The sequence below is a fragment of the Phycobacter azelaicus genome (assembly GCF_014884385.1).
GTDB classification, from domain to species: Bacteria; Pseudomonadota; Alphaproteobacteria; order Rhodobacterales; family Rhodobacteraceae; genus Phycobacter; species Phycobacter azelaicus.
This window is the reverse complement of sequence record NZ_WKFH01000003.1, coordinates 3543258-3599426: the sequence shown is the minus strand read 5'-3', so window position 1 is coordinate 3599426 and position 56169 is coordinate 3543258. Positions and strand designations below refer to the sequence as shown.

At 60.6% G+C, this 56169-nt stretch carries 56 protein-coding genes and 2 tRNA genes (2 of these 58 running past the window's edge); 27 read left to right on the top strand and 31 right to left on the bottom strand.

Annotated elements, in window-relative coordinates:
- A protein-coding gene (locus tag INS80_RS18285; protein ID WP_192966985.1) for an SUF system Fe-S cluster assembly protein crosses the window boundary here: on the bottom strand, positions 1-289 show its 5' portion. 74 nt of this gene lie to the left of the window's left edge; 289 of the gene's 363 nt are visible here — the first part of the coding sequence; its start codon is at positions 287-289; the stop codon falls past the left edge of the window.
- Positions 290-535: 246 nt separating this feature from the next.
- On the opposite strand from INS80_RS18285, the gene INS80_RS18280 reads away from it, so the two are divergent.
- Positions 536-1243 (top strand): substrate-binding periplasmic protein, encoded by a 708-nt coding sequence (locus tag INS80_RS18280; RefSeq protein ID WP_192966984.1) that lies wholly within the window; start codon positions 536-538, stop codon positions 1241-1243.
- Between the two features lie 192 nt (positions 1244-1435).
- Here INS80_RS18280 and INS80_RS18275 read toward each other — a convergent pair whose 3' ends face one another.
- The 3 genes from INS80_RS18275 to rimK form a co-directional block, all read right to left on the bottom strand.
- Complete coding sequence (locus INS80_RS18275) at positions 1436-1717, bottom strand: NfeD family protein (RefSeq protein ID WP_192966983.1); 282 nt, start codon at positions 1715-1717, stop codon at positions 1436-1438.
- On the bottom strand, positions 1717-2607 hold the full coding sequence (locus INS80_RS18270) for an SPFH domain-containing protein (protein WP_192966982.1): 891 nt from the start codon (positions 2605-2607) through the stop codon (positions 1717-1719). The genes INS80_RS18275 and INS80_RS18270 overlap by 1 nt, the downstream gene beginning before the upstream one ends.
- A gap of 81 nt (positions 2608-2688) precedes the next feature.
- Positions 2689-4098, bottom strand: a complete 1410-nt coding sequence (gene rimK / locus INS80_RS18265; protein WP_192966981.1) for a 30S ribosomal protein S6--L-glutamate ligase — start codon at positions 4096-4098, stop codon at positions 2689-2691.
- A 69-nt stretch (positions 4099-4167) separates the two neighbouring features.
- On the opposite strand from rimK, the gene tgt reads away from it, so the two are divergent.
- The 4 genes from tgt to lon all read left to right on the top strand — a co-directional run bounded on the left by tgt (position 4168) and on the right by lon (position 10188).
- A complete protein-coding gene (tgt, locus tag INS80_RS18260; protein WP_192966980.1) occupies positions 4168-5298 on the top strand; it encodes a tRNA guanosine(34) transglycosylase Tgt in 1131 nt (376 codons plus the stop codon).
- A 91-nt stretch (positions 5299-5389) separates the two neighbouring features.
- Positions 5390-6493, top strand: coding sequence for an alkene reductase (locus tag INS80_RS18255; RefSeq protein WP_192966979.1), 1104 nt, complete (start codon positions 5390-5392; stop codon positions 6491-6493).
- Positions 6494-6763: 270 nt separating this feature from the next.
- Positions 6764-7381, top strand: coding sequence for a hypothetical protein (locus tag INS80_RS18250; protein ID WP_192966978.1), 618 nt, complete (start codon positions 6764-6766; stop codon positions 7379-7381).
- 395 nt (positions 7382-7776) lie between these two features.
- Entirely contained in the window at positions 7777-10188 is a 2412-nt protein-coding gene (gene lon, locus INS80_RS18245; protein WP_192966977.1) for an endopeptidase La, read from the top strand.
- A gap of 61 nt (positions 10189-10249) precedes the next feature.
- On the opposite strand, the gene INS80_RS18240 is transcribed toward lon, so the two are convergent.
- From INS80_RS18240 to INS80_RS18225, 4 genes are all read right to left on the bottom strand, one after another.
- Positions 10250-10789 carry a GNAT family N-acetyltransferase gene (locus INS80_RS18240; protein ID WP_192966976.1) on the bottom strand — a complete coding sequence of 180 codons (540 nt, stop codon included), beginning with the start codon at positions 10787-10789 and terminating at the stop codon, positions 10250-10252.
- Between the two features lie 25 nt (positions 10790-10814).
- Positions 10815-11090, bottom strand: coding sequence for a YjhX family toxin (locus tag INS80_RS18235; RefSeq protein WP_439650950.1), 276 nt, complete (start codon positions 11088-11090; stop codon positions 10815-10817).
- A gap of 163 nt (positions 11091-11253) precedes the next feature.
- Entirely contained in the window at positions 11254-11697 is a 444-nt protein-coding gene (locus INS80_RS18230) for a hypothetical protein (RefSeq protein WP_192966974.1), read from the bottom strand.
- Between the two features lie 120 nt (positions 11698-11817).
- Entirely contained in the window at positions 11818-12870 is a 1053-nt protein-coding gene (locus tag INS80_RS18225) for a Glu/Leu/Phe/Val family dehydrogenase (protein WP_192966973.1), read from the bottom strand.
- Positions 12871-13017: 147 nt separating this feature from the next.
- On the opposite strand from INS80_RS18225, the gene INS80_RS18220 reads away from it, so the two are divergent.
- Both INS80_RS18220 and INS80_RS18215 read left to right on the top strand, forming a co-directional pair.
- Positions 13018-13473, top strand: a complete 456-nt coding sequence (locus INS80_RS18220) for an Lrp/AsnC family transcriptional regulator (protein ID WP_192966972.1) — start codon at positions 13018-13020, stop codon at positions 13471-13473.
- A gap of 142 nt (positions 13474-13615) precedes the next feature.
- Positions 13616-13690, top strand: a tRNA-Val gene (locus INS80_RS18215).
- Positions 13691-13830: 140 nt separating this feature from the next.
- On the opposite strand, the gene INS80_RS18210 is transcribed toward INS80_RS18215, so the two are convergent.
- Positions 13831-14400, bottom strand: a complete 570-nt coding sequence (locus INS80_RS18210) for a thermonuclease family protein (RefSeq protein WP_192966971.1) — start codon at positions 14398-14400, stop codon at positions 13831-13833.
- A 127-nt stretch (positions 14401-14527) separates the two neighbouring features.
- Entirely contained in the window at positions 14528-14818 is a 291-nt protein-coding gene (locus tag INS80_RS19510; RefSeq protein WP_226892669.1) for a DUF6455 family protein, read from the bottom strand.
- 375 nt (positions 14819-15193) lie between these two features.
- On the opposite strand from INS80_RS19510, the gene glnE reads away from it, so the two are divergent.
- Genes glnE through INS80_RS18190 form a run of 4 tightly spaced genes read left to right on the top strand, consistent with a single transcriptional unit; the run spans position 15194 to position 20078 of the window.
- Positions 15194-17992 (top strand): bifunctional [glutamate--ammonia ligase]-adenylyl-L-tyrosine phosphorylase/[glutamate--ammonia-ligase] adenylyltransferase, encoded by a 2799-nt coding sequence (glnE, locus tag INS80_RS18205; RefSeq protein ID WP_192966970.1) that lies wholly within the window; start codon positions 15194-15196, stop codon positions 17990-17992.
- Entirely contained in the window at positions 17976-18254 is a 279-nt protein-coding gene (locus INS80_RS18200) for a hypothetical protein (RefSeq protein WP_192966969.1), read from the top strand. The genes glnE and INS80_RS18200 overlap by 17 nt, the downstream gene beginning before the upstream one ends.
- Positions 18255-18307: 53 nt before the next feature.
- Positions 18308-19531: an RSP_2647 family RNA methyltransferase gene (locus tag INS80_RS18195; protein WP_192966968.1), complete on the top strand. Its 1224-nt coding sequence runs from the start codon at positions 18308-18310 to the stop codon at positions 19529-19531.
- A gap of 4 nt (positions 19532-19535) precedes the next feature.
- Positions 19536-20078: an RSP_2648 family PIN domain-containing protein gene (locus tag INS80_RS18190; protein ID WP_192966967.1), complete on the top strand. Its 543-nt coding sequence runs from the start codon at positions 19536-19538 to the stop codon at positions 20076-20078.
- Between the two features lie 3 nt (positions 20079-20081).
- On the opposite strand, the gene INS80_RS18185 is transcribed toward INS80_RS18190, so the two are convergent.
- The 8 genes from INS80_RS18185 to INS80_RS18150 form a co-directional block, all read right to left on the bottom strand.
- A complete protein-coding gene (locus tag INS80_RS18185) occupies positions 20082-21074 on the bottom strand; it encodes an LLM class flavin-dependent oxidoreductase (protein WP_192966966.1) in 993 nt (330 codons plus the stop codon).
- 86 nt (positions 21075-21160) lie between these two features.
- Positions 21161-21847 carry a M48 family metallopeptidase gene (locus tag INS80_RS18180; protein WP_192966965.1) on the bottom strand — a complete coding sequence of 229 codons (687 nt, stop codon included), beginning with the start codon at positions 21845-21847 and terminating at the stop codon, positions 21161-21163.
- A 31-nt stretch (positions 21848-21878) separates the two neighbouring features.
- Entirely contained in the window at positions 21879-23312 is a 1434-nt protein-coding gene (locus INS80_RS18175; RefSeq protein WP_192966964.1) for an HD-GYP domain-containing protein, read from the bottom strand.
- A gap of 289 nt (positions 23313-23601) precedes the next feature.
- Positions 23602-25044, bottom strand: coding sequence for an HD-GYP domain-containing protein (locus INS80_RS18170; RefSeq protein ID WP_192966963.1), 1443 nt, complete (start codon positions 25042-25044; stop codon positions 23602-23604).
- A 151-nt stretch (positions 25045-25195) separates the two neighbouring features.
- Complete coding sequence (locus INS80_RS18165) at positions 25196-26380, bottom strand: vWA domain-containing protein (protein WP_192966962.1); 1185 nt, start codon at positions 26378-26380, stop codon at positions 25196-25198.
- 22 nt (positions 26381-26402) lie between these two features.
- Positions 26403-26570 carry a hypothetical protein gene (locus INS80_RS18160; RefSeq protein ID WP_192966961.1) on the bottom strand — a complete coding sequence of 56 codons (168 nt, stop codon included), beginning with the start codon at positions 26568-26570 and terminating at the stop codon, positions 26403-26405.
- A gap of 67 nt (positions 26571-26637) precedes the next feature.
- The gene (locus INS80_RS18155) at positions 26638-27942 is read right to left on the bottom strand and encodes a DUF2927 domain-containing protein (protein ID WP_192966960.1); all 1305 of its coding nucleotides are present in this window, start codon (positions 27940-27942) and stop codon (positions 26638-26640) included.
- 216 nt (positions 27943-28158) lie between these two features.
- Positions 28159-29001, bottom strand: coding sequence for an AAA family ATPase (locus tag INS80_RS18150; protein WP_192966959.1), 843 nt, complete (start codon positions 28999-29001; stop codon positions 28159-28161).
- A 198-nt stretch (positions 29002-29199) separates the two neighbouring features.
- On the opposite strand from INS80_RS18150, the gene dksA reads away from it, so the two are divergent.
- On the top strand, positions 29200-29622 hold the full coding sequence (dksA, locus tag INS80_RS18145; protein ID WP_192966958.1) for an RNA polymerase-binding protein DksA: 423 nt from the start codon (positions 29200-29202) through the stop codon (positions 29620-29622).
- Between the two features lie 95 nt (positions 29623-29717).
- A complete protein-coding gene (locus INS80_RS18140; protein ID WP_192966957.1) occupies positions 29718-30887 on the top strand; it encodes an FAD-dependent monooxygenase in 1170 nt (389 codons plus the stop codon).
- 7 nt (positions 30888-30894) lie between these two features.
- On the opposite strand, the gene xth is transcribed toward INS80_RS18140, so the two are convergent.
- Positions 30895-31701: an exodeoxyribonuclease III gene (xth, locus tag INS80_RS18135; RefSeq protein WP_192966956.1), complete on the bottom strand. Its 807-nt coding sequence runs from the start codon at positions 31699-31701 to the stop codon at positions 30895-30897.
- 385 nt (positions 31702-32086) lie between these two features.
- Between xth and INS80_RS18130 the strand changes: the two genes are divergently transcribed.
- The 3 genes from INS80_RS18130 to INS80_RS18120 all read left to right on the top strand — a co-directional run bounded on the left by INS80_RS18130 (position 32087) and on the right by INS80_RS18120 (position 34643).
- Complete coding sequence (locus INS80_RS18130; protein WP_192966955.1) at positions 32087-32446, top strand: DUF6749 family protein; 360 nt, start codon at positions 32087-32089, stop codon at positions 32444-32446.
- Between the two features lie 155 nt (positions 32447-32601).
- Complete coding sequence (locus tag INS80_RS18125; protein WP_192966954.1) at positions 32602-33708, top strand: DUF6902 family protein; 1107 nt, start codon at positions 32602-32604, stop codon at positions 33706-33708.
- Positions 33705-34643 carry a DMT family transporter gene (locus INS80_RS18120; protein ID WP_369411435.1) on the top strand — a complete coding sequence of 313 codons (939 nt, stop codon included), beginning with the start codon at positions 33705-33707 and terminating at the stop codon, positions 34641-34643. Before INS80_RS18125 ends, INS80_RS18120 begins: the two co-directional genes overlap by 4 nt.
- Positions 34644-34712: 69 nt before the next feature.
- On the opposite strand, the gene INS80_RS18115 is transcribed toward INS80_RS18120, so the two are convergent.
- Positions 34713-35036 carry a HesB/IscA family protein gene (locus INS80_RS18115; protein ID WP_192966953.1) on the bottom strand — a complete coding sequence of 108 codons (324 nt, stop codon included), beginning with the start codon at positions 35034-35036 and terminating at the stop codon, positions 34713-34715.
- Positions 35037-35131: 95 nt separating this feature from the next.
- Here INS80_RS18115 and INS80_RS18110 point away from each other — a divergent pair, with 95 nt between their 5' ends.
- The 7 genes from INS80_RS18110 (at position 35132) to INS80_RS18080 (ending at position 42245) form a co-directional block, all read left to right on the top strand.
- Complete coding sequence (locus INS80_RS18110) at positions 35132-36286, top strand: deoxyguanosinetriphosphate triphosphohydrolase (protein ID WP_192966952.1); 1155 nt, start codon at positions 35132-35134, stop codon at positions 36284-36286.
- A gap of 121 nt (positions 36287-36407) precedes the next feature.
- Positions 36408-38153 (top strand): arginine--tRNA ligase, encoded by a 1746-nt coding sequence (argS, locus tag INS80_RS18105; protein WP_192967342.1) that lies wholly within the window; start codon positions 36408-36410, stop codon positions 38151-38153.
- Positions 38154-38248: 95 nt separating this feature from the next.
- The gene (locus tag INS80_RS18100) at positions 38249-39493 is read left to right on the top strand and encodes an SPOR domain-containing protein (RefSeq protein WP_192966951.1); all 1245 of its coding nucleotides are present in this window, start codon (positions 38249-38251) and stop codon (positions 39491-39493) included.
- Positions 39494-39510: 17 nt separating this feature from the next.
- Positions 39511-40497 (top strand): beta-N-acetylhexosaminidase, encoded by a 987-nt coding sequence (nagZ, locus tag INS80_RS18095; RefSeq protein WP_369411434.1) that lies wholly within the window; start codon positions 39511-39513, stop codon positions 40495-40497.
- Positions 40490-41287 (top strand): segregation and condensation protein A, encoded by a 798-nt coding sequence (locus INS80_RS18090; protein WP_192966949.1) that lies wholly within the window; start codon positions 40490-40492, stop codon positions 41285-41287. The genes nagZ and INS80_RS18090 overlap by 8 nt, the downstream gene beginning before the upstream one ends.
- Complete coding sequence (gene scpB, locus INS80_RS18085; protein WP_192966948.1) at positions 41287-41955, top strand: SMC-Scp complex subunit ScpB; 669 nt, start codon at positions 41287-41289, stop codon at positions 41953-41955. Before INS80_RS18090 ends, scpB begins: the two co-directional genes overlap by 1 nt.
- Positions 41956-42020: 65 nt before the next feature.
- Positions 42021-42245: a hypothetical protein gene (locus INS80_RS18080; protein WP_192966947.1), complete on the top strand. Its 225-nt coding sequence runs from the start codon at positions 42021-42023 to the stop codon at positions 42243-42245.
- Between the two features lie 16 nt (positions 42246-42261).
- Here INS80_RS18080 and INS80_RS18075 read toward each other — a convergent pair whose 3' ends face one another.
- The 8 genes from INS80_RS18075 to INS80_RS18040 form a co-directional block, all read right to left on the bottom strand.
- Positions 42262-43341 carry a 2'-deoxycytidine 5'-triphosphate deaminase gene (locus tag INS80_RS18075; protein ID WP_192966946.1) on the bottom strand — a complete coding sequence of 360 codons (1080 nt, stop codon included), beginning with the start codon at positions 43339-43341 and terminating at the stop codon, positions 42262-42264.
- Between the two features lie 115 nt (positions 43342-43456).
- Positions 43457-43533 (bottom strand) — tRNA-Pro (locus tag INS80_RS18070).
- A 72-nt stretch (positions 43534-43605) separates the two neighbouring features.
- Positions 43606-45252, bottom strand: a complete 1647-nt coding sequence (locus INS80_RS18065) for a MerR family transcriptional regulator (RefSeq protein ID WP_192966945.1) — start codon at positions 45250-45252, stop codon at positions 43606-43608.
- Between the two features lie 44 nt (positions 45253-45296).
- A complete protein-coding gene (gene ihfA, locus INS80_RS18060; RefSeq protein ID WP_065273243.1) occupies positions 45297-45599 on the bottom strand; it encodes an integration host factor subunit alpha in 303 nt (100 codons plus the stop codon).
- A 92-nt stretch (positions 45600-45691) separates the two neighbouring features.
- The gene (locus INS80_RS18055) at positions 45692-46663 is read right to left on the bottom strand and encodes a beta-ketoacyl-ACP synthase III (RefSeq protein ID WP_192966944.1); all 972 of its coding nucleotides are present in this window, start codon (positions 46661-46663) and stop codon (positions 45692-45694) included.
- A gap of 22 nt (positions 46664-46685) precedes the next feature.
- Complete coding sequence (gene plsX / locus INS80_RS18050) at positions 46686-47792, bottom strand: phosphate acyltransferase PlsX (RefSeq protein WP_192966943.1); 1107 nt, start codon at positions 47790-47792, stop codon at positions 46686-46688.
- A gap of 40 nt (positions 47793-47832) precedes the next feature.
- Positions 47833-48039, bottom strand: a complete 207-nt coding sequence (gene rpmF, locus INS80_RS18045; protein WP_192966942.1) for a 50S ribosomal protein L32 — start codon at positions 48037-48039, stop codon at positions 47833-47835.
- 238 nt (positions 48040-48277) lie between these two features.
- A complete protein-coding gene (locus INS80_RS18040) occupies positions 48278-48814 on the bottom strand; it encodes a YceD family protein (RefSeq protein WP_192966941.1) in 537 nt (178 codons plus the stop codon).
- A gap of 110 nt (positions 48815-48924) precedes the next feature.
- On the opposite strand from INS80_RS18040, the gene INS80_RS18035 reads away from it, so the two are divergent.
- The 3 genes from INS80_RS18035 (at position 48925) to INS80_RS18025 (ending at position 52180) form a co-directional block, all read left to right on the top strand.
- Entirely contained in the window at positions 48925-49395 is a 471-nt protein-coding gene (locus INS80_RS18035; RefSeq protein ID WP_192966940.1) for an outer membrane protein assembly factor BamE, read from the top strand.
- 139 nt (positions 49396-49534) lie between these two features.
- Positions 49535-50284, top strand: coding sequence for a GNAT family N-acetyltransferase (locus INS80_RS18030; protein WP_226892668.1), 750 nt, complete (start codon positions 49535-49537; stop codon positions 50282-50284).
- A gap of 84 nt (positions 50285-50368) precedes the next feature.
- Positions 50369-52180: an ABC-F family ATP-binding cassette domain-containing protein gene (locus INS80_RS18025; RefSeq protein ID WP_226892667.1), complete on the top strand. Its 1812-nt coding sequence runs from the start codon at positions 50369-50371 to the stop codon at positions 52178-52180.
- Positions 52181-52349: 169 nt separating this feature from the next.
- Here the strand turns inward: INS80_RS18025 and INS80_RS18020 are convergent, their stop codons facing one another.
- The 3 genes from INS80_RS18020 to tyrS form a co-directional block, all read right to left on the bottom strand.
- Positions 52350-53105, bottom strand: a complete 756-nt coding sequence (locus INS80_RS18020; protein ID WP_192966939.1) for a 3-hydroxyacyl-CoA dehydrogenase — start codon at positions 53103-53105, stop codon at positions 52350-52352.
- A 69-nt stretch (positions 53106-53174) separates the two neighbouring features.
- Complete coding sequence (locus tag INS80_RS18015; protein WP_192966938.1) at positions 53175-54089, bottom strand: GNAT family N-acetyltransferase; 915 nt, start codon at positions 54087-54089, stop codon at positions 53175-53177.
- A 523-nt stretch (positions 54090-54612) separates the two neighbouring features.
- Positions 54613-55866 carry a tyrosine--tRNA ligase gene (gene tyrS / locus INS80_RS18005; RefSeq protein WP_192966936.1) on the bottom strand — a complete coding sequence of 418 codons (1254 nt, stop codon included), beginning with the start codon at positions 55864-55866 and terminating at the stop codon, positions 54613-54615.
- Between the two features lie 128 nt (positions 55867-55994).
- On the opposite strand from tyrS, the gene INS80_RS18000 reads away from it, so the two are divergent.
- Positions 55995-56169, top strand: the beginning of a protein-coding gene (locus INS80_RS18000; RefSeq protein WP_192966935.1) for an anhydro-N-acetylmuramic acid kinase. The gene runs 944 nt beyond the window's last position; only the first 175 of its 1119 coding nucleotides appear in the window; it begins with the start codon at positions 55995-55997; its stop codon lies off the right edge, out of view.

The window sequence follows — 56169 nt, the reverse complement described above, 5'->3', positions numbered from 1 at the left end:
CGACATCAACGGATTTCACGCCTGGCACGGGTGAGATCGCATCGACGATCCAGCCCGGCATCTCACCGGCGACAGGGCAGCCCGGCGCGGTCAGGGTCATGATGATCTTCACGTCGTTCTCATCGTTGATGTCGATTGTGTAGATCAGACCCAGCTCATAGATATTGACCGGAATTTCAGGGTCATAGACGCTACGGCATGCGTCAGCTACCGCATCATAGAGCGGATGGGAAACGGAAGACGGTGCGATCAGTGGCGCCCCTTCAAGAGGTTCAGAAGCGTTTGTCATGTCGGTCCCTGACAGTTAATCCGACCGTTTATATAGGGAACCCGTCGGCGAAGGTCCATAGTAACGGAGGACAGGCCGATAATTTGCATGGTCTGAATCGGTCATCACGGCATGCTGTATTTGGGGGATCAGGCAGTACGCGAAGCGTGGCATCCGGCACCGCAGCCGGTGACACTGGCCGCTTAGGCGTATCTTAACGGTGCAGTGTTAAGGGACCATACCTTTATCCACGGACGGAGCCTGAATATGACTTCTCTGAAAACCTTGGTCTATACCGCAGCATTCGCCAGCTTTGCTTCATCGTCAATGGCCGGTTCGTCACTGACATTGCTGACCGAAGAATACCCGCCTTTCAACTACACTGAAAACGGTGAAATCGTTGGCTCGGCAACCGAGATGGTCCAAGAAGCGATGGAGGCAGCTGGGGTGTCCTACACTCTTGTTTCGCTCCCTTGGGCTCGTGCATTCGCAACTGCGCAAAAAGACCCGGACACCTGCGTCTTTACCACGAATATCACTGAAAAGCGTCGACCGCTGTTCAAGTGGATCTCTCCGCTGGTTTCCAATCAAATGGTATTGGTGGCCCGCGCGGATAATCCAGTAACGATAAACTCCCTTGATGACGCCCGTGCATACAGCATTGGAACTTATAAAGACGATGTTGCCGAAACCCATATGAAGGATGCAGGCATGAACATCGTTTCGACCTCCAATGAGGAGTCGAACATCAAAAAGCTGAAAGCAGGCCGCATCGATCTGTGGGTGACTTTCCGTGAGCGTCTGACGCTGCTGAATGATCCAGAACTTGTCGAGGTTTTCATGGTTGACGAAACAGTGGCTGGCGTCGCCTGTAACCTGAGCGTCGATGACGCAACGATTGCCAGCATTCAGCAAGGTCTAGATCAGGTGATCGCCAGCGGGCGAGCCGATGAAATCAAAGCGAAATACAGGTAATCCTGAAGGAAAAGCCGCAAGAAGGCTCTTAAGAAACGCCGCTCTGCGACTGCTGGCCTGAGGCTGATCGTATCGCTTTTGAAACGCGATTGGTCAGTTCTGCTTGTCTTTGATCTTCACCTTCTCGGCCACGCAGGCCTGCGGCTCAAGTCGCAGGTCTTTTTGTTTCGTGATCACGCAATTTGGGTTCGCTCAGTCGTTGATATCCGTCTCGAAGGTCTTCACCTGACCGCGGGGCAGGGCAAAGACGCGGCGCAGCACGAGCCATGCGATGAGGGAGATCAGCGCAAAGAGAAACACTAGCGCAGGCAGGCCAAAGGTCGCGCTGCCGACCGCGAGAAGAAGGATACCAACTCCCAGCGCACCGATGGCAAAGCCGAGGAACACAAACCCCGGCGCCAGGACCTCAAGGATACCCAGCACCAAAGCAGCGGCGCACCAGACCCACCAGAGCGCCCAGAAGGGGGCCGCCATCATTTGCCTCCTTTCAGCATCTTGAAGGCATCGCCAAAGGCCTCCAGCGCCTGTGCGGGGACCACGATGGTCTGTTTGCCGCTCCCCGCACCAAGGGTGTTGAGCGCCTCCACCTGTTTCAGGGCGACCTGATATTGCGCGGCCTCGATCCCATTCTGGGCAATCGCTTTGGCCACCACCTCGGTCGCATAGGCTTCCGCCTCGGCTTCGATCCTGCGGGCCTTGGCTGTCTGTTCGGCGGCGTAGAGCTCGGCATCGGCGGCCAGTTCCACGGCGCGTTTCTGACCTTCGGCCTCGGTCACCTGAGCGCGACGGGCGCGTTCTGCGTTGAGCTGCTGCAGCATGGCGTCGCGGGTGGCCTGGTCGAGGTTCACATCCAGGATCTCGGCGCGGGTCACCTCGATGCCCCAGTCGTCTACCGCACTTTCGACGCTTTTCTGGATCTGTGCGATCAGTTGCGCGCGGTTGGACTGCACCTCGTCGAGATCCATCTTGCCGATCTCGGCACGTACGATCCCGGCCACGGTTGTGGCAATGGCGCCATCCACATCGCGAATGCGGTAGACGGTCTTTTCAGGCTCAAGGATGCGATAGAAGACAGAGGTGTCGATCTGTACCAGAACGTTGTCCTTGGTGATGGCATCCTGCGTGGCATTGGGCAGCTGGCGCTCCAGGATCGAAACCTTGTGGCGCACTGCATCGAGGAAGGGAATGATGAAGTTGATACCCGGCCCCAGTACAGCCTGCAGACGGCCAAAGCGTTCGACCACGAATTTCTCGGACTGCGGCACGATCCGCACGCCCTTGAGGATTACGACGATCAGGAAAACCGCCCCGAGGATATAAAGAAGGCTTCCGGACATAAGGGAGATAATCTGGTCTTCGCTCATGGGGGTAAAATCCTGCATTGAAATCTAATCCCAAGATCGGGATTGGACGGGGCAGGGTCAAGCCCCGCATCCATATTGCGATCAGGTGCGGCTGTTTGTGGGCCTGCGCATTCTCAAGGGGGCGGGGCGCACGTTGGTTTCGATTTCGTCATAAATGAGCCCGGCGATGTTCTTTTTCGAGGTGCGTTCGATCCCTTCCAGACCCGGTGACGAGTTCACCTCCAGCACCTTGGGCCCGGTTTCGGAGCGCAAAAGATCTACCCCGGCCACGTTGAGGCCAAAGGCCTTGGCAGCCTTCACTGCGGTTGCGCGCTCTTCCTTGGTGATGCGCACCGCGACCGCGCTGCCGCCCAGGTGCAGGTTCGAGCGGAAATCGCCCTCCGCGCCGGAGCGTTTCATGGCCGCAACCACCTTGGAGCCCACGACGAGGCAGCGGATATCCTCGCCGTTGGCCTCTTTCACGAATTGCTGCACCAGAAAGTTCGCCTTTAGGCCGCGAAAGGCGGTAATCACAGACTCAGCCGCCTTCTTGGTTTCGGCCAGCACCACGCCCTTGCCCTGAGTGCTTTCGAGCAGCTTCACGATCAAAGGCGCGCCGCCGACGATGTCGATCAGGTTCTTTGTGTCCTTGGGAGAGGCGGCAAAGGCCGTGGCGGGCATTCCGATCTTCTGACGCGCCAGCACCTGATGGGCATGCAGCTTGTCGCGGCTGGCGGTGATGCCCTCGCTGCCATTGACGCAAAAGGTGCCAAGGGTTTCGAACTGGCGCAGAACGGCAGTGCCATATTGGGTTATCGAGGCACCGATGCGTGGGATCACGGCGTCATAGCGGGGCAGGCGTTTGCCGTCGTAATGCACTTCCGGGGCAAGGGCGTTGATATCCATGTAGCAGCGCGTGGTGTCGATCACCTCCACCGTGTGGCCGCGTTTTTCGCCCTCCTCGACCAGGCGGCGGGTCGAGTAATTGTCTTCGCGGCTAAGGACCGCGATGCGCAACACCCGGTTCGGTGCCGTTTTGCGGATATTTTTGGATGCATAGACCGAGTAGTCCAGTTCCGGCTGGCAGAACCTTTCGGACGGGGACACCGCCACGTTCTCTCCCAAAGCCTGACGGCCGAGCAGCATATGCAGGGCCATGCCTCGGCGATCGGTCAGGGTTACTTCGATTGGCCAGCTGTGACCGTCGACCACCAGATCGGTCGAAATCACGTAGCGCATCTCGCTTTCCCCGTTCGAGGAGGTCACCTCGCGCCGGTCGATGATGTCTGCCGAGCAGGGGATCGACAGGTTTTCACCCGGAATCGGATGCACCGTGAAACGCACTTTGGGCGCCGATGCGGGGCCGAAGGTTTCGATCTCGGTAGCATGCAGCGCGGATGTGCGCGCGCCGGTATCAACCTTGGCCTTCATTGCGGGCAGGCCAAGTCCGGGCAAGCTGACCCATTCTTCCCATCCTAGGGTCAATTTTGCAGCTTGTTCATCAGTGGACATGCGCTTGGCTCCTTGGCATTAGGGGAATCTTATCGTCGTAAGGTGACAGAACTAACGCAGGAAGTCGAAATGTCAGAGCTTTTCAAGTTTGAACTGAAAGCAACGGACGGAAAAGCGCGTACCGGTGTGATCCAGACACCGCGCGGGGACATTCGCACGCCTGCGTTCATGCCGGTTGGCACTGCAGGTACCGTGAAGGCGATGATGCCCGAAAGCGTGCGGGAAACCGGCGCCGACATCCTCTTGGGCAATACCTACCACCTGATGCTGCGCCCCACGGCTGAACGCATCGACCGTCTGGGCGGCCTGCACAAGTTCATGAACTGGCAGCGCCCGATCCTGACAGACAGCGGCGGGTTCCAGGTGATGTCCCTGGCGGGGCTCAGGAAGCTAACGGAAAAGGGCGTCACCTTCAAAAGCCATATCGACGGCTCCAAGCATGAGCTGACGCCGGAGCGCTCGATGGAGATCCAGCGCCTTCTGGGCAGTGATATCGTCATGTGTTTCGACGAATGCCCGGCCTTGCCTGCGGATCGCGACCGCATCGCCGAAAGCATGCGCCTGTCAATGCGCTGGGCGGAGCGTTCCAAGGATGCCTTCGGCGATCGCCCCGGCCATGCGCTGTTCGGGATCATGCAGGGCGGGCTGGAGCAGGACCTGCGCGAAGAAAGCGCCGAAGCGCTGAAAAACATAGGCTTTGACGGTTATGCTGTGGGCGGTCTTGCAGTGGGAGAGGGGCAGGAGGCGATGTTCGGTTGTCTGGACTACGCGCCGGACATGCTGCCGCAGGACAAGCCGCGCTACCTGATGGGAGTGGGCAAGCCCGACGATATCGTCGGTGCGGTCGCGCGCGGCATCGACATGATGGACTGCGTCCTGCCGTCGCGCTCAGGGCGCACGGGGCAGGTCTTTACCCGGCGCGGTGTGGTCAACATCAAGAACGCCCGCCATGCCGATGATCCGCGCCCCTTGGATGAACAGTGCAGCTGCCCGGCCTGTTCCAACTACAGCCGCGCCTATCTGCACCATGTCTTCCGCGCCAACGAGATGATCTCGGGCATGCTGCTGACCTGGCACAACCTGCATTACTTTCAGGAGATCATGGCGGGCATGCGCGAGGCCATCGCAGCGGGTTCATTTGATGCTTGGCAGGCAGACTTCCATGCTCAGCGGGCTGAAGGCGATATCGCGCCGTTGTGAGGGCATTGCCCTTGAAGCACGTGGGCGTGGCGCACATGTTCGGTCCCTAACGTTCCAATCACTGGACCCTTTGACGGGAAGGATGCACGAGATGACCGAAGCACTGTTTACACCTTATTCGGCGGGAAATATCGATCTCAAGAATCGGGTTGTCATGGCGCCGTTGACGCGCAACCGTGCGGACAACGACACCGCAGAAGTCAACGAGTTGCACGTGGAGTACTATCGTCAGCGTGCGGGCGCGGGCCTGATCATCACCGAAGCTGCCCAGATCAGCCCCGAAGGCAAGGGCTACCTACAGACCCCCGGCATCCACACCAAGGCGCAGGCAGAGGCCTGGAAGAAAGTCACAGATGCGGTGCACGCCGAGGGGGGCAAGATCGTCATTCAGCTTTGGCATGTGGGGCGGATCAGCCATGTATCCTTGCAGCCGGGCGGGGCTGCGCCCGTGGCGCCGTCGGCCATTACTGCTGAGGCAAAAACCTTTACCGCCGAAGGTTTTGTGGACACGTCGGCGCCCCGCGCGCTGGAAGCCGATGAACTGCCCCGCATCGTTGCTGATTACGTGAATGCAACGAGACTGGCAAAGGAGGCCGGCTTTGACGGGGTCGAAGTGCATGGCGCAAACGGTTATCTTCTGGACCAGTTCCTCAAGACCGGATCAAACATGCGCTCGGATGCCTATGGCGGATCAGTCGAAAACCGCGCGCGGCTTTTGCTGGAGGTGCTGGAGGCGGTGACCGAAGCCTGGCACGGTGGCAACGTGGGACTGCGGTTGTCGCCCTTCTCGAACGTCAACGGCATTTCGGATGCAAACCCGCAAGAGACCTTTGCCTACCTGATCCCAAAGCTCAATCGGTTCAATTTGGCCTATCTCCACATGATCGAGGGTACCACCGGCGGCAGCCGCGATCTGGCAGACGGCGAGGACCTTGATGCGCTGCGCGCGCTCTACACGAGGACCTTTATGGTCAACAACGGCTATGACCGTGCTATGGCGCTGGAGGCGGTCGACAGCGGCAGCACTGATCTGGTGGCATTTGGCCGTCCCTTCATCTCGAATCCAGATCTGGTAGAGCGCCTTCGGAGCGGGGCCGAATTGAACAGGCTCGATTCCAAAACGCTTTATGGCGGGGGAGCAGAAGGGCTGACCGATTATCCGACCCTGTCCGAACGGGCGGCTGAAACCGTTTGACCCGATCGTGACCTGATATCCTTAAAACGTTGGGTCTATGTGCCGGTTGGAGCGCGAACGGGGAAAACCTGTTTGCGCTTCTCCTTGAATTGGCTTGAAAATCCCGGTGCGGTAGCTTGGTCAGCTGTCCGAGCTGATTTGAAATGAGAAACTCTTTTCGCCGCCCTTATTGGTGTTTGCAGTCGGCTGGGTGGCGGTGTGACGTTACCGGGGCCCAGATGATGCGCAGTCAGCTGACGGTCCTTCGCAAGACTTGAAAAGGGGAGTCCAGTGCACAAACCAGCATTCCAACCGGTGATATCCCGCCTTGTGGCGGGTGGTTTGGCGTTGTCCTGTTTGATCGGTGCGGCGCAGGCAGACGTGCTGAATGGCTGTGGCCTTAAGGTCGATGCATTTGGTCCCGAACTCTTCAAGACCTTCGAGGGGCGCTGGACCATGCTTTATGGCCCCGGAGAGATTGCGAATTATGTCGGCGATCAGATCATGATGCTGCCGCTGCCGCAGGGGGCACGTCAGGGGCTGGCAATCCTGTCGGAAAAAGACAGCCTCGAGATGCATTTCGCCACTTTGGGTGTGCACCGGCTTGTTGTCCTGGACGACGGTGAGCGCCTGGCCGGATTGCCAGCCGCAGCGGCCGGACGCGAGGATCTGCCGCAGGACGCCAACGTTCTGATCGACGTGGCCGCTTTGACCGAGGCACCGACATGCGCTGCCTCGGAAATGCTGGCGATCGGTTTTGACAGTCAGGTGCCCTCTGCCACCGGTCAGCCACAGGTGCAGCGAATGGAGCTATATGTGATTGACGAGTCCCACATGAGCGGTGTGTTGCGCATCGAAGAAGGAGAGGGGCGCTTCTCGCACCGGTTGGTCACGTTTTCCAAAGACTAGCCGCAAGCCGGTCATCAAAGGCAAAGGTGCCAGGGCTTCGGTGCTTTTTTCATACGCCTCCCGCATAAGGAGCTGCGTGAGGAGCAGCGCCGCATACACCGATTAATAAATGAGTAACCAAGTTACACTAAACTGTTAACAAGCTGCTTCGCCGCTTTCATCTATGGCGCTGTGGGACTGCAGCGGCGAATGGTCACGATTTGGTAGCCTTAAGCCTAAAAGCGCTCTTGTGGTCCCCTGTCGCCAAGGGCAAACTGTGGTCCAAACAACGAGGCACCTGTGCGCCACAGCGGTTGAAAAGACCCGGGCGCCGACCCAAATAGTAGTTCCAAGAGGAGACGACGACGGCTGCCTATCCTGGGGCCTGGACGTCTTGCCAAAGAAAAGGACCGAGTATGCAAGAGCCACTCAATTCTTCCTATCCTGTGCTGCCGCTGCGTGACATCGTTGTGTTCCCGCACATGATCGTGCCCCTATTTGTGGGCAGGGAGAAATCGGTACGTGCCTTGGAAGAGGTAATGGCCGATGACAAACAAATCCTCCTGTCCAGCCAGATTGACCCCTCCGAGGATGATCCCCAGTCGGATGGTATCTATCGCGTTGGCGTGCTGGCCAATGTGCTGCAGCTGCTGAAACTGCCCGATGGCACCGTCAAGGTGCTGGTCGAAGGCCAGTCCCGCGTCAAGATCACCGATTTCCTGGAAAACGACAACTATTTCGAAGCTCGGGCTGAGCGGATCAGCGAAATGCCGGGCGATGTCACCACCACCGAGGCGCTGGTGCGCACCGTTGGTGATGAATTCGAACGCTACGCCAAGGTGCGCAAGAACATCCCCGAAGAGGCGCTAAGCGCCGTGGGTGAGACCACCGAACCGGCCAAACTGGCGGATCTGGTGGCCGGTCACCTGGGTATCGAGGTGGACCGCAAGCAAGAACTTCTGGAGACACTGTCGGTCAGCGAACGGCTGGAAAAGGTCTATGGCCTGATGCAGGGCGAAATGTCTGTCCTGCAGGTCGAGAAGAAGATCAAGACCCGCGTCAAATCCCAGATGGAGAAGACCCAGCGCGAATACTACCTGAATGAGCAGATGAAGGCCATTCAGAAGGAGCTGGGCGACGGCGAGGAAGGTTCGGGCGAAGTGGCCGAGCTGGAAGAGAAGATCGCCGAAACAAAGCTGTCCAAAGAGGCCCGTGAAAAGGCTGAGGCCGAGTTGAAGAAACTCAAGAACATGTCGCCCATGTCGGCCGAGGCCACCGTGGTGCGCAACTATCTGGACTGGATGCTGTCGATCCCATGGGGCACAAAATCCCGCGTCAAAAAGGACTTGGGCCGCGCGCAGGATATCCTCGACAAGGATCACTACGGGCTTGAGAAGGTCAAGGAGCGCATCGTCGAATACCTTGCCGTGCAGCAGCGCTCGGCCAAGCTGAAGGGGCCGATCCTTTGCCTCGTCGGCCCTCCGGGTGTGGGTAAGACCTCGCTGGGCAAATCTGTGGCCAAGGCGACGGGGCGCGAGTTCATCCGTATCAGCCTTGGTGGCGTGCGCGATGAGAGCGAGATCCGCGGTCACCGCCGGACCTACATCGGCTCGATGCCCGGCAAGATCATCCAGGCGCTGAAGAAGGCGAAGACCACCAATCCGCTGATCCTGCTCGATGAGATCGACAAGATGGGCCAGGATTTCCGTGGCGATCCGGCTTCGGCCATGCTGGAAGTCCTTGATCCGGAACAGAACTCCACCTTTGTGGACCACTATCTTGAGGTCGAATATGACCTCTCGAACGTAATGTTCCTGACCACCTCCAACAGCTACAACATGCCGGGACCGCTCTTGGACCGCATGGAAATCATTCCGCTGTCGGGCTACACCGAGGACGAAAAGCGCGAGATTGCCAAGCAGCACTTGGTGACCAAACAGGTGAAGAACCACGGTCTGAAGGCCAAGGAGTTCGAACTGACCGACGAGGCGCTGACCGACATCATCCGCACCTACACCCGCGAGGCGGGCGTGCGGAACCTCGAGCGTGAAATCGCCAAGGTGGCGCGCAAGTCGCTGACCAAGATCGTCAAGAAGGAAGCCGAGAGCGTCAAGGTCACCCATGACAATCTCGATGAATTCCTGGGCGTGCCGAAATACCGTTTCGGTCTTGCCGAAAAGGAGGATCAGGTCGGCGTGGTGACAGGCCTTGCCTACACCTCGGTCGGTGGTGAACTTTTGTCCATCGAGGCGCTTCGCCTGCCGGGTAAAGGCCGGATGAAGACCACGGGCAAGCTGGGCGATGTGATGAAAGAGTCGATCGAAGCTGCTTCCAGCTATGTGCGCTCGGTTGCGCCGCAGCTGGGGATCAAGCCGCCGAAGTTCGACAAGTGGGACATCCACGTGCACGTGCCCGAAGGCGCCACGCCCAAGGACGGCCCGTCTGCCGGTCTGGCCATGGTGACCTCCATCGTGTCGGTGCTGACCGGGATCCCGGTGCGCAAGGACATCGCCATGACCGGTGAGGTCACCCTGCGCGGCAATGCGCTGGCCATTGGCGGCCTCAAGGAGAAACTGCTCGCAGCCCTGCGCGGGGGCATCAAGACCGTCCTCATCCCCGAGGAGAACGCCAAGGATCTGCCGGACATTCCCGACAACGTGAAGGAAGGTCTGGAGATCATCACGGTGAGCCATGTCTCCGAGGTGCTGAAACACGCGCTGGTTGGCAGCCCAGAGCCGATCGAATGGGACGAGGAGGCCGAAGAGGCCGCCGCCGCCCAAGCCGCGCTGGAGGCCAAGACCGCTTCGGCAACTGCGACCGCGCATTAATCGCGACCATCATGTTAGAAGAAAGGCGGCCCATTGCGGGCCGCCTTTTTTGCAGCTGGGTTCACCACAAATCGGGTTGGCGAAACGCTGTAACGCAGTTTGCGTCCCCCTTGAGTGGCTCTAGTGAGGTTGAGTGCAGAGATTGCCCGAGCCATCCATGCGGATAGGACAGGGGCATGGGCGCAGCCGCGTCATCTTCGCTGATCTGGTTGAAGCCAACTTTTGAATAAAATTTGATATCCCCATAGGTCAGCACCACATCGACGCCCCGCTGTTGCAGGCTGATCAGCCCGTGGCGCAACAGATCCTGTCCGATGCCTTTGCCCTGATGGTCGGTTGCAACGGCCACCGGCGACAACAGAAACACCGTGCGCGTGTCCTCGGGGTAGCTCATGCGGGTAAAGAGGATCGTGGCAACAATCCTGCCCTCATCCAGGGCCGAGAAGGCAAACAGATCCTCCTCGGCCACGGTATCGAAGATATCCGCCACCAGTTGTCCGATCAGTTTCCCTTCACCGGCGCCTTCGGAATCGGTGAACGAAGCGGTGAAAAGGGCGCAAATCTCCTCGCGCCGCTCTGTGTGGTTGGAGGTGTAGCCCATGATGCGGTCCTTTCCGAATGGGAGGCTATCGTTGGTTGAGTTGCGCGCGCACGGCTTTGATGCCAAGGCGCGAAGCGCGATAGGGCTGGCCGCCCCGCGATTGGATGAAGCGCCGCTTCCTGAGGCGCTGAAAGACGCCGAATGTGCAGTCCGACAGCACATGTCCTTCGCGGGTGTAACAGGTGATGCTGCCGATCTTGCCGTTCTCGCAGCGTTCATGGTGGATTGCCCCGCCAAGGGCGAGTTCATGCAACACGCGTTGCTCGTGTTTTGAAATGTTCAACTGAGGTCTCGATCTCATGAGAGTACAAAACAACAGGCCACTCAGCCGCTCGCGTGAGTGTCCTTGGTCTGTTCTGCGTTCCCCTAGCGTGATGCCGGGAACGGGCTTATGCCCGGGTCTCTTTCATAAAATCTCCATAGCATGAGGCGTCCGCCTCATGTCTGATACTTCAGATAGTCGCTCATTGTGGGGATGACAAGTTCCGTGGGCCAAGAACGGGCAGGGGGTGGTATGGAACCGCCCTGTCACCATGTTGGGCGAACGAATGGACAGAACTACCGGGCACCGATTCCCGACCTTGTATCGCAAGGCTCTTGACGTTCTCGAGCAGTTCGTTGAGGGCCACCTCGTCCTCTGCGTCAAACGAATGAACGTCAAATAAGGGGCCGGGGGCCTTAGGCGGATAGATGTACAGTTCGAAGTCGCCGTCGAACACCTCGATGTCCATCGGAACCGAACTCCACGACAGGATGGTTGTCGGCCAATACCCGCGTGAAGCATGGTCTGGAAGCAGGTTCATGGTCCTCAGGCGTACGAGCAGGCGTTCGGCGTTGGAGAGTGAAGCTTTCGACGGCTGTTGGGCCTCTGGCCAGTTTCGAGGTACATTCTTCCAGATGTCCGTCATCAAGGCGCTCGCAGGTGGTCTAGCCGCATTCATTGTGGCCCAGTATTTGCCAGGAAGCCAGGTCCGGTCAACGTGCACGGTGCCAACCGGACACCTGGTATCCTTCAGGCCTGTTTGGAGCTATGCTGCAGCAGCCCGTGCCATCCTTTTCCTTACCGACGCGATGGCGACGGCATCGGGACTGATTCCCTGCTGATGGGCCTGGTTCAGCACCTCTGACATGGTCGCGTCCAGCGCGCTCAGCTTGTCCGCCACATAGGTCTCGCGGTCTGCGATTTTCAGGATTTCCGTCGCCACGTTGATGATGCCGCCGCCGTTGGCGATGAAATCGGGAGCGTAGAGGATGCCTCGGTCGTGTAGGGCCTTTGCATCCTCGGGCCCGGCAAGCTGGTTGTTGGCGCCGCCCGCGACGATCCCCACCTGCAACTGGGGGATGGTGTCCTCGTTCAGGATGCCGCCAATGGCGCAGGGTGCAAAAATATGGGCCTGAACGCTGTAGATCTTGGTAGTGGCAACGGGGCGTGCGCCAAACTCGGCTTTTGCCTTCTCGAGGCGGGACGCGTCCACGTCGGTCACAATCAGTTCTGCGCCCGCATCGGTCAGAAGGCGGCACAGGTGCCAGCCCACATGTCCGAGTCCCTGCACCGCGACGGTGACGCCTTCGAGATCGGCACTACCCGTCTTGTGGGCCTTGGCAGTGCGAATGGTGTTGAAGATGCCGCGCGCCGTGATGGGAGAGGGGTCGCCGCTTGCAAACTCGCCGGACGCAAGACCGGCAACAAAGGGCGTTTCCTCGGCCAGAATGCCCATGTCGGCCGGGCTCATCCCCATATCCTCGGCCGTGATATAGTGCCCGGTCAGGCTGTGGATCGCGCGGCCAAAGGCGCGCAGCATTTCGGGCGTCTTCTGGGTTGCGGGATCGCCGATGATCACGGCCTTTCCACCGCCCAGCGGCAGGCCCGCCGCGGCGTTCTTGTAGGTCATGCCCTCGCTCAGGCGGCGGACATCCTCCAGCGCCTGCGTCTCGCTTTCATAGGGGCGCATCCGAAGCCCGCCCGCCGCAGGGCCAAGCTGGGTGGAATGGATGGCAATGAAACCTGTCAGTCCGCTTGCGGCGTCTTCAACGCGGTAGATGGCTTCGTGAGTGGCAGAGGAAATCTGGCGCATGGTCATTCTGGCGGGCTCCTGCTGGGAGGGGATAAAGGGGACATCCAGAAGCGTAGTGCAGGAGAGTAACGTAGATTCTCCAAAATCCACCTGATAGGTATTAACGTTTAGAGATTCTGGCTAAAAAATGGGGAAATAATAGGGGATTTCAGCATGGATGCCATGGACCGTAAGATTGTTGCCGCATTGCAGCGTAATGGTCGCATCAAACTCGCACAGCTGTCAGAGCAGGTTGGGTTGTCGCCTACTCCCTGTGCCCGCAGGGTTGCCATGCTTGAAGAGGCTGGTGTGATTACTGGCTATTCTGCACGGGTTGATCAGACGCAGGAGGGCCTTGCAGTGACGATATTCGTCGCGGTTGAGCTGGAGCGGCAGTCCAAGGATGCTTTGCAAGCTTTCGAAAATGCGGTCCGGCAGTTCGATCAGGTAATGGAGTGCTATCTGATGACCGGAAGCCGCGATATTCTCTTGCGCGTGGTGGCGGGTGATCTGACGGATTTTGACCGCTTCCTGGAAGAGCAGCTGATGCGGGTTCCGGGAATCCGCAATACCCGCTCCAGCTTTACGCTGCGAACCATGATACAGCGAGATGTGCTGCCGACCCGGTAGGGGCGATCTGCTGCATGGGAGAGTAGACCCATGGGCTGCGATCTCGGTTCAACAGGCTGTTGGCAGAAGGCGAAAAGACGGGAGGATTTTTGCAATCGACCTCTTGCAGCAGCTGGGAACAGGCGATAATACCTCGTCCTACGGGTGATTAGCTCAGTGGTAGAGCGCTTCGTTCACATCGAAGATGTCAGGAGTTCAAATCTCTTATCACCCACCATTTTTTACGTGACGCGGATAATTGACATTTCACGCCGTAACAAACCGCGAGACGGCGCGTTGCGGGCGTGTCTGTTCCGTTCAGCCGAATGACGTGGCGGACAGTGCTGGCCAAGGGCGCCGCAGAGTGGTTGTCGGGGATCAGTTCTGATCGTCTGCCACTTCCCAAGGTGCGATATTGTCAGCCTGCCAGATGCCGCGGGAATGGGCCTGAGCACTGGATGCTTCGGGCACATAACGTCCCTGATTGAGGTGTGGCCAGGCCAGTCCTTCTTCCACCAGCATGGCACCTACGTCCACGCCGTCCACATCGCATGTGGCCAGATGGCGGCCATAGACATCCTGTTCAGAGCTGTAGCATTCGACGCTTGCGGCGCTTTCCACAAGGTCTCGCATGCGTTGGCGCGCCTCGGCGCCGCAATCCCAATAGATGCCTTGGGCTGTTGTGCATCTTTGAGAAGTGCGCGGCGCATCAATGTCTAACAAACGGATGTTATAGTTTCCCACCGCCAGGGAGTCCCCATCAATGACCCGGAAGTCGCGCCCGGTTCCTGACACCAGCGGCGTGATCTGGCCGGCAAGTTTTTCAATCCCATGAAGCTGCAGGAAGATCTTGGCGGACATCGGGTCGCCGGGCTGCAGCTCGGCAGAAATGGCAGCGCTTGCTGCGAAAGTAAGCGCGAGGCGGGCAAGGAGGCTTTTGATCTTCATAGCGCAACATCTCTGAGCTTTTGGTGTCGGTGCTGCGGCAACGATGGCCCTAAATAGGCCAATATTTGGTTAATGGGGCAGACAGGCTTTACGACAATTTTTCAGAGCTTTGCGATCAACCGGTTGGTCAACGGTTTTGGGTTTGGGACCTTAGGCTCTCCAGAATGTCGAAGTTGGAACAGAATGAAGGGACGCCGGGTTTGTCATGGTCAGAACGGCTCCAGTGCTGGCATTTCAGCGCACAGGTTGATGAATTGCATCGGTGAATCATGTGCGCGTAGTCCACGGCAGTGATCTGGCCATTCTTCATGGCCGCGCCCAGGTCTACACCTGCAGAGCGGGCGGCAGATGAAACGAGTCCGATGGATCTGCTCAGGTATCCAGGCGGTGCTGTTTTCTTAGGAGCCGTGTTCGACAAGGTCTTCTCCGTTCCTGCGTGCTTAGTCTGAGTGCAATTTACGGACCACCCCAACGTGGTGGTCTGGATTCAGGTGGGAGGCTGATCCGTGTTGCCTGAAGCCTGCATTCTGCAAGCCGATCGCGCCAATGGACCATTCATCGCGCTCTGTGGGTATCATTAGCAAGAAACTCGACGGCATTATGGCACCGGCCGGGCCATGCGCCAAGTTTCCGTTAATAATAGAGCTGATTTTCTTAAATGTCTCTGCGCCGTGTCGCGGCGGGCCACCTAGCGAGGCTTGCAGGCCTCACCCGCCCGCGGCAAATCACGTCTCAGAACCCATTGAATGAAAAGCGCATTGACCCTTGGGGCCGTGCGGAACAGAGTTGCGCCATGACCGATGCATTCGATATCAGCCGCCTGCCTCATGCCTTTGATCCCGTGCTTGGCAAAGAGGCGCGCGCTCTTGTTCCAGGGCTTGCCAATGAGGCAGCTGACCTTGTCGCCGGGGCAGGAGGCTCCAGCCCTTATTTGATGGGATTGATCTCTCGGGAAGGGGACTGGTTGGCCGAGGCTCTTGCCGCTCCGCGTCGTGCATTGGATCTTGTGTTTGCCGATTGTCGCCAACTACCTCGCGACCAGCTTAAACCCGGTCTGCGTCAGGCAAAGCGGCGGGTCGCGCTTTTGACAGCCCTGTGTGATCTTGGCGGTGTCTGGCCACTTGAAGAGGTGACGGGTGCGTTGACGGATTTTGGGGCGCTTTGCGCTGATGTGGCGATCAAATCAGAGATTGCCGCTTTGATTCGGCGCAAGAAGCTTCCGGGGCTGTGTGAGGACGATGTCGAAACGGCGGGTGGCCTCAGCATCCTTGCCATGGGCAAGATGGGCGCCCATGAGCTCAACTATTCCTCGGATATCGACTTGATCTGCCTTTTCGACGAAACCCGGTTCGCGCCTGAAGACTTTTACGAAGCGCGGCAGGGCATGGTGCGTGCGACCCGAAATATGTGCGCGCTGCTCAGCGACAAGACCGGTGATGGCTATGTGTTCCGCACCGATCTGCGTCTGCGACCCGATCCCTCCGTCACGCCTGTTGCACTCGCGATGGAGGCGGCCGAACGCTATTACGAAAGCCTGGGCCGCACCTGGGAGCGCGCCGCCTATATCAAAGCCCGCGCCTGCGCTGGGGATATCGCTGCGGGGGAAAAGTTCCTCGCTTCCCTGCGACCCTTTATCTGGCGGCGGCACCTGGATTTTGCCGCCATTCAGGACGCCCACGACATGCGCCTCAGGATCCGCGAAACCAAGGGCACCGGCGGCGCCATTACCGTGCCCGGCCATGACATGAAACTGGGGCGTGGCGGCATTCGAGAGATCGAGTTCTTTACTCAGACCCGGCAGTTGATCGCGGGCGGGCGCGATGAAAGCCTGCGCCTGCGCGGCACCGTCGAAGGGCTTGCGGCGCTTGCCGGCAAAGGCTGGATCCCCGGTGATGTGGCCGAAACCCTCACCGATCACTACCGCTTCCATCGTGAGGTGGAGCATCGCATCCAGATGGTCCATGACGCCCAGACCCACCGAATGCCGCAATCCGAAGACGGCATTGCCCGTGTTGCCTGCCTCATGGGGCGCGATCCGAAGGATCTGCAAGACGAGATCCGCAGCCGTCTGACAGAGGTGCATGAGCTGACCGAGGATTTCTTTGCGCCCGATGCCGCTCCGGCTGCAGCGCCTGCGGTGCCCGAGGGGCTGGATGAGAGCGTCATCGCCCGCTGGCCCACCTATCCTGCGCTGCGCTCGGCGCGAGGGGCACAGATCTTCGAACGGCTGAAGCCGGAGCTTTTGGCTCGACTTGCCCGTACCGCCAAGCCCGGAGAGGCGCTCTTGGCGCTCGATGGGTTCCTGGCCGGTCTGCCCGCTGGAGTGCAGCTGTTTTCCCTGTTCGAGGCCAACCCGCAGCTGATGGATCTTCTTGTGGATATCGTCGGCACCTCGGCGGAACTGGCCACCTTCCTGTCGCGCAATTCCGGCGTTTTTGATGCGGTGATTGGCGGCTCGTTCTTCGATCCCTGGCCGGGGCGGGAGGCCCTCACCCAGCAGCTTGAAGCCTTGCTGGAGGCGGAAGGTGATTATGAGGCGCAGTTGGATACCGCTCGGCGCTGGTGCAAGGAATGGCATTTCCGCATCGGGGTGCATCACCTGCGCGGGCTGATCGATGCAGAGGCCGCAGGCGTGCAGTATGCCGAGCTGGCCGAGGCGGTGATCGCCGCCCTGGTGCCCTGCGTCGAGGCGCAGTTTGCGGCGAAACACGGGGCCGCCCCCGGGCGCGGGGCGGCGGTCGTCGCCATGGGCTCGCTGGGCGCGGGACGGATCAACGCGCAGTCCGACCTGGATGTGATCGTGATCTATGACCCGCAAGAGGTGGAGGCATCGGACGGCAAACGCCCGCTGGCGACGCGGCCCTATTTCGCGCGCCTGACCCAGGCTCTGATCACCGCGCTGACCGCGCCGATGGCGCAGGGACGGCTTTACGAGGTGGACATGCGCCTGCGCCCCTCGGGCAACCAGGGGCCTGTGGCGACCAGCCTTGCCAGCTTTACCAACTATCAGCAGAACGAGGCCTGGGTCTGGGAGCATCTGGCCCTGACCCGCGCCCGTGCCATCGCGGGGCCGGATGACCTGTGCGCCGACATCGAAGCGATCCGCGATCAGGTTCTGTCGCGTAGCCGCGACAAGACGCAGATCCTGACCGAGGTTTCTAACATGCGGGCCCGCATCGCTGCAGCCAAGGCGCCAGCCGGGATCTGGGATGCCAAGACCGGCGCCGGGCGGATGATGGATATCGAGCTAGTGGCACAGGCAGGGGCGCTCTTGTCGGCGTCGGGCGTGCGGGATGTGGCAGGTGGTCTGCAGGCGGCTGTCGCCTGTGGTTGGCTGAGTGCCGCAGAAAGTGATGCCCTGCGCGGTGCCTACGCCCTATATTGGTCGGTGCAGACGGCGGCGCGGCTGCTGTCTCCCAAGGGGCTCGATGCGGCAACATTGGGGGAGGGCGTCGCTATGTTCCTGTGTCGCAGCAGCGGGTTCGACACGCTCGTGGCGCTTGAGCAGGACCTCGCTGCGCGTTACACCGCCTGCGCAGACATAATAGATGCGGCTTTGAAACGGGAAGGGGCCGATGCCAGCACGCAATGATCAGGATCCGCTGGATCCTAAGGGGCTGATCCGCGAGGCCTTTCGCATCGAGGGCATCGACGCCAGCCAGTGTCGCAGCATCTTTCTTGACTGGGCGCTGAGCCTGTCGGCTGAATTTGACAACCGCGAGGCCATCCGTGCGCTGCTTGGGCGATATAGCGAAGCCCAGCCACAGCACCCCATGTGCTCGGTTCTGAGCGAAGGCCTGGCAGAGATGGCCCGCCCGCGTAGGCGTGGCGGATGGCGTAGCCGCGATCGCTAGCCCCCTTTGACCAGACCACTTCCCTCGGGTCGCTTGCGGGGCTATGAGGGGGCATGACAGATACAGCCTCCACCCCCTCTGCGCCCCAGCGCGCCCGCGTAAAACTGAAGCCCAAGGCGAACGCCCGTGCGATCCGCCACGGCTTCCCTTGGGTCTATGCCAATGAGCTGGTCACCGACCGGCGCACCCGCAAGCTGGCGCCGGGCACTTTGGCGGTGCTGGAGGATGAGGCGATGCGCCCCTTGGGGCTGGTCGCGGTAAATTCTGAAAGCAAGATCATCGCCCGGATGCTGGATCGCGACCCCGAAGCGGTGATCGATCAAGCCTGGTTCGCGGCCCGGCTGAAACGGGCGCAGGATATGCGGGCCCAGCTTTATGATGCGCCTTGTTACCGTCTGGTCCATGCCGAGGCGGACGGTCTGCCCGGCGTTGTGATCGACCGATTTGGCGCGGCCTGCGTGGTGCAGCCGAATGCTGCCTGGGCCGAGGCGCATCTTGACGCGCTGACGGCAGCTTTGGCCGAGGTCACGGGCGCCGAAGTGATCCTCAAGAACGCCTCGGGTCGTACGCGGAGCCTTGAAGGGCTTGACGATCAGAACGCGACCCTGTTGGGCGAAGCGCCCACCGTGCCGGTTCCGGTGGTCATGAATGGTGCGACCTATATGGCCGACCTCACCGGTGGGCAAAAGACGGGCCTGTTCTTCGATCAGCGCGAAAACCACGCTTTCGCCGCGCGGCTGGTGGCGCCGGGAGCCAAGGTGCTGGACGTGTTTTCCCATGTGGGCGGCTTTGGTCTTGCCATGCTGGCCGCCGGTGCGGGGGAGGCGACTTGTGTTGACGGCTCGGCCGCGGCGCTGCAACTGGCGGGGCAGGGCGCGGCCGCCGCTGGTTGGCAAGATCGCTTTACTGCGCGTCAGGGCGATGCCTTTGACGTGCTGACGGCCCTTGGTGCGGAGGGCGCGCAATTCGACGTGGTGATCTGCGACCCGCCTGCTTTTGCGCCGTCAAAGAACGCACTTGAGGCAGGCCTTCGCGCCTACGAGCGGGTGGCCAAGCTGGCGGCCCCCCTTGTCGCGCCGGGTGGCTATCTGGGCCTCTGCTCCTGCTCTCATGCGGCAGACCTGACGCGGTTCCGCAATGCTTCGGCCCGCGGGATTGGCAAGGCGGGGCGGCGCGGGCAGCTAATTCACACCGGTTACGCAGGCCCCGACCATCCGCAGATGCCGCAGCTCGCGGAAAGCGGATACTTGAAGGCCGTATTCTTCCGGCTGGACTGAGCCTTTGAAGCTGCTTCTCGACACTTGCGTTCTCTACCCCACCGTGATGCGGGAGATGCTATTGGGTGCGGCGCGGCTTGGGCTTTACGCACCGCTGTGGTCCGAGCGTATCCTGGAGGAATGGCGCCGCGCGGCGCTGAAACTTGGCCCTGAAGGGGCCGCGCAGGCCCAGGCCGAAGTGGCTATGCTGCAGGCGGGTTGGCCGGGTGCCGTGGTGCCGCCCGCCCCGGGCGTGGAGGCGCGGCTGTGGCTGCCGGATACGGCGGATGTGCATGTGCTGGCGGCGGCCATTGCGGGCCATGCCGATGGCATTGTCACCATGAATGCCAAGGATTTCCCCCGCCATACACTGTCCGAAGAAGGGCTGAAACGGATCGGCCCGGATGAACTGCTCTATGATTTGTGGCTCAAGGAGCAAGCGGGGATGGAGGCCGTCGGGGAGGCTGTTCTGGCCGAGGCCAACCGCCTGTCGGGTGGCGGCTGGCAGATGCGTCCCTTGCTGAAAAAGGCGCGCCTGCCACGTCTGGCCAAGGCGCTGGCGGGCTAAGCCTCAGAGATCTTTCAGGATACCAGCAGCAATCTCGAAAGAGCGCATCCGGGCGCGATGGTCGTGGATCTGCCCGGTGAGGATCACCTCATCCGGCTGATAGCGGGCGATGATCTCTGACAGCTGGCTGCGCACGGTTTCAGGGCTGCCGACGGCGGTGATGCGCAGCGCCTCGTTGACGCCTGCCAGCACATGCGGCTGCAGATGGTCATTGATGTTCTCCACCGGCGCGGGCAGCTTGCCGGGGCGGCCCAGACGCAGCCGTGCAAAGGCCTGCTGCATCGAGGTGCGCAGGCGGACCCCTTCGGCGTCGGTGTCGGCGGCAAAGACGTTGATCGCCATCATCGCATGAGGCCCTTCCAGAAACACCGAAGGCTGGAAACTGCGGCGATAGACCTCCAGCGCCTCTTCAAGCGCTTGCGGTGCAAAATGCGAGGCAAAGGCATAAGGCAGGCCCAGATGCGCGGCCAGCTGCGCCCCATAAAGGCTGGATCCGAGGATCCAGACCGGCACATTGGTGCCTTGCCCCGGAAAGGCGCGCACGGGGGCCTTTTCATCCTCGGGCGCCATGAAGCCGATGAGGTCGATCACATCCTGCGGGAAACTATCGCCACTGGCGGCAGCGCCCATGCCCCGGCGAAGGGCGCGGGCGGTCTGCATATCGGTGCCCGGCGCACGGCCCAATCCCAGATCGATGCGGTCGCCATAAAGGGAGGCCAGCGTGCCAAAGGCCTCGGCCACCATGTAGGGCGCGTGATTGGGTAGCATGATGCCCCCCGCGCCAACGCGGATCGTGCTGGTGTGATTTGCGATATGGCCGATCAACACGGCAGTTGCGGCGCTAGCGATCCCCGGCATGTTGTGATGCTCGGCCAGCCAGTAGCGGTGATAGCCAAGGCTTTCGGCGTGGCGCGCGAGCTCGGTGCTGTTCTTCAGCGCCTGGGGAATGTCGGAGCCTTCGGGCACAGGGGCAAGATCGAGCAGAGAATAGCGCATGGGGAGCCTCGGTCGCGATGTCTTTGCCCAGATGTGGCCCTTCCAGTCACGGGAAGCAAGGTGTCGGCTGGGGGCGTGACCCTGCGTTACGATCTGGCCCAGTCTGCTTCGAGCCGTTCAATGGCGGCGATGCGCTGCTCGGTTTTTGGGTGGCTCATCAGCCAAGCTGGTGCCATGCCGGCGCGCGACTGGGTGAGTTCTTCGAGCTTGAGAAAGAGGCTTTTCTGCGGCTCCACCCCGATGCCTGCCTTCATCAAAAGGGCGGCGGCATATTCATCTGCCTCGTATTCATCGCCGCGCGACAGGCGCGCAGCCAGCAGATTTGCGAGCAGCCCCGCGATCCACGGGCCGACAAAGGGGATGTAACGGCCCAGGATCATCATCAGCGCCGTGCGCAGGGCGTTCTGGCCGGAAAAATCAATGATCCGTTTTTTCGAATGCCCCAGCGCCACATGGCCGATTTCATGGGCGATGACCGAGGCCAGCTCGGCATCGGTGACCTCGCCCGCCTCATACTTGCGGTAAAACCCACGGGTGATGAAGATTCGCCCGTCCGGAGCCGCCAGTCCGTTCACCGGATCCACCTCGTAGATGAAGACGGGAATGTCCGCGACCTCAAGCGCGGCGGCCAGGCGGTCGGTCAGCTTTTTCAGACGCGGATCGGCAAGCCGGGTCGAACGGGCGTCCAGCTCGCGGTGGGTCCGCCAGACGGAAATCCGGTAGGAAATCAGGCCATATATCACGGCCAGAAGGATCGGGGTCAAACGCAGCATGGCCTAGATATGGGGCTGCGCAGGCCTGCGCTCAAGCAGAATGTTTGCCCTGTTCCTCTGGGGCGTCCATTGCGCCATCTGTTGTCAGCTGCCGCGCCGGCCAGCCGCTGAGGCAGATCGCATCCTGCAGGGCGGTATAACAGTCCGTATCTATCGCTGTGCCAGCAAGATCGTCCATGATCGCGAAGGTTTTTTCCAGGGGCATGGCTTCGCGATAGGGGCGGTCGGCGGTCAGCGCATCGAAGATATCCGCAACCGCAAGTATCCGCATGTCCAGACTGAGCGCGTCTGCGCCCACGCCATGTGGGTATCCCTTTCCGTCCAGGCGTTCATGGTGGGCCGAGGCCACGTCTGCCAGTTCCTGAAAGGCGGCGATGCGGCTCAGGACTTCATGGCCCAGGACGGGATGGCGTTTGATCTGGGCGAATTCCTCGTCCGTCAGTTTGCCGGGTTTGTCGAGAATGCTGTTTGAGACGCCCAGCTTGCCAATGTCATGCAACAGGGCAGCGCGCACCATCCAACGGCGGTGGGCAGGGGCATGTCCCAATTGTTCGCAGATCATGCCCGTATAGCGGGCGACACGTTCCGAATGGCCGTGGGTAAAGGGGCTCTTGGCGTCGATCACCAGCGCAAAGGCATGGCTGATCTCATCTAGATAATCCTCATCCAGCTTTAGGGTATGGCTGGCTGGCGCGCGGGCAAAGACATCTTCTTCGCGGGCAGGATCGGTCAGATCCTCTGCAAAACCGGGGCGGCGGATCACTTCGGAAAAGACCGGCACCAGATCCGGGTCGAACCAGCTACCGGCGCGCGCTTCCAGTTCCAGTGCGGCGGCTTCGGCGCCTAGTTCCAGCGTGAACACATCCGTGACCTGCGCCATCAGGGCAATGCGCGCCATCAGCGGGATCTCTGCGCCCTTCAGGCCCATGGGCCGCCCGGCGCCATCCCAGTGTTCATCAAGGCAGGCGATGGCCGTGGCCACCTCTTCGGAGAACCGCATCTGGCGGGCAATCTCGGCCCCCCTGTCGCAGCGGGTCTGGATCAGCTCCTGCGCGATGGCGTCATTGTTGGACAAAACATGGCCCAGCGTCTTGATCCGCTGCATCACCGAGGATCGCACGGCAGTATTGCTGGTCAGAAACCGGATCCCCTTGCGAGTGCCGCGCACGGTCTTGAAATCGCGTTTGAATCTCAGATCGTCCGTCAGATAAAGCTGGCAGATCCGGGCCGCATTGGAGCTGCATCCCAGATCCTTCATCAGCAGCGCAAAATAAAGATCTTCGCGATGCTGGTGGGACAGCGCCAGCGCATCTGCCACCTCCAGCCCGATCCAGCAGCAGCGTACACAATGGCCTTTGGGCTGACCTTCGGTCATGTCGAGCGCATGGCTGAGTGCGCCGAGCAATTCCCCCAGACGCAAGCTGGAGGCCGCGGGGTAGGGATGGACGGGATCTGGGGTGTTCATTTTCGCCGCATAACCTCAATCGCTGCATCGGCAAGGCCAAACCAGAAGACCCGGCAACACGGGCCGCAGTCTAGGCAGGGAGGCATAACGTCAGATTAATGGAAAAGACCGCTTTGCCGGTGTGGGGGGGCTTGTCAGGCGCGGATTCGCAAGTCGTGCCAGGCGGGCGTCCAGATCGGTGTGGGTTCGCCAGACGGAAATCCGGTGGGAAATCAGACCGTAGATCCCGGCCGATGGGAACGGGGGCAAATGCGGCACGGAGTGGAAATGGGGCGGCAGGCCCGCCCGCTCAACCGGTTTGTTGACCCGAACCCGAAGGCATTGCTGTTTCGGTAATCCAATCGGTGTCACCCGCCAATTCGGTCGCAGGCCAGCCGCTTTGCGTGATGGCATCCTGAAGGGCGACATAGCAATCGGGATCGATACCTGCGCCTGCCATCTTGTCCATGATGCCGTAGGCCTCATCCAGGGAGAGAGCATCGCGGTAAGGGCGGTCGGCAGTCAGCGCATCGAATATATCGGCCACTGCCAGAATGCGCATTTCCAGAGTCAGTTCCTCTGCCTTGAGGCCATAGGGATAGCCCATGCCGTCTGGGCGCTCGTGATGGGCAACAATCACATCGGCCATCTGACCAAAGGCGCCCACACGGCTGAGAACCTCGTAGCCCCAGGTGGGATGTTGACGGATTATCTCCATCTCGTCCGAAGTCAATTTTCCAGGCTTGTCGAGGAGTGTGTTGGATATGCCTAGCTTGCCAATGTCATGCAGCAGCGCGGCGCGGGCCATCCAGCGGATGTGGCCGGGCGCAAAGCCAAGCTGTGTGCAGATCATTCGGGTGTAGCGCGCGACCCGCTCTGAATGGCCATGGGTGAACGGGCTTTTGGCATCAATGACCAGCGCAAAGGCATGGCTGATTTCATCGAGGTAGTCTTCGTCAACGGCTGCGATCTGCAAAGCGTGGGCGCTGGAGAATACTTCATTTTCAAGCTGGGGAGATTTCAGGTCTTCGGCGAACCCGGGGCGGCGGATGATCCGCGTAAACACGGGGACGAGGGCTGGATCAAACCATATCCCGGATCGCGCTTCCAACTCCGCGGCGGCATCTTCTGCGCTAAAATCCATAACGAAAACATCTGTCACCTGCGCCATCAGGGCAATACGCGACATCAACGGGATCTGATCCTCGCTCATGCCGAGCGGACGGCCGCCGCCATCCCAGTGTTCGTCCAGGGCGGCGATCGCTTCGGCGACTTCCTCGGAAAACCGCATGCGGCGGGCGATTTCGGCACCGCGACCACAGCGGGTTTGGATCAGTTCGTCGTTGATGCTTTCCTTCTTGGCGATGACATGGCCCAGCCTTTTCAGCCGCGTGAGGGGCGGTGCGCCCTTTGCGGTGGAACGCACGACAAAGGGCATGCCCTGGCGGCATCCGTTCACGCGCTTGAAGTTCCGTTTGAAGGCCAGATCGTCCATCATGTAAAGCTGGTTGATCCGCGCCGCATTCGAGCTGCAGCCGGTATCCTTCATGAGAAGCGTGAAATAGAGATCCTTGCGGGTGTCCGCGGACAGGTGCAGTGCCTCGGCCACCTGCATGCCAATCCAGGCGCAGCGGATGCAATGTCCCTTGGGTTGGCCTTCAGTCATGTCCAACGCATGGCTGAGTGCGCCAAGGATTTCTCCTAGGCGCAACTCGGGCACAGTGGTGCCGTCAGTTCCAAAGCTGGTGATCATAAACTGAGCAGAACTCGCAAGGGACGCTTAACTGACCAGCGACGCTAAAAGGGCAGGCTTAATGCCTGTTTAAGATTTCTTGCTCAACTGGCCGGAAATGCCGCCGGTTTTAGGAAATTTGAAAGCAGCCTGTTCCTGCGGAATCGGCTCCTTAACGGGTCAGCTCGCGCATTCCCTTTTCCAGCCCGTGCAGGGTCATCGGCACCATACTGTCCTCAAAGATCTCGCGGATCATGCCGATGGAATGGGTGTGGTCCCAGTATTTCTCAGGGACAGGATTGATCCAGAGGTTGGATTTCCACTGCTCCCGTGCCCGCTGCAGCCAGACCTGGCCCGCCTCCTGGTTCCAATGTTCGTTTGCACCGCCCGGATAGGCGATTTCATACGGCGACATCGAGGCATCGCCCACAAAGATGCACTTGTAGTCCGGCCCGTAGGTGCGCAGCACCTCGTGGGTGGGCGTCTGCGCATCCCAGCGGCGCCGGTTGTCTCGCCAGACCCCTTCGTAAAGGCAGTTGTGGAAGTAGTAGTATTCAAGGTGCTTGAACTCGGAGCGTGCGGCTGAGAACAGCTCTTCCACCACCTTGATATGCGGATCCATCGAGCCGCCCACATCGAGAAACAGCAAGACTTTCACGGCGTTGTGCCGCTCGGGGCGGGTCTTGACGTCCAGGTAGCCATGTTCGGCGGTGGCGCGGATGGTGTGGTCGAGATCCAGCTCTTCCTGCGCACCCTCGCGCACCCAGCGGCGCAAGCGTTTCAGGGCAACCTTGATGTTGCGGGTGCCGAGTTCCACGTCGCCATCCAGATTGCGAAACTCGCGCTTGTCCCAGACCTTGACCGCGCGCTGATGGCGGCTTTCCTTCTGGCCGATGCGCACGCCTTCGGGGTTGTAGCCATAGGCGCCAAAGGGCGAGGTCCCGGCGGTGCCGATCCATTTGTTGCCGCCTTGATGGCGTCCTTCCTGCTCTTTAAGGCGCTCTTTCAAGGTCTCCATCAGCTTGTCAAAGCCGCCAAGCGCTTCGATCTCTGCGCGTTCTTCCTCGGAAAGGTGCTTCTCCGCCATTTTGCGCAGCCACTCTTCGGGGATGTCCACGGCTTCCAGAACGGCAGTGGCAGGTAGCGCCTCCAGCCCTTCGAAGGTGGCGGCAAAGGCACGGTCGAACTTGTCGATATTGCGCTCGTCCTTCACCATGGCGGCGCGCGCAAGGTAATAGAAGGCATCGATGTCATAGGTGGCCAGCCCGCGTTTCATACCCTCCAGAAAGGTCAGATACTCCCGCAAGGAAACGGGAACGGAGGCCTTTCGCAGGTTTTCGAAAAAGGGTTGGAACATCGGACGTCTATCCTTTTCGCGGTTACACGGCCATCCGGTGAATGATCAGGGTGGCCAGCAACCCGACAATACCAAAGGCGATGGCATAGACAGCGGCATATTGCAGAATATCGGCCATATTGCCGTTACGTTTCCGGGCTTTCAGCGCCCCCAGAAGCGCCCCCAGTACCAAACCAGCGATTACGATCATGTGTTGTCCGTCTGTTTCATTCTGTTTCCTGCGCCTGCTGCCCCTGACACTGTGATCCCCGAAAGTCTCAGTTGCTTCGGGGCCTCAGGCTGGCCACTTCCTGCAGCTTGGCCCGAACGGCCCAATCCGGGCCAAACCCGTAGCGTGCCCATCCAAGGCTGTCCAGCCTGACCGAGGCAGCGGCGTCGAATTGCCCCGAAAGGTCTAGCGCTTCCGCCTGCATCATCAAGGCCGTCGCCAATAGGGCCGCGTTTTCGTGGCGGGTGGCTATGGCGGGCACCGGGCCAAGCAGATCAAGCGCCAGACGGGGTTGCCCGCGCGCGATGGCATCGGCGGCCATGCGTGGACGCAGGCGGGCCTGATGCAGCTCGGTGCCGGGCTGGCTGCGCAGGACGTCCATGGCGGCTGAGAACAGCTGAAGCGAGGCCTGGGGATCCTCGGACTGGATCAGACGGCCAAGCACATAATATCCTTGGGCCAGCCTGTGATCGCGCCAGCCACGACTGCGGGCAATTTCCACTGCGGTCCGGGCCGCAATGCGCCGCTGTGTCAACCGGGTGTCAGGACCAAGTGCAGTTTCAATGGCATCGATCCAGGAACGCGGGGTGCGCGCCAGCGGACGGGGCGCAACGCGCTGCCCTTCGGGGTTGAGGCGGGCAAAGATACCGGGCAGGCGGGCAGCAACCTCGTCTCGGGACATGCCGGTTTGCAGTTCCGGGGCATAGGTTGCACGCAGGATCAGCATGTCAAAGCCAGTCAGTACGGTATGGACATTGTCGTCGTTGAAAACCGAATCCGGCAGCCGGTAGAGATCGTTCAGGGGGCCGATGGCTTGTGCAAGTTCTTCGTGCAGGCAATCGCGGGCCTCCTGAGGGCTCACGTCATTGGGCAGGAAGATCGCCAGTTGCTCGCGGCTGCGCAGCAGCGTCCAGTCGGTGTCCGGGCTGCGGCGCTTGCGCCGGAACTCAGCGAGGGACGAGACATTCGGCACCACGAAACAGGCGGCTGACGGCAGGGTTCTGCGGATTGCCTTGCGCGAGACCGTTTCGATGGTGATCTGGGCGTCAGCGCTCTGCGTGACTGAGATGTCCAGCCCGGCCTCATCGCGCAGCCGGGCCAGCAGGCGGCGCAGATCCTGCCGCAGGCTCGGCATGGGGGCGCCCGTGAGCCGCAGCGATATCGGGGTTTCAAACCGGGTCAGGACGGGCAGGGTGCCGCCGCCTTCCAGATTGAAATGCAGATCCAGAAAATCCCGCACCATATCGGAGTTGGCACGCTGCGGCGGTTCGGGCTGAGATGAGCCAAAGGCCTTGGCCGGGGGCAGGGTACTTTCAGCGATGGCAGCGCGGCTGGGCTGGCTGCCGGTTGTCATGCCCGTGCAGCCTATCAGGGCAACCGTACTGAGGGTCAGTACGACCCGCCGCAATGACCGGACCGAAAAACGGGGCGCAGATGTGATCAAGAGCAGCGATCTCCGGCGTGGCTCAGACTGGGCAGGGCGCCGCCCGTACAGGCAGCGTCCCGAGTACGATAGTAGATTGCGGCAGGAAGTAAATGTGAGCGCCCCATAGGCAAGGGGGCACAGGGGTCAGCCGCGCCGCCCGCGCGCCATGAAGGCCAGCCGCTCGAACAGATGCACGTCCTGCTCGTTCTTGAGAAGAGCGCCGTGCAGTTTCGGCAGGGCGTCGGCACCGTTGCGGGCCAGGTCTTCAGCCGTCAGATCTTCGGCCAGCAGCAGTTTCAGCCAGTCGATGACTTCCGAAGTCGAGGGTTTCTTCTTGAGCCCGGCCGTGTCGCGGATCTCGTAGAACTGGGTCAGCGCCGTGGTCAGCAGGCTTTCCTTGATGCCGGGGTGGTGTACCTCGACGATTTTCTTCATGGTCTCGGCGTCGGGGAAACGGATGTAGTGGAAGAAGCAGCGGCGCAGAAAGGCGTCCGGCAGTTCCTTTTCGTTGTTCGAGGTGATGATCATGATCGGGCGCTGCTTGGCGCGGATCGTCTCGCCGGTCTCGTAGACGTGGAACTCCATCTTGTCGAGTTCCTGCAGCAAGTCATTGGGGAACTCGATGTCTGCCTTGTCGATCTCGTCAATCAGCAGCACGACCTTCTCGTCGGCCTCAAACGCCTCCCAGAGTTTGCCCTTCTTGATGTAGTTCTTGACGTCATGCACGCGCTCATCCCCGAGCTGGCTGTCTCGCAGGCGGCTGACCGCGTCGTATTCATAAAGACCCTGCTGGGCGCGGGTGGTGGACTTCACGTTCCATTCGATCATGCGCAGGCCGAGGGCATCGGCGACCTGTTTGGCCAGCTCTGTCTTGCCGGTGCCGGGCTCGCCTTTGACCAGAAGCGGGCGCTCCAGCGTCACCGCGGCATTGACCGCGACCTTCAGATCATCTGTTGCAACATAGTCCTTGGTGCCCTGAAACTGCATGTCTGTCCTGCATCCCTTGTTGATCCGTCTGCGCCCGAACCTCTGGCCTTGCGCGATTAGAGAGCTTTTAACCTGCTGCGTTTACTATTGTGTAGTGACAATCCGTGCAGCAGGCGATAAACGCTGCGGCATGGGGAGCCGCAGTGCTTGGAAACAATTGAAGAGACCAGCATTATGGGCCAGACCGAAGGAGCCGAAATGAAGCAAGAAATGTTTCTGCCGGAAGACTATCGTCCGGCCGAAGACGAGCCTTTCATGAATGATAGGCAAGCCGAGTATTTCCGTCGCAAGCTGCTGAACTGGAAGCAGGAACTTCTGGCAGAGAGCCGCGACACAATCGAAGGATTGCAGGACAACACCCGAAACATTCCTGACGTTGCCGACCGCGCAAGCGAAGAAACGGACCGTGCCCTTGAACTGCGCACCCGTGATCGCCAGCGCAAGCTGGTTGCCAAGATCGACGCAGCCATCCGCCGTATTGATGAAGGCGAATATGGTTACTGCGAAGTCACCGGCGAGCCAATTTCCCTGAAACGCCTGGATGCGCGCCCGATCGCAACCATGAGCCTTGAGGCTCAGGAACGTCATGAGCGCCGCGAAAAGGTCCACCGCGACGACTGATCGCGACAAGGATTCGGAAAAGAGCGACGTCGGGGCCTGTGGCTCCGACGTTTTTCGTTTAAGGGAAAAGCCAAGCGGAGAATCTGCAGGTCCTTATGCAACTCAAAGACAAGACAGTCACCATCATAGGCGCTGGAATAGGTGGTCTCACGGCTGCGATCGCTTTGCGTCGGCAGGGTGCCCATGTGACGGTGCTGGAACAGGCCGAGGCGATCTCCGAGGTGGGCGCGGGTCTGCAGGTCACGCCCAATGGGCTGGCGGTGCTGAAGGCGCTGGATCTGGCTGAGGATCTGGCCTGGTGTTCCCAGCGCGCGCGTGCCGTGGTTTTGCGCAGTCACGCGCGCAGCGACGAGGTGCTGCGCCTGGATCTGGAACAATATGCCTCCGATCTGCGTTACTACTTCGTGCACCGCTCTGATCTCATCGGTGTTCTGGCCGACGCGGCCCGGCGCGCAGGCGTTAAGGTGCGTCTGCTGCAGAAGGTCGAGCGTGTCGAACTCGGCGCGCAGCCCAAGGTGCACCTGGCCAATGGCGCGCAATGCGGCGGCGATCTGGTGGTAGGCGCTGATGGTTTGCATTCCCGCCTGCGGGCCGCGCTCAATGGGGTTTCTCAGCCGTTTTTCACCGGGCAAGTCGCTTGGCGGGCCATCGTGCCTAACTCGTTCGGTCTCGGGCCGGAGGCGCAGGTCTTCATGGGGCCGGGGCGCCACTTGGTGGCGTATCCGATGCGCGATGGCTCCATCGTCAACCTAGTGGCCGCGCAGGAGCGCAAGGAATGGGCCGAGGAAGGCTGGAATCTCAAGGATGACCCCAAGAACCTGCGCCGTGCCTTTGCGGGATTTGGCGGTCTTGCCGACGATCTGTTGCGTGCTGTTGACGATGTGTCGCTTTGGGGGCTGTTTCGTCACAAGGTGGCGGAAAACTGGTATGGTGAAGCGGTGGCTCTTCTGGGCGATGCGGCGCACCCGACCCTGCCCTTCATGGCGCAGGGGGCGAACCTTGCGCTTGAAGACGCCTGGGCTCTCTCAGTCAGCTTGGAGGAAGCGCCGGATGTGGCATCCGCTCTAGCGCTTTATCAGCGTCGTCGCAGTGAACGTGCCGCAAAGGTCGTGGCAGCGGCCAACAGCAATGCCTGGAAATACCACCTGCGCCCGCCGTTCAGCTGGCCTGCGCATCAGATTCTGAAGCTCGGTGGGCGTTTTGCTCCGAGGCGCATGGTGGGACAGTTCGACTGGATCTATCGCCACGATGTGACCGCTGGTTAGCGGCGGCTCAGAGATCGAGTTCGAGCCAGACAGGTACATGATCTGACGGCTTTTCCCGCCCGCGCACATCCTTGTCGATCTGGCAATCCAGCAAAAGGTCGGCCGCCTGCGGTGTAAGCAGAAAGTGGTCGATACGGATACCATCATCGCGGTTCCAGGCGCCTGCCTGATAGTCCCAGAAGGAATAATGCCCGGGCCCCTGATGGCGGGCGCGGAAGGCCTCGGTAAAGCCAAGATTCACGATCCGCTGAAACGCAGCACGGCTTTCAGGGCGGTGAAGGGCATCCTCGGCCCAGGCTTCCGGGCGTTTGGCGTCTTCGGGCTGAGGGATGATGTTGTAGTCGCCGGCCATCAGCGCTGGCATCTCATCGGCCAACAGATCCTTGGCGCGCCTGTGCAGCCGCTCCATCCAGGCCAGCTTGTAGGCATACTTGCCGCCGGACACGGGTGCGCCGGTCTCGTCCAGCTCTACCGGGTTGCCATTGGGAAGGTATAGCCCGCAGATGCGGATCGCCTGCTTGCCCACCACGGTCGCCTCGATCCAGCGGGCCTGTTCGTCGCTGTCATCGCCGGGTAGGCCGCGGCGCACATCCTCCAACGGCAGCTTGGACAGGATCGCGACACCATTGAAACTTTTCTGCCCGTGGGTTTCCACATTGTATCCGCGCTCTTCGAATATCTCGCGCGGGAAGGCCTCGTCTACCGACTTGATTTCCTGCAGGACGGCGACATCCGGCTGCGCCTCATCCAGCCAATCGGGCAGCGCCTTGGCGCGTGCCTTGATGCCGTTGATGTTGAAAGTGGCGATTTTCATGTCCGGTCTCCGACGTAGGCAGGCCCGCTGGCGCAGTGTTTCGGCGTAGATGCTCTATCACCCAAAGCGTCTCTCAGGGCAAGAGCACCCGCCGACCTTGGAAGCGATTCGAATCAACTGTTGTGTGTGCCGGAGGGATCGCTTTGCGACTTTGTGGATATCTACCTTGAGTTGAGGTTTGGTGCTGTGCAATACTGTGTGTGTGGATAACAGTGGGAACAAGGTGTGCATGGCATTAAAACATTGAAAAGTAACAAAATTTTGTGAGTAATAGTTCATGTTGTGGGTGCAAAAAAGCAACCTGAAATTGAAGATTCCTGTTTTGGAGTCCGGATCGACCATGCCAGCGTTTTGGAGCAATCACGCAAAAACGTTGGAGGGTTCCATGACTGCATTGCTCAAGAAAAACCACACCGCATCCGCATTGGCACACACCGAGGCCGCCTCATCTGCCGACCTGTTCGCAGGCCAGGGAGCCGAGATGTTTTCGTCGGGCTCTGCGCCTGCTCAGGAGCTTGTCAGCGGTGGCGGCGCCGAAATGTTCAGCTCGGGTTCCGCACCCCGCAACGCGGACAGCATGAGCGGAGAGGCTGTTTCGTTGTTCTCTTCCGGCTCTGCGCCAATTGCGTCGGGGTGCCAGTCCGGTGGCGTTCTGACAGGTCTGTTCTCCTCAGGCTCCGCGCCGCGTGCCGAAGCACGCCGCGACCAGGGCGAGGCAACCGGGCTGTTCTCCTCGGGCAGCTGAGCAAGGCTGACCTTGAAAACGGGGTGGCTTCGGGTGCGCCCGGAGTTGCCCCCAACCGGAAGCTTGTAAGGGCGCCGCGTTCCTCGCGGTGTGGCAAGGGCCTGATCAAGCCAAGCCCTTGCGCATCAAGCAGGGGCAAACAGGAGGTCAAGGGAATGACACGTAGATCGACGGCCCAGATTCTGTCCTTTCCAGGTCGACGCATGCGCGCCGCGGCACTGGCACGGGCGAATGGGAAAGTTGATCTTTGCGCCAGTTTTGCCAACGGCAGACACTCTGCCGAAAGCGTGTTCTGGCTCAAGGAAAACGCCGAGTTGTTGAATATTCTCGAGTGCACGGGTGCCCCGGTGGACCCGTTGGCCCTTGCGCCCTACACGGATTATTATGAAACCGTCGATCGGCGGATGAGTTTCTTCCGCCCATACTACCGTTTCCTTCTTTCAATCTGTCTCGATCTCGAGGATTTGGGGTTCTCTGCCGAAAACAAGGGGGAGTCTTTGGCCCATTGGGTGAAGGCTCAGGGGCTGCCGGAGGCTGAGCTGTCCGACCTTCAGCGCGCTGAGGCGCGGCGGCTTTTGGCCCGGCGCGGTGTCGAGCTGACAATCTCAGGCCTGGATGACCGTCTGCGCGCTTTCACCGAGGCATCGCATCACTTCGCGCTTCCGAACAAGAAGATCGGTTATGAACTGACTCATATTGTCTTTTACCTCTCGGAATACGGGCGTCGCGATCCAGGCCTGTCGCATGCGGCCCTGCTAAGCCTCACGTATCTGGGGTTGGTGTCGTTTCTTGATCAGGATGCGGATCTGCTGGCCGAAGTGGCTGTGGCGCTGACCTATGCGGGCGCCGAGGTGCCGCAGGTCTGGCAGGACTGGCTTGAGCGGCAATTGAACGGATTTGAGGTGACCGAAGGCGGATTTTTGGGGCAGCCTGACGATGACCATACCTACTTTGTCGGCAACTGGTGGCAGGGTGTGTCCGGTAGCAGCAGTTTTTCCCGCAGCCTACCGTCCGGCGGGACGCTTCTGAGAAAACCGGGTGGGGATGGTGTGCTGCGCAGCCTTTCGCGCGCCTTTTTTGAGGCAGGGCCCAAGCAATTCGCGGACTGGGAGGTTGCAAAATGGCGTTTGCAGAACGTGCTGGCCCCTGCGCAGATGGTGGTTCTGGAGCAGGCTGAGGCCAGCGCGGGCGCCTTCGAAGAGTTCTATGCCCACTTCGCGCGCAGCGAAAGGGTTGGCTTCACCGGGGCGATGCGCGCATGATGAGGGCGTCATCTCAGGCCCTGACCGGCGCACTCCTGGTGGTGGTTTATACCGGCTTTATCGCGTCGGCGGATGGGATTACCAAACTATTGGCTGGGGGCTACGCCCCGGCGCAGCTTTATGCACTGTCTGGCGCCATGGTCGCAGGGCTGTGTGTCTTGAGCTGCAGTTTGGCGGCGCGGGGCACAGTGCCGAAGCGTTTGGTGCTGTTGCGGAGCTTGCGCACCGACTGCCGGTGGGCCATGGGGCTGCGGTCCGCTGCGACCGTGCTTGCGGCCGTCTGTTTCTTCTATGCGTTCCGCCTGCTGCCATTTGCAGAGGTCTTTGTCTTTATTGGCCTGATGCCACTGCTGGCGGGGCTAATGTCCGGTCCCATCCTCGGGGAGAGGGTGCGCCTCGTGACGTGGATTGCCCTCGCGGCGGGCTGTGCCGGAGTCATCTGCGTTTTTCCTGGCGGAGTTGCAGCCCTTTCAGGCGGGCATGGGGTGGCGCTTGCGGCCTCTTTCCTCGGCACGCTGTCGATCACGCTGTCGCGTTACATCGGTCGCCATGAAAGCAATGTTCTGGCGCAGGTTTTTTATCCTAACCTGGCCTTATGCCTGTGCATGCTGCCGGCGTTGCCTTTCGTATGGCAGCCAATGCCTGTGTCGGATGTGCTTTGGGCAATGAGTTATGCCGTGGCCCTGTTCGGAGCACGCTGGCTGCTGGTGGCGGCCTTGCGCCTGCTGCCGTCCTATGCCGTGACGCCGCTGATGAACCTCCAGTTCGTATGGATGGTGGCTATCGGAGCTTTGATCTTTGGGGAGGCCGTTCGTCCAGAGGCCTGGGCTGGCGCAGCCGCAATCATGGCCTCGGGTCTTTATCTGGTGTTTGATCAGTTTGGAATGGGACGCACGATGCTGGGTCGCAGCGGGGTGCCGCAGACGGATCCCTGACTGCAGGCTGATACGCGGAGGAATCCCGGCTCAATGCAATGGCGGGGCCGGACACCGCATGGACAAAACTCACATAGAAAAAGAAGTGCCGCAGCCGCAGCTTGAGCTCGCATTCGGGTTGTCGATGGTGAAACGCGCGCCGATCAGCTCCTCGGTGAAGTCAATGACTGCGTTTTCCAGAAATGGCAGCGATACGGCATCGACCACGACTTTTTCGCCGCCACCTTCAAGCACGAGATCGTCTTCCTTTGGAGTATCAAGAGCGATCTCATACTGAAAACCCGAACACCCGCCGCCTTCGACGGCAACACGCAAAGCCTGGCCCTGACCAGCGGCTCCGATCTCGGCAAGGCGCTCAAAGGCGCGTTCGGTTACTTTTGGGGGCATTTGCATCTAAATCTCTCCCAAATGCAGGTTGCAGCGTGCTACGATCTATATAGAAACGAGCGAAGCGGACGGCAAGATTTGCACAAGGATAAAGATCAGGAATGAACGCACCTTTTGCCACGATGCCGGATAAAAGCCGCGGTCGTCTGGTCGCCGAGGAAGAAAGCTATTTCCGCTCTCCCTTTCAGAGGGACCGTGATCGTATCATCCATGCCAGCGCGTTCCGTCGTCTCAAACACAAGACCCAGGTCTTCGTGGAGCACGAGGGCGACAACTACCGCACACGGTTGACCCATTCCATCGAGGTGGCGCAGGTGGCCCGGACCATCGCGGGCGCCCTGGGACTCAATCAGGAACTGACCGAGGCGGTGGCGCTGGCGCACGATTTGGGGCACACGCCGTTCGGCCACACGGGCGAAGATGCGCTGCACGCCCTGATGGGGCCCTATGGCGGCTTTGATCACAATGCCCAAGCGATCCGCATCGTTACAAGCCTTGAACGTCACTACGCGAATTTCGACGGTCTGAACCTGACCTGGGAGACGCTGGAGGCAATTGCCAAACACAACGGACCGGTCAAGGGCAAGCTGCCCTGGGCCTTGGCAGAGTTCAACGCCAAGATGGATCTCGAGCTGCACACCCACGCCAGCGCCGAGGCGCAGGTGGCGGCTTTGGCGGATGATATCGCCTACAACAACCACGATCTGCACGACGGTTTGCGCGCGGGTCTGTTCTCTGACGCCGAGGTGGCGCGGCTCCCCATCGTCAGTTCCGCCTATCGCGATGTGGATCTGCGCTATCCGGGCCTTGAGAAGAACCGTCGGCGCCACGAGGCTTTGCGCCGCGTCTTCGGCGTGATGGTCGAGGATGTGATCGAGACCTCGCGTGAGCGGTTGGAGGAGGCGGGCGTGCGGTCGGTTGAGGATGTGCGCGCGCTGGATGCGCCCGTGATTGCCTTCTCCGATGGGCTGTGGCTGGATATGCAGGACATCCGGTCTTTCCTGTTCGAGCGCATGTACCGGGCGCCAAAGGTGATGGAAAAGCGCGCCGAGGTGTCTCGTGTGGTCGAGGCCCTGTTTCCGTTCTTTCTGGAAAATCCGATGGAAATGCCGGACCGCTGGCACGCAGAAATCCGTCTGGCCGCGAACCGGACGGCCCTTGCCCGGCTGGTGTCGGATTACATTGCAGGGATGACCGACCGTTTTGCGCTTCAACTCCACGAGACGTTGATCCTGGGCAAGGCCAACCCGTCCTGATCAGGGCGCCGCGCTGCTGGGCACACGCATACGCGCGCCTCGAGAGCAGTGTTCGGCGTGATTTGGTTGACCGTCGGCGCAGGCGTGGGTATCCGCTAGGCAAAGCAATAGGATGCCCGATATGAACCTCTTTACCGATATCCGCTCGCTCGTGATCGACAGCCTCGTGGCCCTGACCGCTGAAGGCGTGCTGCCTGAGGGGCTTTCCTTTGACAATGTCGCGGTGGAGCCGCCGCGTGATCCGGCGCATGGGGATATGGCGACAAATGCCGCCATGGTGCTGGCCAAACCGGCCAAGGCCAAGCCTCGCGACATCGCCGAGGCGCTGGCTGCACATCTGGCGAAGGATGAGCGCATCACCTCAGCCGAGGTCGCGGGTCCAGGTTTCCTGAACCTGCGTTTGGCGGACGGGGTCTGGCAGGGCGTGCTGGCTTCGGTTCTGGAAAGTGGCCCCTTATATGGCCGCTCTGACATGGGCGCGGGCAAGCGGGTCAACGTGGAGTATGTTTCGGCCAACCCGACTGGTCCCCTGCACGTCGGTCATACCCGCGGCGCGGTCTTTGGCGATGCTCTGGCCTCGCTGTTGGCCTATGCGGGCTATGACGTCACCCGCGAGTACTACATCAACGATGGCGGTGGGCAGGTCGATGTTCTGGCCCGTTCTGTCTACCTGCGTTACCTTGAAGCGCATGGGCAGGAGGTCGCTTTTGAGGACGGTACCTATCCCGGCGATTACCTGATCGAGGTGGGCGAGGCGCTGAAGGATAAGGTGGGCGATGCCTATGTCGGCAAGGGCGAGGAGGTCTGGCTCGAGGAGGTGCGCAATTTCGCCACCGATGCGATGATGGATCTCATCCGCGAGGACTTGAAACTGCTCGGCATCGAAATGGACGTCTTCTTTTCCGAGAAATCCCTCTACGGCACCGGCCGGATCGAGGCCGCCCTGGAAAGCCTCGATGCGAAGGGACTGATCTATCAGGGCGTTCTTGAGCCTCCGAAAGGCAAGAAGCCTGACGATTGGGAGCCGCGCGAGCAGACCCTGTTCAAATCCACCGAACACGGTGATGACGTGGATCGCCCGGTCAAGAAATCCGATGGCGCCTGGACCTACTTTGCGCCCGATATCGCCTATCACTATGACAAGGTGAGCCGCGGCTTTGACATGCTGATCGACATCTTTGGTGCCGACCACGGTGGCTATGTCAAACGCATGAAAGCAGCCGTTTCGGCCCTGTCGGATGGCAAGGTGCCGCTCGATATCAAGCTCTGCCAGCTGGTGAAGCTGTTCAAAGACGGCCAGGAATTCAAGATGTCCAAGCGGGCAGGGACCTTTGTCACTCTGCGTGATGTGGTCGAGGCGGTCGGCCCTGATGTCACCCGCTTCATGCTGCTCACCCGCAAGAACGATCAGGGCTTTGACTTTGATCTCGACAAGGCGCTGGAGCAGTCAAAGGACAACCCGGTCTTTTATGTGCAGTATGCCAACGCGCGGATTTGCTCGACGCTTCGAAAGGCGCAAGACGCCGGGATCGCGGTGGATGATGCCACATTGCAGAGTGCAGATCTGTCATTGCTGACCGCCCCGGCGCAGCAGGCGGTGGCGCGCAAGCTGGCGGAATGGCCGCGCCTGGTGGAGATCGCCGCGCGCAGCAACGAGCCGCACCGCATCGCTTTCTACCTTTACGATCTGGCCTCGGACCTGCACGGTCTGTACCACCTCGGGAAAAGCGACAAAGGTTTACGATTTGTTAATGAGAGCAGCGAAACGGCAACACATGCCAATTTGGCGCTGGCGCGGGCCGTTTCGATTGTCATTTCCGCAGGTCTTGGTATTCTAGGCGTGACCCCGGCGGAAGAGATGCGATAAAAAAACACGCACAGGCCGCCGGATCGAGGCAGTTCAAGAGACCCTGACACGCAGCGCCTCTGATGCGCTGCGTCAAATGGGCAGTGAGGCGGATAATGGCGTATTTTACGCAGGCTGGCGCGCGCCAGACCTATGAGCAAGGTGGAGTCGCCCAGGGCGCGGCTTCAGGCGGTGTTCACTATCAGCGGCAAACTTTCGTGGCACCTGAGCCCCCTCTGTCGGCTACGGGGCATCAGCCTAATGTGCAGCCTCAATCTCTTTACGTGGCTCCCGAAGCGACGCAGGCGCAACAGGGCTATGGCGGATTCGATCCGGCACAGGCTGAGATCTACGGCGCCGATGACTATGGATATGATAGCGTCGATGAGCTGGCCGAAGGCAGGCAGGGTCGCTTTGGCCGTCTTGCGGCTGTTCTGGGGGCCGCCGCGTCGCTGGCACTCGTCGTTGGGATCAGCGTCTGGGGCTACAAGCTTGTGATGCGCGATGTGAGCGGTGTCCCGGTCGTGCGCGCAGTAGAAGGTCCGATGCGGATACAGCCGGAAAACCCGGGCGGCCGCCCCGCGGACCACCAGGGACTTGCCGTCAACGCGGTTGCGGCCACCGGTACGGCAGAAGATCCCGCTGACCGTCTGGTTCTCGCGCCTCAGCCGATCGAGCTGACCGAAGACGACCGTCCCTTGTCCGAACTGGCTCAACTGGCGGAACAGGACCGCGCCGATCAGGCCGAGCCGGTTGGCGGCGCAGTTTCCGAACGTACCATGGCAGCTTATCAGAGCGGTGAAATCGACACTCTGGTTGCTCAGTTGACCGAGGGCGTTGAGCCGCTTGAAGCCCTTGGCGACAGGGGGGAGCAGGTAAAGGTTGAGCCGGTCTCTGCGCCGGTCATCGTGCAGCCGGAACCGCTCAAACCAGTGGAAATCGCTGCCGTGGCAGCCGCGCCGCAACCCTCCGCAGCCTTGCTCAAGGCGCCGGGGGTGAAGATCTCTTTGCGCCCCAATGTGCGCCCTGCGCGGTTCACTCCGGCTGCTGATCCGGGAGCTCTCGCAACCACGGCGAGTGTGCTTGAAGTGTCCCCGGACAGCCTGCCAGCAGGGACCCGTCTTGCCCAGCTCGGCGCCTATGAAAGCGCCGAGGTCGCTCGCGCCGAATGGGATCGTATCTATGCTCAGTTCGAAGATTACCTCGCCGACAAGAAACGTGTGATCCAGCGCGCCGAAAGCGGTGGCCGTACCTTCTACAGGCTGCGCGCCATGGGCTTTGACGGCCTCTCCGATGCGCGGCGCTTCTGTTCGGCGCTTGTGGCGGGTAACGCGGACTGCATCCCCGTCACCACCCGATGAGCGGCTTTGGGGCCACAATGCTCGATGCGACAGGGCTGCGCCTGACCACAGAGGAAAAAGCGCTGTTTCGCGAGATGGATCCTTTTGGGTTCATCCTGTTTGCCAGAAATATCGATAGTTCCCATCAGGTTCGCGCCCTTTGCAATGACATGCGCGAAGCGGTTGGCCGTGACTGTCTGATCACCATCGACCAGGAAGGCGGACGCGTGCAGCGCCTGCGAGCGCCGCTGGCACGCGAATGGATGGCGCCTATGGATCACGCCGTGCAGGCGGGGTCGGCCGCGCGCCGTGCCATGTACCTGCGCTATCGCCTGATCTCGCACGAGCTACGCGCCCTTGGAATCGATAGCAACTGCGCGCCGCTTGCTGATATCGCTGGGGCCGAGACCCATCCTTTCCTGAAAAACCGCTGCTATGGTGAGACGGCTGCTGAGGTGGCGGATCTGGCCCGTGCGGTGGCCGACGGACATCTGGACGGCGGCGTTGTGCCGGTCTTGAAACACATCCCCGGCCATGGGCGTGCTATGGCGGACAGCCATTACGATCTACCTCATGTCACGACACCGTTGGAAGAATTGGACAAGACGGACTTTGCCCCGTTTCGCGCCCTGAACGATCTTCCTATGGCAATGACCGCTCATATCGTCTTCGAGACGCTGGATGCGCGCCCTGCGACCCTGTCATCTGCTGCAATGGGGATGATCCGCCAGAGGATCGGTTTTGACGGGCTGATCATGACCGATGATATCTCGATGAAGGCCCTGGAAGGCACCCCGCAGGAGATCGCGCAGCACTCACGAGCTGCGGGATGCGATATCGTCCTGTTGTGCAATGCCGACCTCCCCACACGCGCAGCAGTGGCCGAAGCCGCCGGTCGCTTGGATGAGATCGGGCAAAAGCGCGCAGAAAAAGCCGTTGAAGCGCGTAAAACGCCTGCGCCGCTTGACATAGAAGCCGCCGAGGCCGAACTTGCTGCCCTGATGGGCGGAAAGGTCGATGTCTGAAGATACCCTGTTTCCGGAAACGGATGAGCCGTCGGTCGAAGACCGTCTGGCCGCCGAGGCGCTGATTGTCGATGTCGACGGCTATGAGGGGCCGCTCGACCTGTTGCTGATGCTGTCGCGTACCCAGAAAGTGGACCTGCGGCGCATTTCGGTTTTGGAGCTGGCTCGGCAATACCTTGCATTTGTGGAGCGCGCCAAGGAGCTGCGCATCGAACTTGCGGCGGACTACCTTGTCATGGCTGCCTGGCTGGCCTTTCTGAAATCGCGTCTGCTGTTGCCGCCCGACCCCGAAGAAGAAGGTCCCTCGGGTGAGGAGCTTGCTGCGCACCTGGCCTTTCAGCTCGAACGGCTGCAGGCGATGCGCGATGCCGCCGCGCGCCTTATGGGACGGGATCAACTGGGCCGTGATTTCTTTGCCCGTGGACAAAGCGAAACAGTGGAACGGATCCGCACTGTCACCTATAGCGCCAATCTTCTCGATCTGATGCAGGGCTATGCGCGTATCCGCACCCGTGATGATTTCCGGCCCTTTGTGATGGATCGCGACTCGGTCTTCACCATGGAGGAAGCGCTTGAGCGCATGCGCGGCCTCGTCGGCTTTACCGGCAGTTGGACCGATATGTTGAGCTACCTGCCTGACGGCTGGCACAGTGATCCTGTAAAACGCCGCTCGGCGACGGCAGCTACCTTTGCGGCCTCGCTGCAACTGGTCAAGGAAGGCCAGGTGGAACTGCGCCAGAGCGAAACCTTTGCACCAATTCAGTTGCGCCATGTGAATGGGGACCCCTGATGGAAGACTTCAGCAACTCTGAGACCGAGGCCTCCGAAAGCCTTTTTGAGGCCCCGCCCATGGCTGAACAGGAGCGCATGGTCGAAGCGGTTCTTTTTGCCAGCACCGAGCCTGTCACGATCCGCGATCTGGAGTCCCGCATGCCGCACGGTTGCAATCCAGGCGAGGCGCTCGAATATCTGCGCAAACGCTACGAGGGGCGCGGGGTGCGGGTCGTGCGTGTGGGCGATGCCTGGGCAATTCGCACCGCGCCTGACCTTGGCTTTCTGATGCAGAAGGAAATCGTAGAGACCCGCAAGCTGAGCCGCGCCGCGATCGAAACCCTTGCCATCATCGCCTATCACCAGCCGGTGACGCGCGCCGAGATAGAGGAAATTCGCGGTGTTTCGGTTTCGCGCGGGACCATCGACCAGCTCTTGGAGATGGAATGGATCCGTCTTGGCCGTCGTCGGATGACACCGGGGCGCCCGGTCACATTTGTGGTGACGCCGGTGTTCCTCGATCATTTTGGTCTGGAAAGCGCGCGGGATCTTCCGGGGCTCAAGGAGCTGAGGGCCGCAGGACTTCTGGAAAGCCGACCGCCGCCGGGCAGCTTCCCGTTGGGGCAGGGGAGCGAGGATTCGGGGGAGGATGAGTCCGGCGAGCAGCCAGAGCTGTTTGAGAGCTAAGGCCTGCGCCCAGAAATTGTCAGATTCCTGCGCTATCTCGGGTCGGACAGAAGCGGAGCCATGCCATGAACATCGAGTCCATCTTCAATATGATCGTGCGCCGCCTCGTAGGGCGGGCGGTCAATAAAGGGGTCGATGCCGGGATCAACGCGGTTGCTGGCAGAGGCATTGGACGCGGCAACAGGCCCGTAACCCCGGCCGAAGCCGAAGAGCGCGCTGAACGAGAGCGCATCCGTACCATGCGGCAGGAACGCCGCGCCAGACGCGCACAGCGTGATCAGCGGAGCTGATGGCGCTGGTCGCGGTCTACTGCGGGTTTTTGAAGTGTTTGGACAGCTTCAGCCCCTGTCCTTGATAGTTGGAGGAGATACCGGCTCCATAGAGCTGCTGCGGCACCTCGGCCATGCGTTCATAGACCAGACGTCCGACGACCTGACCGTGCTCCAGTACAAAAGGCGCCTCGTGGCAGCGCACCTCCAGCACCCCACGTGATCCCGCTCCACCGGCCGAGGCATGGCCGAAACCGGGATCGAAGAAGCCCGCGTAATGCACCCGGAATTCCCCCACCATAGCCAGATAAGGCGCCATCTCGGCGGCATAGGCGGGCGGGATATGCACCGCCTCGCGGCTGACGAGGATGTAGAATGCGCCTGGGTCCAGAATGATGCGGCCCTTGGTGGTGCGCACCTCTTCCCAATAGTCCTGCGGATCATATGCTCCGATCCGGTCCAGATCGATCACCCCGGTGTGGGGTTTGGCGCGATACCCCACCAAATCGCTGCCCGGAAGCTGAAGGTCGACGGAAAACCCAAGGCCGTCCTCGATTACCGCATCGCCATCCACCAGCGGACTTTGGGCATGGAGCTTGAAAAGCTCCTGATCGCTCAAGACAGCCTGACCGGTGCGGAAGCGGATTTGATTGAGGCGCATGCCCGGCCGCACCAGAACGGAAAAGGACCGCGGGCAGATTTCAGCATACAAAGGGCCGGTATAGCCCGGTTTGATCCGGTCGAACTCTTCGCCGCCATCGGTTATGGTCCGTGTAAGAAGGTCAAGGCGCCCGGTTGAGCTTTTGGCATTAGCGACGGCTGAGACGTCCTGCGGCAGGGCCAGTCCCTCCATCAGCGGCACCACGTAGACGCAGCCCTTTTCAAGAACCGCACCGCCATCCAGATCGATGCGGTGCATTTCAAATTCCGAGAGGCGGTCGGCAACGGTATTGCCATGGCCTGACAAGAACGAGGCGCGCACGCGGTAAGCCACATGACCAAGGCGCAGATCAAGGCTTGCCGGCTGTATCTGGCCCTCGATCAGCGGTTCGGACAAGGTGATTTCACCGTGGCTTAGCATGGTCTCCAGCCTCTGGCTGGGTAATACGCCTGTCATATCCGCTCTCCCCTCTGGCCGGGCCCGGCCCGGTGTGCTGCGATGGGCAAACACCGTAACCCCCGGTTACAGATACACAAAACGCCTGGGTGCGCAAACACCCAGGCGTTTTGTATGGTCGGGCTAGCAGGACTCGAACCTGCGACCTTCCGTCCCCCAGACGGACGCGCTACCAGGCTGCGCCATAGCCCGCTGAGGGGCTTTCTAGCGGTTTTCGCAGCGGGGGCAAGAGGCATTGCCAAGAATTTCCCGCGCTATGCAGATTTATTTTCCGTCGAGCCAGCCGCGGAGTTCCGCGACGCAGCCCGCCACCTCATCCCGGGACTGTGGCGGGATTTGCGTGGTTTGCGCCAATAAGGCAAGGAGGCCGGGGCGAAGGTTCACCTGCGCGGCCAGATCCTCGTCTGGAACAGCGATGATTCGCGGTGCTGAACCGGTCAAAGAGGCGCTTTCGAGATCCGAAGCCTTGGACTGGTCTGCTGCAGCGGCATCACTTTGCGGCTCTGACGATAGCGGAGCCTGATCCTCCAGAGGAGCAGGGCCAGTACTCGGCAAGGCGGCAGCGGCCCCTTCTGCAGAAAGAGGCGCCTGCGGCGCAGATTCCGCCATGCTGGTATCAGCGGAAAACTCGTCATCTTCGGCAGCGGCACTTGGTTCCCCGATTTCCTCCGACAGCGGCGTGATGGCGGCTGCTGTGTCGTCGCCGAGTTGGACCTCGGATTGCGGAAGGCTTTCCGGTGCAGGGTCACTCGCCGTAAAGACCGGAGCGTCGCCTGACGGGGGATCCCCAGCGGCTGCGGATTCGGTCCCGAGTATCGGCGCATCGGTTTCCGACGACACGGATTCTGGCGCGTCCATCAGGGGGAGATGGCTTTCCTCCGCAGCTGGCTCAAAAGGTGTGGCATCTGACGCTTGCGAGACTTCGGCCAATGCCGCAGGCTCCTCGGTCGACGGGGCTGACTCGGATGGATCCGGGCTGCCCAGATCCATCATGAATTGTTCCGGCTCAGCGGGTTCGGCCGGATCAACAGATGTGCTGTGTGCCGCTGCAGTGGCCGCGTCATCGTCGTCCCCAAACGCTGCGGTCGTTTCCAAATCGGCCGCATCGTCAGCACCCTCTGCTAGCTGTTCTGGCTGCTGGACGTCCGTGGCAGGCACGCCCACTGCCATTTCGCTTTCTGCGAGCGGATCTGCTTCCGCTGGGGAAAGGTTTTCGGAGGGCGGGGTCTGCGTGTTGATATCATCAGTCGGTGTGAGGGGCGCCGACGTGTCCTCAGCTTCGGCAGTGGAATCGGGTTCAGCCCTGACTGGCTCGGATTGGCCTGCAGGGGAAGCAGCCTCTATTGCAACCTCAGTTTCGGTCTCGTCGCCAGTCGCGTCCGGTGATGTGAGGTTTTCGGCGTGCTCTGTGTCGTTGGGCGCGTCACGGTCCCCCTCTCCTGAAGCCTGATGCGAATGAGATTCCGAGGGCGATTTGCCAGAATCTAACGGCTCGTTGCTCGAAGGAATGAAACCTACGTCTTCGGGCGCGTCGCCTTCAATAGTCTCCGGCTCCTCTTTTGCCACCGTGCTGGACGTCGTCGTCCCGGCGTTCGCGCTGTCATTGCCCGCAGGTTGCTCGCCCGGCGCCGTTGCGTCCAGGCTGTGAGACATTTCGGAAACGTGTGAAATACCGAGATCGCGCAGGATGGCCTGCACTTCTTTGATCGACATGCCGTCGTCATGCAGCAGTTTGCGGATTCCGCCCAAGAGCAACATATCGGCGGGGCGATAGTACCTGCGTCCACCGGCCCGTTTGATCGGCTTGACTTGGGTGAATTTGCTTTCCCAGAAGCGCAAAACATGCGCTTGCACCCCCAGCCACTCCGCCACTTCGCTGATCGTGCGGAAGGCGTCTGGTGATTTGGACATGGATAATGGTTCCGTTGCTTTGGACCGATGCCGTTCAGCTGAGTTCAGCTGCGGTTGCCGTCGGCGACGCGGTCTTTCATCAAATGAGAGGGCCGGAAGGTCAGCACGCGGCGCGGCTGGATCGGAACCTCTTCGCCAGTCTTGGGGTTGCGGCCCACACGCGCGGTTTTGTCCCTGACGCTAAAGGTCCCGAAAGAAGAGATTTTCACCTGCTCCCCCCGTACCAAAGCGTCGGACATGTGCTGCAACATGCTTTCGACCAGCTGTGCGCTTTCGTTGCGCGACAGGCCGACTTCGCGGAAAACGGCCTCACTCAGGTCCATTCGCGTCAGAGTTTTTTCACTCATACCAATCCCCGTTGTTTGCTCAAGCATAGGGTGTGGTGAATTTCACTGTCAATATCAATGAATTGCAGGGCGCCAGATTGCGCAGCCCCGTGCTACCAGCGCAGCACAACCGCCCCCCAGGCCAGCCCGCCGCCAATCGCTTCGGTCACAATCAGGTCACCGGGTTTGATCTGACCGCGTTCCTTGCCAACAGACAGGGCCAGCGGGATTGAGGCGGCAGAGGTATTTCCGTGGTCCTGAACGGTAACAACGACGTTGTCCATGCTCAGGCCCATCTTCTTGGCCGTACCCTGGATGATGCGGATATTGGCCTGATGCGGCACGATCCAATCGACATCTTGGGCAGCCAACCCGGCCCGATCCAGTGCGGTGGTTGCTGTCTTGGCCAGTTTCTCAACCGCATGGCGGAACACCTGGTTGCCTTGCATGCGCAGATGCCCGGTCGATTGCGTCGAAACCCCACCATCCACGTAAAGGAGGTCCTTATAGCGCCCGTCCGAATTGAGATCGGTCGACAGGATGCCGCGGTCCGCGTTAGAGCCTTTGCCGGTCTGCGCTTCAAGGATCAGCGCGCCAGCGCCGTCGCCAAACAGAACGCAGGTCGAACGATCGGTCCAGTCCATGATGCGGGAGAATGTTTCCGCCCCGATGACCAGCACACGGTCGGCCTGACCCGAGGCGATCAACGCATTGGCATTGCAAAGCGCATAAACAAAGCCCGCACAGACCGCCTGCACGTCAAAGGCAAATCCTCGGGTCATACCCAGTTGGGCTTGCACCATCGTCGCGGCAGACGGAAAGGTCAGATCGGCTGTCGAGGTTGCCAGCACAATGGCATCGATGTCATCGGCTGTGAGTTGTGCATCTTTGAGGGCGGCCTCTGCTGCTGCGGTCGCCATCGACGAGGTGGTTTCGCCTTCAGAAGCAAAGTGGCGCCGCTCGATACCTGAGCGTGCGCGAATCCATTCGTCCGATGTGTCCAGCGTCTTCTCGAATTCCGCGTTTTCCACCACCCGTTCGGGAAGATAGTGTCCTGTGCCTACTACTACTGCACGTCGCGTCATTCGTTGCCTGCCTTTACGGGTGTTATTCTGAGGTAGAGCGCGTATCGCCTGCCGTAGCGGCATCTTGGGTGCGCTCGACGGCGGATGCAACCCTTGCCGCCAGTTTATCGGCAAAGCCCTGCTCGGCCAGACGGAAGGCTAGCTTCACGGCGGCGGAAACGCCCGTGGCATCGGCGCCACCGTGCGATTTCACGACCGTGCCATTGAGGCCGAGAAAGACACCGCCATTGACGCGACGCGGATCAAGCCGCTTGGCCAGCCGAGACAGCGAGCTGTAGGCCAGAATCGCTGCCAGTTTGGACATGAAGGAATACTCGAACGCCTCTTTCACTGCGGTGCGCAGCAGGCTGGCGGTGCCTTCGCCTGTCTTGATTGCCACATTGCCGGTAAAGCCGTCGGTGACGATCACGTCGGCAACATTGCCTGGAATATCGCTGCCTTCCACGAACCCGACAAAGTCATAATCGGCGGCAGAGGCGTTGTCGGCGATCAGCGCGTGGGCTTCCTTTAACTCCGCACTGCCCTTGTGTTCTTCGGTTCCCACGTTCAGTAGGCCAATGCGGGGACGGGCGATGTCCATCGAGTTGCGCGTGTAGGAGGTGCCCATCAGAGCGTATTGCAGCAGATCCTGAGCATCCGCCCGCACATCCGCGCCCACATCGAGCATCACGTTGAAGCCCTGAGGATTGCGTGACGGCCAGAGAATCGCGATGGCAGGACGGTTCACGCCAGGGATCTTGCGCAGGCGTAACATGCTGAGCGCCATCAGTGCCCCGGTATTGCCGCAAGAGACGACGCCTGCCGCCTCACCGTTCTTCACGGCATCGAGGGCCGACCACATGGACGTGCCCTTGCCGTTGCGCATAACCTGGCTGGGCTTGTCGTCCATGGTGACGACCTTGTCCGCATGACGAATAACGACGCGATCCTTCAGGATGCGTCGTTTGGCAACCAGCGGCGCCAGTTCGTCTTCAGGGCCATGCAGAAGAAAGGCGATACGCTCATTCTTCTCGGCAGATTTCGCGATGCCGGCCACAACAGCAGTGGGGCCGGCATCTCCGCCCATAGCATCGACAGAAATCACGATTCGGCCAGAGTGTTCCGCAGATCGATCGGGTGTGCCCGTCATTGGTATGCCTGCCTGGCGTTACGTGAATAGGAAGGGGGGCTTAGGCCGCGTCCTCATCCAGGTCGATTTCGTCGTTTGCCGCGATGATTTCCTTGTCATCATAGTGACCGCAGGAGGGGCACACGTGATGCGGACGGCGAAGTTCGCCGCAGCTGGAGCATTCGTTGGGATTTGCAGCAACCAGGGCATCGTGCGCACGACGGTTGTTGCGGCGCGATTTGGATACTTTGTTCTGTTGGACGGCCATGTCTCAACCTTTGTCTGCTTGGCGCCTTGGGGCCTTCCCCGCCGCGCGATTTCATTGTCGTGTCGTGATCGGTGTGACGTGCGTTTAGGCCGCAGCCTGTCCGATGTCCAACCAAAAATTCCGATGAGCGCGCGAAAATACTGCGAATCCTTTTCGGCGCAAGCTGTTTTTTAGGGGAGGCGCGGGCGCAGCGCCAGCAATAAATGCGCAGCACAGCCTTTTGCGGCCTCCCGCGGGCTCAGTCCTTGTTTTTGAGCTGGTCCTTGAGTGCGGACAGGGCCGCAAAGGGCTTGGTGTCCTCATCACGCATCGGCGCAACACCTGGTGCGGTAAAAACCGCCTCACCAAGTTCCTGGCCCTCTTTGCGAGGGTAGGCGGGAACCGCCAGGCTCAGAGCCTCGATCATTACTCCGTGCGGGTCGATATGGCTGCCCAACGGTTCGGTGGTGTCATCTTCGGGCATTTCGACCTCATCGCCCTCGGGCGTTTCATAGGTCGCGAGGTACTGGCGCTGCACTTTCTGGTCGATCCGCGTCGTCACCGGCTCCAGCGTCACAACGCAGTCCTGCACCACGGTCGCACCGAGCATCCCCTCCAGAACCCAGTCCCGTTTTCCACTTGCACGGATTTCACCGGTAAAGCGCAGCTTGCGCAAGGCGTTCAGTCCAAGCTCCTCGGCCAGCGCGGCCAGATCGGCGCCTTCGGGGCGAATTTCAAAGGGCGTCGGGGCGTTTTGGGACAGATCCGCCACGCGCAAAGCTGTGCTCTCGGACATTTGAGGGACTTTCGTTTCTTGAACCACAAGCGTGCATTAGGTAAGCGGGATGGGCGGTGTAATCAAGCCGGGGCATGGGCCCCGACATGCGCAGACTATCGGGGGGCATCATGGGTGCACGGTCAATTCGTCTGAAAACGGTGTTTCGGGGCATGGTGATGCTGCTAGCGCTCGGGGCGATGGCCGCCTGCTCGGCAACCATTCGCAAGCACGGCTATGTGCCGCCGGATGAGCAACTTGCCGAAGTCGTCGTGGGTGTCGACACCCGCGACTCGGTTGCCGAAACCCTGGGGCTGCCCAGCTCGTCCGGGGTTTTGAATGACGGGGGATATTATTACGTGTCGACCCGCATGCGCCACTATGGGGCGGCGGAACCAAAGCCGGTATCCCGTGATCTGGTTGCGGTGAACTTTGACAAGAACGGCGTTGTGACGGGCGTTCAGAAGTTCGGCCTGGAAGATGGCCGTGTCATTCCGCTGCAGCGCCGTGTGACCTCCTCCAGCATCGAGGACAAGACCTTCCTGCGTCAGTTGATCGGCAACCTTGGCAACTTTGGTCCGGGTGCACTTTTGGAACAGTGATTCTGTCCAAGCGGGGTTGTCCTTTCGGGAGAGCGTCGTCTGGATGTGATGTTAAACTGTTTGGGTAAGTGGGCGCGCGTGTTAGGACCGGGCAAGCGACCAAATCTGGGCGCGCTTTGTCCTGCAAGAGGGTCCTAGGATGACGCATCAGATGACGCTTCTGGCCAAAGGCCGCTATGTTGCGCGTATTGCGGAAACGGCGGGGGATTTGCAGGCTGCACAGGCCCTGCGCGGTGCGTGTTTTTCCACTGACGGTCCCGATGCGGATAGGTTCGATAGTCTCTGCCGCCATATTCTTATTGAGGAAAAGGCCAGCGGCCGTTTGATGTGCTGTTTCAGAATGCTTGTGCTGCAGCACGCGCATCAGATCGCGGAAAGCTATTCCGCGCAGTTCTACGACCTTGCTGCGCTTGGCTCGGTTCAGGGGGGCTGCGCCGAGGTCGGGCGTTTCTGTATCCGGGAGGGGGTCATAGCGGACCCCGACATATTGCGGATGGCCTGGGGGGCGATCACGGCCATTGTGGACGCCGAGAATCTGCAACTCCTGTTCGGGTGCAGCTCTTTCAAGGGGACTGATGTTACCCCCTACATCGATAGTTTTAACTTGCTAAAGGCACGTCACCTTGCCCCGCTGCCGCTGCGGCCGAGGATAAAGGCGCCAATGGTCTTCGGCTTTTGCGATCTGCCGTGTCAGGCGCCGGATCTTCGAGCGGGGATGCGCGCCATGCCGCCTTTGCTGCGCACCTATCTGCTGATGGGGGGCTGGGTTAGCGATCATGCGGTGGTGGATGAAGCCCTGAACACGCTGCATGTTTTCACCGCAGTTGAGGTTGACGCGATCCCGGAGACGCGCAAACGTTTGTTGCGCGCGGTTGCTGAAACGGCCTGACCCTTTGCTGGCACGCACGCCGCGGCGCGCAATTTCACCCAAGGCGCCGTTGACGGGGAGCTCGGGGCGGTTTAGCTGGCGCTCATGGCACGAATTCCTCTTTTACAGATGTCCGGTATCTCGCTCACCTTTGGCGGTGAGCCCGTCTTCGCCGATCTTGATCTTGTGGTGCAGCCCGGAGACCGGGTGGCACTTGTAGGCCGTAACGGTTCGGGCAAATCCACGCTGATGAAAGTGATGGCGGGGCTTGTTGAGCCGGATCAGGGCAGCATTGTTGTGCCACCGGGTAAATCCGTCGGCTACATGGAGCAAGACCCTCAGATGAGCGGCTTTGCGACCTTGGGTGACTTTGCCGCCAGCGCGCTTGAACCTGGTGAGATGTACCGGGTGGAGCGCGCAGGCGAGGGGCTGAAGTTCGATCCCGCGCGCCCGGTTGAGACCGCATCGGGCGGGGAGCGCCGCCGCGCCGCGCTGGCCAAGCTGATGGCCGAGGCGCCGGATCTGATGCTGCTGGATGAGCCGACAAACCACCTCGATATCGAGGCGATCACATGGCTTGAGAGTGAGCTTCGGTCAACCCGCGCGGCTTATGTTCTGATCTCCCACGATCGCGCCTTTCTGCGCGCCTTGACGCGCGCGACACTCTGGATCGACAGGGGGCAGGTGCGTCGTCAGGAAAAGGGCTTTGATGCTTTCGAGGCCTGGCGCGACAAGATCTGGGAAGAAGAGGACCAGCAGCGCCACAAGTTGAACCGGTTGATCAAATCCGAAAGCCGCTGGGCGGTTGAAGGCATCTCGGCTCGGCGCAAGCGCAACATGGGCCGGGTACGTGCGCTGCAGGATCTCAAGGCTGAGCGCGCCGCCCAGATCAAACGGCAGGGTGCGGCGGAACTGGCACTTGAGGCGGGCCCCAAGTCGGGCCGCAAGGTGATCGAGGCCGAAGGCTTGGGCAAGGCCTTTGATGGCAAGGCTATCGTGTCGAATTTCTCGCTTAAGGTGCAGCGTGGCGACCGTATCGCCTTTGTCGGACCCAATGGGGCAGGGAAGACCACTCTTCTGAAGATGCTTCTGGGTATGGAGCAGCCGGATGATGGGCGGGTCACGCTTGGCACGAATCTCGAGATCGCCTTTTTCGACCAGACCCGCGATCAGCTCGACCCAGAGGCCACGCTTTGGGAGAATCTCACCACCGACCCGGCGCTTGGGATTTCCGGCAAGGCGGATCAGGTCATGGTGCGCGGTCAGCCCAAACACGTGGTGGGCTATCTAAAGGAATTCCTGTTCGATGAACGCCAGGTCCGCGCGCCGGTGCGCTCCCTGTCGGGGGGCGAAAAGGCGCGGCTCTTGCTGGCCCGTCTGATGGCGCGGCAAAGCAATCTTCTGGTGCTGGACGAACCGACCAACGATCTGGATGTGGAAACGCTGGATCTGCTTCAGGAACTGCTGGACTCATATGATGGCACGGTCCTTTTGGTGAGCCACGACCGGGATTTCCTTGATCGTGTTGCAACCACCACCATCGCCATGGAGGGGGACGGGCGCGCCACAGCCTATGCTGGGGGCTGGAGCGATTACCTGTCGCAGCGCGCCCCGAAAGAGCCAGAGGAAAAGGCCGAAAAGCCAAAGACGTCAAAGCCAAAGGCAAAGCAGGAGGCTTTGCATAAGGAAGGTCTCAGCTTCAAGGAAAAGCACCGGCTAGAGTCGCTGCCCGCCGAGATCGAGCGGCTGGAGCAGGAGATCGCCAAACTGGAGCAGCTGATGGCCGACCCGGAACTTTTCACGCGCGAGCCGATCAAGTTCAAGAAGGCCAGCGAAGCCCTTGTAGAGCGGCAGGAAAAGCTTGCTGCCGCCGAAGAGGAGTGGCTGGAACTCGAAGAAAAGGCGGAAGGGGCGTGAGTGGAGGCGCCCCTATTCATGTTTCGCATGTGAAACAATAATTAAAATCAATGTGTTTTCGTTAATTCTTAATTTACATTTTGCAATGTTTGCGAGGGTTTGATGAGAGGGAGCACCAAACAAGTGCTCCCTTTAAGTATGTGGCTTAAGTTTCTGTTAACAGGCGTGTTCAGCGCATGCGAAGGGCGCCGTCTATGCGGATCACTTCGCCATTGAGATATCCCATTTCGACGATGAAGCCGGCTAGGCGTCCGTACTCTGCAGGATCTCCCAGACGGGGCGGGTTCGGCACATCCGCTGCCAGCTGCTGCTGCACCTCTTCGGGCAGGCCAGCCAGCATCGGGGTCATGAAGATGCCCGGCGCGATGGTCATGACGCGGATGCCGGTCGAGGCGAGATCGCGCGCCATGGGCAGGCACATGCCAACAACGCCGCCCTTGGAGGCGGAATAGGCCACCTGACCCTTCTGCCCGTCAAAAGCCGCGATGGAGGCGGTGTTGATGATCACGCCGCGCGCGCCATCGGGCTCGGGCTCGTTCTTGGCGATCTCGACAGCGGCGAGGCGCGCCACGTTGAAGGTGCCCACCAGGTTGATATCGATGGTGCGCTTGTAGGCATCCAAGGGGTGCGCGCCCTCCTTGCCCACGGTCTTGATCCCATAGGCGATGCCGGCGCAGTTCACGCAGGCCGAAATGCGGCCCATCTTTTCGGCGGCAAAGGTGATTGCGGCAGCAACAGAGTCTTCGTCCGTTACGTCGGTTTCCACAAAGAAGCCGCCAATCTCGGCCGCGACCTTGGTGCCGCGTTCGGCGTCGCGATCGAGAATGGTGACCTTGGCGCCATTGTCGGCAAAATGGCGGGCCGTGGCCTCACCAAGACCGGATGCGCCGCCGGTGATCACAGCACATGTCTGATCAAGTTTCATGAAAGGGGTCCTCCCGGTATCTGAACACGTGTTCAAATAAACATGGAGGACTGGTACTGTCCAGCGTTGCTATCCGCCCATCATGCGCCGGTCGAGCCGCGCCAGCGGCGCCAGAAGGCGGCCCATCGGTGGCCAAATGACCCAGGTGCCGCCAAGGCGATGAAGGCTGGCGCCGGTTCCCAGTTTGAAGCGGGCAAGTCCCGGGGCGTCCTCGGTATTGATCAGGCCCAGGTCCAGCGTTTTGCAGCCTTGCGCCGAAAGCCAACTCATCGCTTCCCACATCAACAGGTTATGCGCGGACAAGGCCTTGCCGCGCGCAGTGGTGTGGGCGATGTGATAGGTGGCATCGCGGCCATGACGCAGGACCAGTATGGCGGCGACGGGCTCCTTTCCGTCAAAGGCCTGGAACAGTTTTGCCATGCCTGTGTTCGCTTGCGCATAGGCGAGCGTTAGGGCAAGCGGCCAACTGCGGTAGCCGCGTTGCGATTGCTGCGCGCAGTCTGCCGTCAGCAGCCAGTGGTTCGGATCGACCGGCATGTTCTGCCGGGTGAGACGCAGGCCTTGCGTCTCGGCGTGTCTCAGCCGGTTGCGCCACTTCTGATGCAGCGCTGCGCGCCGCCGTTCGGGGCTGCGTGACAGATCGAGGCGCGCGATATGGCCGGGGCTGAAGAGGGGCACTGCACCAAGTTGCGCAAGGTCAGGAGTAGGCGCTTCGGGGGAGAGGATGACCGGGGTGCGACGCAGCCCTTCCTCTTGCAGGATCTCCAAAAGTCGGAAGGGGTTTGCGATACGTGCGCGGTTGACCATGGCAACGTCCAGCCGCCCCCAGAACCGCTGTCTCAGCACGACAGCGTTGTTCATCCTCTCCAGAACCAGCGGGTCCTGTCCGGTTGCCCGAAGGGCATGCAGGAATTCCTCGGATTGGGGTAGGGTTCCCTGTGTGTCGGGGCGGTTCGGCGTGGTCGGCGGGATGAAATCGAACATACATCCATTTACGGAACGGAAATCTAATTCAGGGTTAATGGGGCCATGAAAAAGCAAAGCCAAGTCATGGGGCAATGCGCCCCCAGCCCACGTATGACCAGAAGCGCCGCCTTTTTGATCGCCGTTGCTCTGTCGATTCCGGTGTTCATTCTGCTCACGCTGGTGGACCGTCTGTTCCTTTAGGTTTGTAGCTTCCGGTTCTGTTGTCGGTCAGGGAAGCTCCCGCGCCCGCAGGTATCGACGGCTGGTGCCGACGACCCCTTCGTGCTGCCTTGGGCCCGGCGCGGCAGCGCCGCGTGAGGGGAGCGGAAAAAGCGTATCATCTTTTTAGTACCTCTTGTTCGCTGTTGGGGGCAACCGCGCCGCGCGAGAGCGCGGTGCCAGGCCCAACAGGAGTGGTTGCATCTTTGATGCGGCTGCGACGGGCGGGAGACCCACGGCTGCCTTCCGAATGCGGGCGTGATCAAACGAAAAAAGGGGCAGGTACTGCCCCTTTTCGACGTCTACGAGGTGAGCGCGGCACTTAGTCGACAAGTTGAACCAGCGCGTGGCGCTTCTTGCCCGCGCTCAGCTTGATGGGCGAGGCGAGCGCGCCTGCATCAATCATCAGACCGGCATCCGTCAGCGGTGCATCGTCGATCCGCGCGCCGTTCTCTGCGATCAGGCGCTTGGCCTCCTTGCCGGATTTCGCAAGGCCCGATTTCACGATCAGCTGCACGATCGAGATCCCGTCGCCCAGATCGGCGGGCGTCAGGTTCAGCGTCGGCAGATCGTCCCCGACGCCGCCTTTCTCGAACACCTCGCGCGCGGTGGCTTCGGCGGCCTCAGCGGCCTCGGCACCGTGCAGCAGGGTGGTCACCTCATTGGCGAGGATCACCTTGGCGGCGTTTATCTCGGATCCCGCAAGTGCGCCCAGACGGTCGCATTCCTCTACCGGCATTTCGGTGTAAAGCTTCAGGAACCGGCCCACATCCGCGTCCGTGGTGTTGCGCCAGAACTGCCAGAACTCGTAAGGCGAGAGCATATCTGCATTGAGCCAGACCGCGCCGTTCTGCGATTTGCCCATCTTCTTGCCGTCCGAAGTGGTCAGCAGCGGCGAGGTGAGGCCATAAATCTCATGGTCGAGCACCCGGCGCGTAAGGTCGATACCGTTGACGATGTTGCCCCACTGGTCCGAGCCGCCCATCTGCAGGATGCAGCCATAGCGGCGGTTCAACTCGAGGAAGTCATAGGCCTGCAGGATCATGTAGTTGAATTCGAGGAACGAGAGCGACTGCTCCCGGTCCAGACGCGATTTCACGCTTTCGAACGACAGCATCCGGTTGACTGAGAAATGCCGCCCAATGTCGCGCAGGAATTCAAGGTAGTTGAGATCGCTCAGCCATTCGTCGTTGTTGATCATCATGGCGCCATTCGGGCCATCGTTATAATCGACATAGGCCGAGAAGACCTTTTTGATGCCGGAGATATTGTCGTCGATCTGTTCGGGCGTCAGCAGTGGGCGCTCATCGGCGCGAAACGAAGGATCGCCCACCTTGGTGGTGCCGCCGCCCATGAGGGTGATCGGCTTATGGCCGGTCTTTTGCAGCCAGCGCAGCATCATGATTTGGATGAGCGAGCCCACGTGCAGAGATTTCGCCGTGGCATCAAAGCCGATATAGCCGGACTGGCCCGGGGTCATCAGCGCCTCGTCCAGACCCTGATAGTCCGTACAGTCGGCGAGAAACCCGCGCTCCATCATCACGGTGATGAAATCCGATTTGGGATGATAGGTCATGGCATGCCTCGGCTTGTCTATTGCGATCTGCTGTATAAAACGCAAAAGGAGCACATGGAACCTGCTTTTCCGCAGAAATCCCCTGTGCTTTTGAGGGCTGCTGGGGTGTTCAGGCAAAAGGGCGAAGGATGACACGAGCGATTGCAAAGACGGGCCGCGTGATTGCGCTTGGCGCCATGAGCGGCACGTCTCTGGATGGCGTCGATGCAGCGTTGGTCAAGACGGACGGGACGCAGATCTTTGCATTTGGAGAAAGCCGCTATCGTGCCTACACAAAAGAAGAACGCGCTGTGCTACGCGCTG

Coding starts and splice junctions, on each gene's coding strand:
- INS80_RS18280 (WP_192966984.1), top strand. CDS start 536: ATGACTTCTCTGAAAACCTTGGTCTATACCGCAGCATTCGCCAGCTTT.
- INS80_RS18275 (WP_192966983.1), bottom strand. CDS start 1,717: ATGGCGGCCCCCTTCTGGGCGCTCTGGTGGGTCTGGTGCGCCGCTGCT.
- INS80_RS18270 (WP_192966982.1), bottom strand. CDS start 2,607: ATGAGCGAAGACCAGATTATCTCCCTTATGTCCGGAAGCCTTCTTTAT.
- rimK (WP_192966981.1), bottom strand. CDS start 4,098: ATGTCCACTGATGAACAAGCTGCAAAATTGACCCTAGGATGGGAAGAA.
- tgt (WP_192966980.1), top strand. CDS start 4,168: ATGTCAGAGCTTTTCAAGTTTGAACTGAAAGCAACGGACGGAAAAGCG.
- INS80_RS18255 (WP_192966979.1), top strand. CDS start 5,390: ATGACCGAAGCACTGTTTACACCTTATTCGGCGGGAAATATCGATCTC.
- lon (WP_192966977.1), top strand. CDS start 7,777: ATGCAAGAGCCACTCAATTCTTCCTATCCTGTGCTGCCGCTGCGTGAC.
- INS80_RS18240 (WP_192966976.1), bottom strand. CDS start 10,789: ATGGGCTACACCTCCAACCACACAGAGCGGCGCGAGGAGATTTGCGCC.
- INS80_RS18235 (WP_439650950.1), bottom strand. CDS start 11,090: ATGAGATCGAGACCTCAGTTGAACATTTCAAAACACGAGCAACGCGTG.
- INS80_RS18230 (WP_192966974.1), bottom strand. CDS start 11,697: ATGACGGACATCTGGAAGAATGTACCTCGAAACTGGCCAGAGGCCCAA.
- INS80_RS18225 (WP_192966973.1), bottom strand. CDS start 12,870: ATGACCATGCGCCAGATTTCCTCTGCCACTCACGAAGCCATCTACCGC.
- INS80_RS18220 (WP_192966972.1), top strand. CDS start 13,018: ATGGATGCCATGGACCGTAAGATTGTTGCCGCATTGCAGCGTAATGGT.
- INS80_RS18210 (WP_192966971.1), bottom strand. CDS start 14,400: ATGAAGATCAAAAGCCTCCTTGCCCGCCTCGCGCTTACTTTCGCAGCA.
- glnE (WP_192966970.1), top strand. CDS start 15,194: ATGACCGATGCATTCGATATCAGCCGCCTGCCTCATGCCTTTGATCCC.
- INS80_RS18200 (WP_192966969.1), top strand. CDS start 17,976: ATGCCAGCACGCAATGATCAGGATCCGCTGGATCCTAAGGGGCTGATC.
- INS80_RS18195 (WP_192966968.1), top strand. CDS start 18,308: ATGACAGATACAGCCTCCACCCCCTCTGCGCCCCAGCGCGCCCGCGTA.
- INS80_RS18185 (WP_192966966.1), bottom strand. CDS start 21,074: ATGCGCTATTCTCTGCTCGATCTTGCCCCTGTGCCCGAAGGCTCCGAC.
- INS80_RS18180 (WP_192966965.1), bottom strand. CDS start 21,847: ATGCTGCGTTTGACCCCGATCCTTCTGGCCGTGATATATGGCCTGATT.
- INS80_RS18175 (WP_192966964.1), bottom strand. CDS start 23,312: ATGAACACCCCAGATCCCGTCCATCCCTACCCCGCGGCCTCCAGCTTG.
- INS80_RS18170 (WP_192966963.1), bottom strand. CDS start 25,044: ATGATCACCAGCTTTGGAACTGACGGCACCACTGTGCCCGAGTTGCGC.
- INS80_RS18165 (WP_192966962.1), bottom strand. CDS start 26,380: ATGTTCCAACCCTTTTTCGAAAACCTGCGAAAGGCCTCCGTTCCCGTT.
- INS80_RS18160 (WP_192966961.1), bottom strand. CDS start 26,570: ATGATCGTAATCGCTGGTTTGGTACTGGGGGCGCTTCTGGGGGCGCTG.
- INS80_RS18155 (WP_192966960.1), bottom strand. CDS start 27,942: ATGACAACCGGCAGCCAGCCCAGCCGCGCTGCCATCGCTGAAAGTACC.
- INS80_RS18150 (WP_192966959.1), bottom strand. CDS start 29,001: ATGCAGTTTCAGGGCACCAAGGACTATGTTGCAACAGATGATCTGAAG.
- dksA (WP_192966958.1), top strand. CDS start 29,200: ATGAAGCAAGAAATGTTTCTGCCGGAAGACTATCGTCCGGCCGAAGAC.
- INS80_RS18140 (WP_192966957.1), top strand. CDS start 29,718: ATGCAACTCAAAGACAAGACAGTCACCATCATAGGCGCTGGAATAGGT.
- xth (WP_192966956.1), bottom strand. CDS start 31,701: ATGAAAATCGCCACTTTCAACATCAACGGCATCAAGGCACGCGCCAAG.
- INS80_RS18130 (WP_192966955.1), top strand. CDS start 32,087: ATGACTGCATTGCTCAAGAAAAACCACACCGCATCCGCATTGGCACAC.
- INS80_RS18125 (WP_192966954.1), top strand. CDS start 32,602: ATGACACGTAGATCGACGGCCCAGATTCTGTCCTTTCCAGGTCGACGC.
- INS80_RS18120 (WP_369411435.1), top strand. CDS start 33,705: ATGATGAGGGCGTCATCTCAGGCCCTGACCGGCGCACTCCTGGTGGTG.
- INS80_RS18115 (WP_192966953.1), bottom strand. CDS start 35,036: ATGCAAATGCCCCCAAAAGTAACCGAACGCGCCTTTGAGCGCCTTGCC.
- INS80_RS18110 (WP_192966952.1), top strand. CDS start 35,132: ATGAACGCACCTTTTGCCACGATGCCGGATAAAAGCCGCGGTCGTCTG.
- argS (WP_192967342.1), top strand. CDS start 36,408: ATGAACCTCTTTACCGATATCCGCTCGCTCGTGATCGACAGCCTCGTG.
- INS80_RS18100 (WP_192966951.1), top strand. CDS start 38,249: ATGGCGTATTTTACGCAGGCTGGCGCGCGCCAGACCTATGAGCAAGGT.
- nagZ (WP_369411434.1), top strand. CDS start 39,511: ATGCTCGATGCGACAGGGCTGCGCCTGACCACAGAGGAAAAAGCGCTG.
- INS80_RS18090 (WP_192966949.1), top strand. CDS start 40,490: ATGTCTGAAGATACCCTGTTTCCGGAAACGGATGAGCCGTCGGTCGAA.
- scpB (WP_192966948.1), top strand. CDS start 41,287: ATGGAAGACTTCAGCAACTCTGAGACCGAGGCCTCCGAAAGCCTTTTT.
- INS80_RS18080 (WP_192966947.1), top strand. CDS start 42,021: ATGAACATCGAGTCCATCTTCAATATGATCGTGCGCCGCCTCGTAGGG.
- INS80_RS18075 (WP_192966946.1), bottom strand. CDS start 43,341: ATGACAGGCGTATTACCCAGCCAGAGGCTGGAGACCATGCTAAGCCAC.
- INS80_RS18065 (WP_192966945.1), bottom strand. CDS start 45,252: ATGTCCAAATCACCAGACGCCTTCCGCACGATCAGCGAAGTGGCGGAG.
- ihfA (WP_065273243.1), bottom strand. CDS start 45,599: ATGAGTGAAAAAACTCTGACGCGAATGGACCTGAGTGAGGCCGTTTTC.
- INS80_RS18055 (WP_192966944.1), bottom strand. CDS start 46,663: ATGACGCGACGTGCAGTAGTAGTAGGCACAGGACACTATCTTCCCGAA.
- plsX (WP_192966943.1), bottom strand. CDS start 47,792: ATGACGGGCACACCCGATCGATCTGCGGAACACTCTGGCCGAATCGTG.
- rpmF (WP_192966942.1), bottom strand. CDS start 48,039: ATGGCCGTCCAACAGAACAAAGTATCCAAATCGCGCCGCAACAACCGT.
- INS80_RS18040 (WP_192966941.1), bottom strand. CDS start 48,814: ATGTCCGAGAGCACAGCTTTGCGCGTGGCGGATCTGTCCCAAAACGCC.
- INS80_RS18035 (WP_192966940.1), top strand. CDS start 48,925: ATGGGTGCACGGTCAATTCGTCTGAAAACGGTGTTTCGGGGCATGGTG.
- INS80_RS18030 (WP_226892668.1), top strand. CDS start 49,535: ATGACGCATCAGATGACGCTTCTGGCCAAAGGCCGCTATGTTGCGCGT.
- INS80_RS18025 (WP_226892667.1), top strand. CDS start 50,369: ATGGCACGAATTCCTCTTTTACAGATGTCCGGTATCTCGCTCACCTTT.
- INS80_RS18020 (WP_192966939.1), bottom strand. CDS start 53,105: ATGAAACTTGATCAGACATGTGCTGTGATCACCGGCGGCGCATCCGGT.
- INS80_RS18015 (WP_192966938.1), bottom strand. CDS start 54,089: ATGTTCGATTTCATCCCGCCGACCACGCCGAACCGCCCCGACACACAG.
- tyrS (WP_192966936.1), bottom strand. CDS start 55,866: ATGACCTATCATCCCAAATCGGATTTCATCACCGTGATGATGGAGCGC.